The sequence below is a fragment of the Mycolicibacter arupensis genome (assembly GCF_002086515.1).
Taxonomy (GTDB): Bacteria; Actinomycetota; Actinomycetes; order Mycobacteriales; family Mycobacteriaceae; genus Mycobacterium; species Mycobacterium arupense.
On the sequence record NZ_MVHH01000018.1, the window covers coordinates 1 to 56,350 of the forward strand.

Sequence of the window (56,350 nt, forward strand, 5' to 3'; positions counted from 1 at the left end):
TACCACCACCGGTCGGCGCGTTCGCCGGTCGCTCCCTGCCCCGGACCGACCGGCGAACGCGCCGACCGGTGGTGGTACCAGCCTTTCCAACCTCAAGCACCGCCAACACCCAACTAACGCGTCCGCGCGCTTGAATAGAGCCCATGCGGTCACACATCCTGATAGCGGCGCTCGGCGCGGCCCTGCTCACGGTCGCGTCCCCGGCCAGCGCGGACAGTGCATCGGCGTTATCCGATCTGGTGGACGCCGCGGCCCAGCGGCTCCAGGTCGCCGACGACGTGGCGGCGATCAAATGGCAGACCGGAGCCGCCATCGAGGACCCGGCGCGGGTGGAGCAACAACTGGACAAGCTGTCCGCCGACGCCGCCAGAGATCACCTCGACCCCGGCTACGTCCGAACGATCTTCGCCGATCAGATCGCCGCCACCGAGGCTGCCGAGCACTACCGGTTCGCCCAGTGGAAGCTGGACCCCGCCGCCGCGCCATCGGTCGCGCCAGAACTGGCCGCGTCGCGGGCACGGATCGACGGCTTCAACCAGGTGATGCTGGCCCAGATTGGGCAGCGCTGGGAGTTGCTGCGCTCCCCGGACTGCGCCGTTGAACTCGATCAGGCGACCCGGATCGTCAGCGACTCACGGCAACTCGACGAGTTCTATCGGCGAGCGTTGTCCTCGGCGACGCAGGATTACTGCTCCCGGTAGGGGCGGCTCAACGACTGGGCTTGCGCAGTCTCAGGCGGGCCATCGACTGACCACCGGGCCGGCGGATGCCGCGGCGCACGCCCGGACGGCGGCCCGGCTGCGCCCGGCGAATCGCCCGCCGTGCTGCCCTGCGTTCCTTCGGCGCGTCTTCCCACGCCTCCGGGTGTGCGGCGACCCAGCGTTGACTGCGGACCGAGAACGGGATGGTGCACAGGTACAGCCCGATGAGCACCAGTACCAGCACGTAGGGGAACAGGAACGCCGCCGCGGCCACCAGCGCCAGCACCGCCAGCAGGACCGCGGCCAGGTGCGGCGGCACCGACACCGCGTGCATCTTGCGCATCGGGATTCGGCTGACCAGCAGCATGGAGGTGCCCACCACCCAGATGCAGGTGAACCACTGCGACGTCCACCAGCCGTCACCGAACTGCAGCTTGGCGGCCAGTAGGCCCATCAGGGTGATCGCACCGGCCGGGGCGGGCATCCCGACGAAGAACTCCCGGGTGTAGGCCGGCTGGGTGGCATCGTCGAGCAGGGTGTTGAACCGGGCCAGCCGCAGCACCACACACACCGCGTACAACAGCACCACGATCCAGCCGGCCGGTTGTGTCGACAGCAGGGTCACATAGATGACCACCGCAGGCGCCACCCCGAAATCGACGGCGTCGGCCAGGGAGTCGATCTCAGCACCCATGCGTGACTCGGCATCCAGGATGCGGGCCACCCGTCCGTCCAGACCGTCGAGGATGGCCGCGGCGGCGATCAGCGCCATGGCCAGATGGGGCTGTCCATCCAGTGCGTACTTGATGGAGGTCAGGCCGGCGCAGATCGCCAGCACCGTCATGGAGCTGGGCAGGATGTGCAGGCCCACCGGACCCCGGTTGCGCGCCGCGGGGGCGTGACTCGTCATGACAGCGTGGCGAGCACGGTCTCGCCGGCGACCATGCGCTGGCCCACGCCCACCAGCGGCTGCGTGCCCACCGGGAGGTAGACGTCCAGGCGCGAGCCGAACCGGATCAAGCCGTAGGTGTCGCCGATCGCCAGATGGTCGCCGGGCCGGGTGTCACAGATGATGCGCCGCGCGACCAGTCCGGCGACCTGAACGGCGACCACCTCGGCGCCCTCGGCGGTGCGGATGCGCACACTGTTGCGCTCGTTGTCCTCACTGGCTTCGGCGCGGTCCGCGGATCCGAACCGACCGGCCCGATGCACGACCTCGATCACCTCACCGCCGATCGGTGCGCGCTGGACGTGCGCGTCGAAGACCGACATGAAGATGCAGACCCGCGGCAGGGGGGTGTCGGGCAGGTCCAGTTCTGGGGGCGGTGCCGCCGTGTCGACCAGGCAGACCTGGCCATCGGCAGGTGCCACCACCGCACCCGGTCGGGTGGGTGGCACCCGGTGCGGATGCCGGAAGAATCCTGCGCAGGCGCCGGCGGCCAGCAGCCCGGCGCCGCGCACCCACCGACGCTTGCGGCCCAGCACGGCCAGCCCCAGTGCACTTCCGACGAACGGCAGCCCCGCGCTGTGCATCGGCGGCACCGTCGAGCGCACCAGTTCGATCAGGTGTCGGATACCGCCGGGATCATCTGCTGCGCGGGGGCGTCTGGCCATTGGGCCATCTTAGAAGCTGGGGTGTTCACGTGGTGAGGTCCCAGACCTCCACCGGAGTGCCCTCCGGCAGTTCGGTCACCTCATCGGCGATGTCCAGCAGGCAGTTCGCCGAAGCCAGATAGCGCAGATGATGCGAGGCGGGCGGCCCGTAGTTGGTGACGGTCCCGGTCTCGGCGTCGAGCAGGCCGCGCCGGAACTGGCGCTTGCCGGCCGGGGAGATCAGCTTCTCGGCCAGAATTGCGGTGCGCAGCGGTCGATCGGGGTTCGGCAGGTGCATTGCGCGCCGCAGTGCGGGCCGCACGAACACCTCGAAGGACACTTGGGCGCTGACCGGATTGCCCGGCAGGGTGATGATGGCGCAATCGGATCCGGGCGCACCGATTCTGCCGATGCCCTGGGGCATCCCGGGCTGCATCGCCACCTTGACGAAGTGCACCCCCTGGCCGCCGTCGCGGCCGAAGGCGTCCTTGACCACCTCGTAGGCGCCCGCGCTGACCCCGCCGCTGGTGATCACCAAGTCCACCGCCCCGTCCCGCACGCCGTAGCGGTCGAGCACGCCGATGAACTCAGCGGTGTCGTCGGCGACCGTCACCGCGGCCACCACCTCGGCGCCGGCCTCTCGCACTGCGGCCGCCAGCATCACGCCGTTGGATTCGTAGATCTGGCCGGGCGCCAGCGGTGTGCCCGGAGCGACCAGTTCGGAACCGGTGGAGATCACCAGAACCCGCTGCCGGGGCTGCACCGTCAGCTCGGCCAGACCCAGCGCCGAGGCCAGGCCGGCGGCCGGTGCGGTGACGACCTGCCCGGCCCACAGCACCGTGGTGCCTGCGGCGACGTCGCCTCCGGCGCGACGGATATGGCGGCCCGGCGGCGTGGGGGCATGGATCCGGACCACCTCGGCCCCGCCGTCGGTGTCCTCGACCGCGATCACCGCGTCGGCGCCACCCGGAAAGGGGGCGCCCGTCATGATGCGGTGCGCGGTACCCGGCGTCAGTGTGGGGATATCGGTGCGTCCGGCGGGAATGTCCTCGGGCACAGGCAAAGTCACCGGATGTTCCGGCGCCGCGTCGGCCACATCGGCGGCCACCACTGCGTAGCCGTCCATCGCGGAATTGTCGAAGACCGGCAGCGAGATCGGCGCGATGACATCCGTGGACAGGACCAGGCCCGCGGCATCGGACACCGCCACAGCGGCCGGCGGCCGGGCTTGAACCAGGTCGGTGACGGCCCGCTGATGCTCTTCGACGGATCGCATGCGGACAGTCTGACCTAGACGGGGAAGGTGATCGCGGTCAGTTCCTCAGACACCGCCCACAGCCGCTGCTGCAGCTCGACGTCGTGGGCCTGCTTGCTGGCCTCGACCAGCTTGGGTTGCCCGCGCTGCTCGCCTATTCCGCTGGGCCCGTAGTACTGGCCTCCAACCACCTCGGGGTCGGTGGCCGCCCGCAGGACCGGCAGGGCACCCATGGCGGCGCTCTGCACCATCAACGGCGACAGCAACCGGTCGGCGGGACGCAGAAAGGGTGGCAGGTAGCGCGTCAACTCGGTGTGCGCCGTACCGGGATGGGCGGCCACGGCGATAGTCGACGCACCATGAGCCGCCAGCCGGCGTTGCAACTCGTAGGTGAACATCAGGTTGGCCAGCTTCGACTGACCGTAGGCGGCGATCCGGTTGTAGCCGTTCTCCCATTGCAGGTCGTCGAAATGGATCGCGGCCATGATCCGGTGCGCCATGCTGCTGACCGTCACCACCCGTGAGCCCGCCACCTGCATCAGCTGCGGCAGCAGCAGCCCGGTCAAGGCGAAATGCCCGAGATGGTTGGTGCCGAACTGCAGCTCGAATCCGTCGACGGTGGTCTGCTTGGGCGTGTACATGACACCCGCGTTGTTGATCAGCAGATCGATGCGGGGGTAGGTGCTGCGCAGCTGTTCGGCGGCCTGCCGGATCGACGCCAGCGAGCTCAAGTCGAGTTGTTGAACGACGACGGTGGCGTGCGGGTGCTCGGCGCTGATCCGACCAGCGGCGGCATCGCCCTTGTCGAGATCACGGACCGCCAACACCACCACCGCGCCGTGGCGGGCCAACGCGGCAGCGGTGTGATAGCCGATTCCGGTGTTAGAGCCGGTGATTACCGCGATGCGTCCGGTCTGGTCGGGCACGTCCTCTGCGGTCCAGGTGTCCCGAATGCCCATGTGACAAACGATACTCAGGTGACAGCACCTTGGCCGCGTCCGCTTTCCCCCCCGTTGCCGATGCGGCCCGGCCCGCGCCCTGACATCCTCTCCTACATGGCCCAGCACGAAAACCAGTCCGGCGAGATGATGCTGCTCGAACCCGCCAACCCGCCCAGCTCCCGCGCGCCACTGGTCTGGGCGATGGTCGGTGCGGTGCCCTGGCTCGTGCTGGCAGTGCTGGAGTTGGGCTGGGCCATGGCCGATGAGCAGATCGCCGAGGCGACCGTGCGCTACCCGCACTGGCTGCACACCGCCGCCCTGGTGATCACGGCGCTGGGCCTGGTGGTTTCGGTCGTGATCGCCCCGCTGTGGCGTTACCGCGTGCACCGGTGGGACCTCAGCGACCGAGCGGTCTACACCCGGACCGGCTGGTTGGTGCAGGAACGCCGGATCGCGCCGCTGTCGCGGGTGCAGACGGTCGACACCTACCGGGGACCGCTGGACCGGCTGCTGGGGCTGGCCAATGTGCGGGTGACAACCGCGTCCTCCGCCGGTGCGGTGCACATCGTTGCGCTGGATGCCGCGGTCGCCGACTGGGTGGTCGAGCAACTGACCGACATCGCCTCGCTCGGGGCAGGGGATGCCACGTGAGCAGCGTCCCCGGTCAGCCGGGCTGGCAGCGGTTGAGCCCGCGGATGCTGCTGGTGCATCCGCTGCACGAGCTGCTGCGCGAGCTGCCGCTGCTGGTCGCGGTGGTGGTGTTCGGCTCGGCGACCGACAACCAGCTCTGGGTGCTGCCGCTGGTGGGGGCGATCGCCGTGGTGGGTGTGACGCGCTGGTTCACCACGGGTTACCGGATCGAGTCCGACCCCGAAGCGGGCCTGGTCCAGCTGCGCTCCGGCCTGATTCGCCGCAAAGTGCTGTCGGTGCCGCGTAATCGCATTCGTTCGGTGGAGACCGACGCCAGGCCGTTGCACCGACTCCTGGGTCTGACCGTGTTGCGCGTCAGCACCGGCCAGCATGCGGCCGGAGACGGGGCTTTCGAGCTGAACGCGGTCGAGAGCGCTCAGGTGCCCCAGCTGCGGGCGATGCTGCTGGCCCACACGGGGCAGGGCGACGATGACCCCGAATCGGCGCCCGCGCCTGCGACGGTGTTGGCGCGGTGGGATCCGTCGTGGCTGCGCTACAGCCCCCTGAGCCTGTCCGGGCTGGTGATGGTCGGCGCCGCGGTGGGAGCACTGTTTCAGAGCGGAGTCTGGGCGGCGCTGCAGGATTCGCCGGTGAGCAGGGACTGGATCATCGCCGCCGAGCAGTTCGGACTTCAGCAGAGCGCGGTACTCATCGCCGCCGCGCTGTGGGTGGTGTCCATGGTGTTGGCGGTGCTGCGCTCCCTGCTGACCTACGGAAACCTGGTGCTGTCGCGCAGATATGGGGCAGCGGGCGACGTGCTGGCGCTGAGCTATGGGCTGCTTCGGGTCCGCCATTACAACTACGACATGCGTCGGCTGCGTGGCGGAACGCTGCGACGGCCATTGCTGGTGCGGCTGTTCGGCGGTGCGCGGCTGGATGCGGCGATGACGGGTGTCACCGGCGAAGGGGAGTCCTCGATCCTGCTGCCGCCGTGCCCGCGGGCCACCGCCGAGGACGTGTTGACCGGACTGGTCGATGACCCCGCCGCGGTCTCCGGGCCGCTACGCAAACATGGGCCGGCGGCCACTCGGCGGCGCTGGACCCGGGCGATGATGGGACCGGTGGCTCTGGGTGCGGGGCTTGCTGTTGCGGCCGTGTCAGGCGGGGTTCCCCCCTGGTGCTGGGCGCTGTGGGCTGCGCTGATGGCGGGTGCGGCGGCGCTGGCCGCGGACCGGGCGAGGGTCCTCGGGCATCGTGTCGATGAGCGCTGGCTGTCGGCGCGCACCGGCAGTTGGGAACAGCGCCGCTACTGCATCGCCACCGCCGGAATCGTCGGTTGGACGGTGCGCCAGAGCTGGTTTCAGCGCCGGGCCGGGTTGGCAACCCTGATCGCGGCCACCGCCGCGGGGGTCAAGGCCTACCGAGTGGTCGATGTGCCCCAGGACTGGGCGTGGTCGGTGATCGCCCAGGCTTCACCGTGGTTGGCCGACAGCGCCGGGGCTCACCGGGGCTGAGCGCGCTTCAGCTAACCGGGAGGCTGATTCGGCCGGACCCTACAGCTGACGGATGGCCACGATCCGCGCCCGCAGCTGATCCGATGTCGCCGCCGCCACCGGCGGGCCGCCGCAGATCCGGCGCAATTCGTTGTGAATCCAGCCGTGCGGCTTGCCGAGTCGATGGTGTGCCGCCGACACCAGCGCGTTGAGCTCATGGCGCAACGCCCGCAATTGACCGTGCGTGGTCACCGGCGCCGGAGCCCCCCCGGCGGCGGCCACTTTCGACCGGCGGTCCAGCTGCTCCTCCTGGCGCTGCCGCAGCAAGTCACGCATCTGGTTGGCATCGAGCAGCCCGGGGATACCCAGGTAGTCGGCCTCTTCCTCGCTGCCGGCCGGGGTGGCGGTGCCAAAGGATGCGCCGTCGAAGATCACCTGGTCCAGTTCGGCGTCGGCTCCCAGCGACTCGAACTTGTGCTCCAGCTCCGAGGGTTCGTCGCGCCGGCGTTCGGCCTCGGCGAACTCGTCGCGCTCGGACTCCCGGTGGGGCTTGCCGAGGACGTGGTTGCGCTGCTGCTCCATTTCGCTGGCCAGCCCCAGCAGTGAAGGCACCGACGGCAGGAAGATGCTGGCGGTCTCGCCGGGCCGGCGTGACCGCACGAATCGGCCGATCGCCTGGGCGAAGAACAACGGGGTGGACGCGCTGGTGGCATAGACACCGACCGCCAGCCGGGGCACGTCGACGCCTTCGGAGACCATCCGCACCGCTACCAGCCAGCGGCTGGTGGCCGCGGAGAACTGGGCGATCTTGTCCGAGGCGCTCGGGTCATCGGAGAGCACCACCGTGGGTTCCTCGCCGGTGTGCCGCTTCAGCAGCACCGCGTAGGCGCGGGCCGCCTTCTGGTCGGTGGCGATGATCATGCCGCCCGCGTCGGCCATGCCGCCGTCGCGCAGCTGGCGCAGTCGCGTGTCTGCGGCGGTGATCACCGCCGGCATCCATTCCCCGGCGGGGTCCAGCGCGGTGCGCCACGCCCGCGCCGTGTGCTCGGCGGTGAGCGGTTCGCCGAGCCGGGCCGAGTGCTCCTCCCCGGCGCTGTCGCGCCAGCGGGCTTCCCCCGAGTACGCCATGAACACCACCGGGCGCACCACGCCGTCGGCGAGCGCGTCGGTGTAGCCGTAGCTGTCGTCGGCCACCGAGCGCAGGTGGCCGGCGCCGTCGGGCTCATAGTTCACGAACGGGATGGGGCTGTCGTCGCTGCGGAACGGGGTACCGGTCAGGGCCAGCCGGCGGGTGGCGTCGTCGAATGCCTCCCGGATGCCCTCACCCCAGCTCTTCGCGTCGCCGCCGTGGTGGATCTCGTCGAAGATCACCAGGGTTTTGGCGGCCTCGGTGCGCACCCGATGCCGGGCGGGATGGCTGGCCACCTGGGCATAGGTGACCACCACACCGTGGTACTCCGAGCTGGTCTGCGAGTCGGAGTTGGAGAACCTCGGGTCCAGGGCGATCCCGTGGGATGCGGCGGCGGAGGCCCACTGCACTTTCAGGTGTTCGGTGGGGACCACGATGGTGATCCGCTCGACGGTGCGGTCGGCCAGCAGCTCGGCGACGATGCGCAGAGCGAACGTGGTCTTGCCTGCGCCGGGGGTGGCCACCATCAGGAAATCCCGCGGCTTGGCGGTCAGATAGCGCACCAGAGCCCGGCGTTGCCAGCCCCGCAAAGCCCGGGTGCTGGGCGCTGCTTCAGCCCGCACCCGGTCTCCTATCTGATCGAGATCGAGTCTAGGGCAAGCCGATAGCATCGCTGGTGTGTCCACCCCGCGCGAGCCGGAATCCGTGCGTGTCGAGCGACTCCGCGACGCGCAGGCCAAGGCCGCCGCCCTCTTCGGTGAGATCGAGCGCCGCGGCATGGTCCGTCCCGGAGTCGGGGAGCGGCAGCTCTCCGACGAGATCCGTGACCTGGCCGCGGACATGTTCGGGGTGACCCGGCATTGGCATCGCCGGGTGGTGCGGGCCGGGGAGAACACCCTGCTGCCGTTCCACGCCGACCCGCCCGACCGGGTGCTGGCCGACGACGACATCGCCTACCTGGATCTGGGGCCGATCTTCGAAGAGTGGGAGGCCGACTTCGGTCGCACCTTCGTGCTCGGTGAGGATCCGGACAAGCTGGCGCTGCGTGACGCGCTGCCACGGGTGTGGCAGGCCGGCCGGACCTTCTTCGAGGCGCACGCGGACATCACCGGGGCGCAGCTGTACGAACACGTCGTCGGCCTGGCCCAGGCCGAGGGCTTCGAATTCGGGGCTCCGATTGCCGGGCACCTGCTCGGGGAGTTTCCGCACAAGAAGATCTCCGGTGACGAGGCCCGGTTCTACGTGGCGCCCGGATCCGACGAACCGATGCGGCGCACCGATCCCACCGGCAGGGTCTGCCACTGGATCCTGGAGGTGCACCTGGCGAACCGGGCCCGCGGCTTTGGCGGCTTTTACGAACAGCTGCTCGACGTGGTGTGAGTCCCCGATCAGCTGACCGGGTAGTGCACCCCGGTCAGCTCCTCGGAAACCGTCCACAGTCGCTTCTGAACGTCGGTGTCGTGGGACTTGCGACTTGACTGCACCACCTTGGGGTAGCCGCGCTGCTCGCCCCAGCCGTCAGGGCCGTAGTACTGCCCGCCCAGCACGCCGTGGTCGGTGGCGGCACGCAGTGTCGGTAGGGCGCCCATGTCCGCACCCTGGAAGAGCGGTTCGATCAACGGCGTCACACGCGCGAGCAACGGGGGCAGGTTGCGAGTCAACTCGGTGCGGGAGCCACCGGGGTGTGCGGCCGCCGCGATCGTGGTCCCGTGTGGGGCCAGCCGGCGTTGCAGTTCGTAGGTGAACAGCAGGTTCGCCAGCTTCGCCTGGCCGTAGGCCGCGACCCTGCTGTAGCTGCGCTCCCACTGCAGGTCGTCGAAGTGGATGTCGGCGCGGATGCGGTGACCGATGCTGCTGACCGTCACGATCCGCGAACCCTCGACTGGCAGCATCCGGTCGAGCAGTAGACCGGTGAAGGCGAAGTGGCCCAGGTGGTTGGTGCCGAATTGCAGCTCGAAGCCGTCTTTGGTGGTTGATTTCGGTGTCCACATCACGCCCGCGTTGTTGATCAGTAGGTCGATCCGGTCGTGGTCTGCCCGCAGTTGCTCGGCCGCGGATCGGACGGAGTCCAGGGAGGTCAGGTCGAGTTCCTGCAGCGCGACGCTGGCGCCGGGATTGCGTCGACTGATCAGGGCGGCGGCGTCCTTGCCCTTGTCGAGATTGCGCACGGCCAGGACGACGTGGGCGCCGCGGGCGGCGAGCGCGGCCGCGGTTTCGTAGCCGAGGCCGGTGTTGGCTCCGGTGATGACGGCGACGCGGCCGGTCTGGTCGGGAATGTCTGTGGTGGTCCATGTGGCCATGGGAGGCTCCTGGGCGGTAGGTTAAACGGGGCGGACGCTCCGGTTGCTTCAAACTATACGGAACGCACGCCCCGTTTTGTCAACCGAGAGGAGCTGTGAGGTGTCTGAACAGGCACGTCCGTTGCGTGCTGACGCGGCGCGCAACCGGGCCCGTGTGCTGGAAGTCGCCTACGAGACCTTCGCCTCCGAAGGGTTGTCGGTGCCCATCGATGAGATCGCCCGACGCGCCAAGGTGGGGGCCGGGACCATCTACCGCCACTTCCCGACCAAAGAAGAGCTCTTCCAGGCGGTCGTCCAGGACCACATCCGGCGGCTCGTCGAGGGGGGTTACGCGCTATTGGAATCCGACGGCCCGGGTGAGGCCCTGTTCGGCTTCCTGCGTTCCATGGTGCGCTGGGGCGCCAAGGATCGCGGTGTGGTCGAGGCGCTTGCGGGTCTCGGCATTGGGGTAGGGCAGGAGGCCGAGGGTGCATTTCTCGCCCTGCTCGGCGAGCTGCTGCAGTCCGCTCAAGACGCCGGTACGGCGCGCCGCGACGTCGACACGCGTGACGTGAAGTCGCTCCTGGTCGGGTGCCAGGCGATGGAGTCCTACAACCCGCAGTCGGCCGAGCGGGTGACCGACGTCGTCATCGACGGCTTGCGGGCCCGCCCATAGCGCGTCGCACGCCCGCGTGTCGCCCGGCCTCTCCGCCTGCAGTGGCGCCTCCTGCATCGTCGCCCGGTGACCTTGCACTCTCCATGGGCGAGTGCTAAAAATGACGTTGGCACTCGCGACCAGTGAGTGCTAGGTCGGGACGGTGAGGCAGGGCCGCACCTGCGGAGCACACCCACAGCCGTCCGTCGCGGGCACTGAACCCGACCGACAAGACGTGCACCCCCTAACCGGAGGAAACACTTCGCAATGGCTAAGCAAATTGCGTACGACGAAGAGGCTCGTCGCGGCCTCGAGCGGGGCCTCAACGCCCTCGCCGACGCGGTCAAGGTGACGCTGGGCCCCAAGGGCCGCAACGTCGTCCTGGAGAAGAAGTGGGGCGCCCCCACGATCACCAACGATGGTGTCTCCATCGCCAAGGAGATCGAGCTGGAGGACCCGTACGAGAAGATCGGCGCCGAGCTGGTCAAAGAGGTCGCCAAGAAGACCGACGACGTCGCGGGTGACGGCACCACCACCGCCACCGTGCTCGCCCAGGCCCTGGTCAAGGAAGGCCTGCGCAACGTGGCCGCCGGCGCCAACCCGCTGGGTCTGAAGCGCGGCATCGAGAAGGCCGTCGCAAAGATCACCGAAGGTCTGCTTGCCACGGCCAAGGCGATCGAGACCAAGGACCAGATCGCGGCTACGGCCGGTATCTCCGCGGGCGACCAGACCATCGGTGACCTGATCGCCGAGGCCATGGACAAGGTCGGCAACGAGGGTGTCATCACCGTCGAGGAGTCCAACACCTTCGGCCTGCAGCTGGAGCTCACCGAGGGCATGCGCTTCGACAAGGGCTACATCTCGGGCTACTTCGTCACCGACGCCGAGCGTCAGGAAGCCGTCCTGGAGGACCCCTACATCCTGCTGGTCAGCTCGAAGATCTCGACCGTCAAGGACCTGCTGCCCTTGCTGGAGAAGGTCATCCAGTCCGGCAAGCCGTTGCTGATCATCGCCGAGGACGTCGAGGGCGAAGCCCTGTCGACCCTGGTGGTCAACAAGATCCGCGGCACCTTCAAGTCCGTTGCCGTCAAGGCTCCGGGCTTCGGTGACCGTCGCAAGGCGATGCTGCAGGACATGGCGATCCTCACCGGTGGCCAGGTCATCAGCGAAGAGGTCGGCCTGTCGCTGGAGAGCGCCGACGTCGCCCTGCTGGGCACCGCCCGCAAGGTCGTCATCACCAAGGACGAGACCACCATCGTCGAGGGCTCGGGCGACTCCGACGCCATCGCCGGCCGGGTGGCGCAGATCCGCGCCGAGATCGAGAACAGCGACTCCGACTACGACCGCGAGAAGCTGCAGGAGCGCCTGGCCAAGCTGGCCGGCGGTGTTGCGGTGATCAAGGCCGGGGCTGCCACCGAGGTGGAGCTCAAGGAGCGCAAGCACCGCATCGAGGATGCTGTGCGCAACGCCAAGGCCGCCGTGGAGGAGGGCATCGTCGCCGGTGGTGGCGTGGCCCTGCTGCAGGCCGCTCCGTCGCTCGACGAGCTCAAGCTCGACGGTGACGAGGCCACCGGTGCCAACATCGTGCGCGTCGCGCTGTCGGCTCCGCTGAAGCAGATCGCCTTCAACGCGGGCCTGGAGCCCGGCGTTGTCGCCGAGAAGGTCACCAACTCGCCGTCGGGCACCGGACTCAACGCCGCGACCGGCGTGTACGAGGACCTGCTCAAGGCCGGCGTTGCCGACCCGGTGAAGGTGACCCGCTCGGCGCTGCAGAACGCGGCGTCCATCGCGGCACTGTTCCTGACCACCGAGGCCGTTGTCGCCGACAAGCCGGAGAAGGCGGCCGCACCCGCGGGCGACCCGACCGGTGGCATGGGCGGCATGGACTTCTAGGTCACTGACGACGAGGCCCGGTCCCCTTCGGGGACCGGGCCTTCGTCGTTTACGTTGACTCTGCGCGCACCGGGCAAAAGTGCGAGTGCGGTGTCTGGTCAACGCAGAGTCAACGGCGGGAGGTGCCATGGAGGTCCTGCTGTTGGGCACCGGCAGCGCCGACGGCTGGCCCAACCCGTTCTGCCGCTGCGCCTCCTGCTCGACGGCGGCACACGTGCGCGGCCAGACCGCCGCGCTGATCGATGACGTGCTGGTGCTGGACTGCGGCCCGGAGGCCCCCCGTGCCGCGCTGCGCTTCGGGCGGTCGCTGGCCGGGGTCCGGCACATTCTGTTCACCCATGGCCACCCCGATCACGTCGGCCCCGCGGCATTGCTGATGCGGCACTGGACCGGTGCGACCGAACCGCTGGACGTGGTCGGCCCACCCAGCGCCCTTCAGCAATGCGAACACTGGGTGGGGCCCGACGATCCGGTGCGATTCACCACGGTGCGGGCCGGCGACCGAATCCGGCTCGGCGACTACGACATACGGGTTCTGGCTGCCAACCATGGGGCCGACATCGGCGGCGACGCAGTGCTCTACGACCTGGAATCGGATGACGGCCGAATCTTCTGGGCCACCGATACCGGTCCGCTCCCGGACGCCACCTATGCCGGGGCGGCCGGCGCCGGCTATGACGCGGTGTTTCTGGAGGAGACCTTCGGCACGTACACCGCCCACGGCACCGAACACCACGACCTGCCCGGGTTCGCCGACACAGTGGCGCGGCTGCGTACCGTCGGTGCCGTCAGCGACACCACCGACGTCGTCGCGATACACCTGAGTCACCACAATCCGCCTGAGCCGGAATTGGCTGCAGTACTGTCGGATTCGGGAGCTCGACCGGGACGCGACGGTGAGGTGGTGCGAGTGGGTGCAGGTGGCGCTCGCCCGATCCGCACCCTGGTGCTGGGCGGGGCACGCTCGGGCAAGTCGGCACACGCCGAAGCGTTGCTGGCCGCGGAGCCGGCCGTGACCTACCTGGCCACCGGCGGCATTCGGGAAGGCGACTCGGAATGGGCGCAGCGGGTGCGGCTACACCGCGCGCGCCGCCCAGACTCCTGGCGCACGGTCGAGACCACCGACGTCGCATCGGAACTCCGGTCGGCTGCTCACCCGCTGCTGCTGGACTGCCTGGGCACCTGGCTCACCGCCCGCATGGACCAGCACCGCGTCTGGGACGGTGGCGCACTGGACGGCGTACACGCCGACATCGACGAGCTGGTGGCGGCCTGGCAGGACTGCCCCGCACACGCGGCGGCGGTGAGCAACGAAGTGGGCAGCGGGGTAGTGCCGGCCACCGCCTCGGGGCGGTTGTTCCGCGACCTGCTGGGGGTGCTCAACGCCCGGATGGCCGCGGCTTCCGACGAGGTCGTGCTGATGGTGGCCGGGCGACCGCTCAGGCTGCCCGTCACTGCGCCTTGAGCTGCACGCAGTCGTGGGCGGTGCCGACCGCACGCTGCGTCCCCGGCTCGAACATCGGCCGGTGCAGCAGGGCTTTCGTAGGGGTCACCAGCACCGGTCCGGCCGGATCCGCGGGAAGCTCCGCCTGCCCGTCGACGAGCAGCGAGTACTGGTCGACCCCGGAGGCCGGCCAGACCAGGGTGACGGCGTTGCGACGGGACAGGTTCTCCCGGCCGTGCGGACCCACCGCCCCGATGTCGAGCCGGGTTCCGTCGAAGTGGGGAGTGATTGCGGTGGTGCGCGCCCGGTAGTCGTCGCCGACGGTGACCAAGAACGCGAAGCGGTAGCCGCGCAGCAGCTCGGCCAGGCGTGGCAGATCGACGGAGGCGGCCATGTCTTGAGGATAGTTATCAGCCAGGAGACTGGCCGCCGGTTGTGGGCCATGATGGCCCTATGGAATTTCGCTACCTCGGCAACTCCGGCCTGCAGATTTCGGAAATCACCTACGGCAACTGGCTGACCCATGGTTCGCAGGTGGAGAACGACGTGGCCACCGCCTGCGTGCATGCCGCGCTCGAAGCCGGGATCACCACCTTCGACACCGCCGACGTCTACGCGAACGGGCGCGCCGAAGAGGTGTTGGGCGCCGCGCTGAAGGGAAGGCGGCGCGAATCGCTGGAGATCTTCACCAAGGTCTACTGGCCCATCGGTCCGGCGCCGTTGGGCCGCAACGACACCGGACTGTCCCGCAAGCACATGATGGAGGCCATCGACGGGTCGCTGCGCCGCCTGGGCACCGACTATGTCGACCTGTATCAAGCGCACCGCTACGACTCCTTCACCCCGCTGGAAGAGACCATGCAGGCCTTCGCCGACATCGTCCGGGCGGGCAAGGCCCTCTACATCGGGGTCAGTGAGTGGACCGCCGAACAGATCCGCCAAGCCCACACGATGGCCCGTCAGCTCGGCATCTCGCTGATCTCCAACCAGCCGCAGTACTCGATGCTGTGGCGGGTGATCGAGCCGGAGGTGGTACCGACCTGTCGCGAGCTGGGCCTGAGCCAGATCGTCTGGTCGCCGATGGCCCAGGGTGTGCTGTCGGGAAAGTATCTGCGGGGGCAGCCGCCGCCGGCCGGCTCACGGGCCACCGACGAGAAGGGCGGGGCGAACTTCATCAAGCGCTTCATGACCGACGACGTCCTGACCCGAGTGCAGCAGTTGCAGCCCATCGCCGCGGAGCTGGGGCTGAACACCGCGCAGTTGGCGATCGCCTGGGTGCTGCAGAACGACAATGTCGCCGCCGCGCTGGTGGGGGCATCGCGCCCGGAGCAGGTCACCGAGAACGTCAAAGCCGCCGGCGTGCAGATCCCCGAGGAGTTGCTGGCCCGCGTCGATCAGGTGCTGGGCGATGCGGTGACCAGCGACGCCGCGCTGGTCGCTCGTTCCACCCCGCCCAAGCGGCTGCTCTGAGCCGTCACACCCGGCACAGGATCTGGCTGTGCGGGATCATCAAGTAGCCGTCGGGGTGATCGGCCCACTGCTGCCACGCCAGTGAAATCGCCTGCCGCTTCACCTGATCGGCAGCGCCACTGGACAGCAGCTGTTCGGCGATGGCGGACTGCAGTATCCGGTCGGCCCACATGCCGCCCCAATGCGCTCGTTCCGCCGGGGTGGCAAAGCATGAGGCGCTCGCGGTCGGGGTGATGTCGGTGAATCCGGCCGCGTGCGCCCACGCCAGCAGGTGCCGGCCCGCGTCGGGCTCGCCCCCATTGGCCCGGGCGGCGTCACGGTAGAGCCGCAGCCAATCGTCGAGTTCGGCGGAGGCCGGGTACCAGGTGAACGCCGCGTAGTCGCTGTCGCGTGCGGCCACCACGCCACCGGGCTTGCACACCCGTCGCATCTCGGACAGGGCGGTCACCGGGTCGGCGACGTGCTGCAGCACCTGGTGGGCGTGCACCACGTCAAAGCTGTTGTCCGGGAACTGCAGTGCGTGTACGTCGGCGACCACGAAGTCGATGTTGTCCTGGCCGCGTTCGGCGGCGAAGGCGCGTGCCAGTTCGAGTGCCTCGGGCAGCGGCTCGACGGCGGTCACCCGCCCCGGTGCGACGATGCCGGCCAGGTCCGCGGTGATGGTTCCCGGCCCGCAACCGACATCGAGCAACCGCAGGCCGGGCGTGAGCGACGGCAACAGGTAGGCGGCGGAGTTCTGCGCGGTGCGGGCACGGTGGGCCCGAAGCACCGATTCGTGATGGCCGTGGGTGTATTTGGGCTCCGAAGGCTCGGTCACATCTGCAAACGGTACGCCGCAGGCTCAGGCCGGTGCGGAGCGGCGGCCGCGCACCAGCTTGCCGGGCCGGGCGGCGGTGGGCGTGCCGTTCTCGGCGATGACCTCGCCGGAGACGATCGTGGCGACATAGCCGTCGGCGGTCTGATCCAGGCGTCGCCCGCCGGCGGGCAGGTCATAGGTGACCACCGGCTTGTGCAGCCGCAGGTTCTGATGATCGATGACGTTGAGGTCCGCTTTGTAGCCCACCGCGAGGCGCCCGCGGTCACCGAGCCCGGCGACCCCGGCCGGTGTGGAGGTCAGTGCACGCACCGCGGCTTCGACGCTGAGTCGGCCGGATGCGCGATCACGGGCCCAATGGGTCAGCACATAGGTGGGAAAGCTGGAGTCGCAGATCATCCCGTAATGCGCGCCGCCGTCGCCCAGGCCCAGCACCACGTCATCGCGGCTCATCAGAGCGCTGACGGTGTCCAGCGAGTTGTTCTCGAAATTGGCCAGGGCGTCGAGCATGATCGCGTGGCCGTCGTCATCGAGCAGCCGATCGTAGGCCTCCTCGGCCGGGGATACTCCGCGTGCCCTGGCGCGCGCCGCAATGCTTTTTGACGGGTCCGGCTCGTAGTCGGGCTGGTCGCCGAGCGGGAAGGTCCAGTCCCAGGACTGGGCCAGGTAGGCGAGCGGATTGGTGGGGACGATCGTGGGCTGATCGGCCAGGATCTGTTGGCGCACCTCGGGTCTGCGCATCTCGGCGACGCGTTCTGCAAGCGGTAGGCGGGCGATCTTCTGGTAGCTCGGATACAGCACGAACGGGTGGATGCTCAGGTCCAGGCCGATCATCAGTCCGATGGGGCGGGGAAATATCTGAGCGGTGATCGTGGCGCCGGAGCTGTTGGCGGCCTCGACCATGGCCATGGCGTCGCGCCACAGCGGTGCGCCCGCGTTGCCGATCAACAGGCTGAATGTGACGGGCAGGCCCGCCAGGGTGGCCGCGTCGAACACCTGTTGCAGGACGGGCCGGTAGGCGCCGTCGGGCAGATCGGGGACGAACTGGATCAAGCCGCCCCCGCCCTCGGCCAGCCCGCGGCTGATCGCGAGGATCTCGGCGTAGGACGCGTCGTAGCTGGGGATCTGAGAGCCGGTCTTGGTGCGGTGGGTCATCAGTCGTGACGAGGAGAACCCCAACGCCCCGGCTTGGGTGGCCTCATGTGCCAGCCGACGCATCTGCGCCAGGTCTGCGGGTGTGGCCTGCTCGCGGTCCACCCCGCGCTGGCCCATCACATAGACCCGCAGCGGCGAGTGCGGCAACAACGCCGCCACATCGATGTCCCGATGCCGTTTGTCGACGGCGTCCATGAACTGCGGGAAGGTCTCCCAGGTCCACGGGAGCCCGTCCGTCATCACCACACCGGGGATATCTTCGACGCCGGCCATCAGGTCCACCAGCACGTCGTGGTCATCGATGCGACATGGCGCGAAGCCCACACCGCAATTGCCCATCAGGGCGGTCGTCACGCCGTGCGCCGAGGAAGGATTGAGCCGATCAGACCAGATGGACTGGCCGTCATAGTGGGTGTGCAGGTCCACGAAACCCGGTGTGACCAGAAGTCCGGTCGCATCGATCACCCGGCGTGCGTCGCCGGACGCCTCGCCGATCTCGGTGATCACCCCGTCGTGGATCGCGACGTCGCCGACATACGGCCGGCCACCGAGACCGTCGACGATCGTGCCGTTGCGGACCACGAGGTCGAGGCTCATCTGGACAATCTACGACCCGTCGGTGCCGCATGCCAGGATGATGACGTGATCGATCACTTCGGTATCAACTGCACTGACTACGCCAGGTCACAGGAGTTTTACGACGCGGTACTGGCCGTCCTGGGCTACACGAGGCAGATGGATGTCGGCCCGGCCATCGGCTACGGCACCGAGGGCAAACCGGCGTTTTGGATCGCCGACGCCGCCGCGGGTGACGCCACCGGGCCCAACCGGGAGATGCACGTGGCGTTCAGCGCCGCCGACCGCGCGCAGGTGCAGCAGTTCTACGACACGGCGCTTGCGCTCGGCGCGGAGTCGCTGCATGCCCCGCGGCTGTGGCCGGAGTACCACCCCGGATACTTCGGTGCCTTCGTCCGCGATCCCGAGGGCAACAACGTCGAGGCGGTCTGCCACCAGGGGTAACGTCGCCGATATGACGGGCACCGAGACTGCCGCAGTCGCCGCGCTGCGGAATTTGCTGGCCGACGCGTTCACCCGGCTTATCGAGCACGTGGACCAGCTCACCGACGGGCTCACCGACGCTGCCGCCGGCTATCGGCCGACGACACAGGCCAACAGCATCGCCTGGCTGCTCTGGCACAGCGCCCGGGTGCAGGACATTCAGATCGCGCAGATCGCCGGTGTCGAGCAGGTGTGGACCCGCGAGGGCTGGGTGGACCGGTTCGGCCTGGACCTACCGGCGCAGGACAGCGGCTACGGCCATGGTCCCAATGAAGTCGCCAAGGTCAAAGCCCCGCCGCAGCTGCTGGCCGGGTATTACCGCGACGTGCACCGGTTGACGCTGGGCTACCTCGGCGGGGTCACCGCGCAGGAGCTGGCTCGGGTGGTCGACACCCAGTGGGATCCACCGGTGACCGCGAGTGTGCGGGTGGTCAGCATTCTCGACGACTGCGCCCAGCACCTGGGGCAGGCCGCATACCTGCGGGGTATCGCACCAGCGACTTGACACCTGTCGAGGCCCGGTGCGATCCGCGTCACAGCCCGGACTAGCATGGCGCCATGACCGCCACCAATTCAGTCGCCAGCTTCACCGGCACCGGAACCGTGTTCAGCCCCGCCACCGGGGAGACTGCCGGTGAGGTGCGCTGGACCGATCCTTCCGATGTCGCCACGATTGCAGCCGGGCTGCGCACCGCCCAGCGCGAGTGGGAGCACCGTGGTGCCAAGGGCCGCGCCAAGGCCCTGGCCCGTTTCGCGGTGTGGCTCGGTGACAACCGGGACGAGATCGAGAGGCTGCTGATCGCCGAGACCGGCAAATCCAGCACCGACGCCGCCCAAGAAGTCCCGCTGCTGATCATGATCCTGTCGTACGTGATCAAGGTGATGGAGAAGGCGGTTGCGCCGGAGACCCGGCCGGCGTCGACGCCGGTGCTGAAGGTCAAGAAGATCACCATCCACTATCGGCCGCGTCCGGTAGTCGGCGTGATCGCGCCGTGGAACTACCCGGTGGCCAACGCCCTGATGGATGCGATCGGCGCCTTGGCGGCCGGATGCGCCGTGTTGCTCAAGCCGTCCGAGCAGACCCCACTGACCGCGGAACTGCTGCGCCAGGGCTGGCTGGCCTCCGGTGGCCCGGATGTGTTCGCGGTGGTGCAGGGTGCTCGCGAAGTGGCCGAAGCGGTGATCGACAACTCCGACTACGTGCAGTTCACCGGCTCCACCGCCACCGGCCGCAAGGTCGCCGAGCGTGCCGCGAGCCGGCTGATCCCGGTCAGCCTGGAACTGGGCGGCAAGGACCCGATGATCGTGTGCGAGGACGCCGACATCGACCTGGCCGCGCACGCCGCAGTCTGGGGCGCGATGTTCAACGCCGGACAGACCTGCGTCTCGGTCGAGCGGGTCTATGTGCTCGAGCCCGTCTACGACAAGTTCGTTGCCGCGGTCGTCCGCGACGTCGAGGCCCTGCAAATGGGCGTCGGTGAAGGCAAGCACTTCGGTGCCTTGATCAGTGAGCAGCAGCTGGCGATCGCCGAACGGCACGTCAAGGAGGCAGTGGCAGCCGGAGCGCGCGCGTTGACCGGCGGCGAACGCGCAGGGGGACCGGGCAGCTTCTTCCCGCCCACTGTGCTGGTCGACGTGGATCACTCGATGGCCTGCATGACCGAGGAGACCTTCGGTCCGACCCTGCCGATCATGAAGGTTGCCAGCGTCGAAGAGGCGATTCGCCTCGCCAACGACAGCGTCTACGGGCTGAGCGCATCGGTGTTCTCCCGCGATGTCGCCCGTGCCAAAGACATTGCACTGCAGCTGGACTGCGGGGCGGTGAACGTCAACGACGTGATCTCCAACCTGATGTGCACCACCGCTCCGATGGGCGGCTGGAAGACATCGGGCATCGGGGCGCGTTTTGGCGGCGAGGACGGCATCCGCAAGTTCTGCAAGCAGGAGACCGTCGTGGTGCCGCGCACGAATGTCGGCGCGGGCGGTAACTACTACCACAACTCGCTGGCCACACTGGCTCGCACCAACCGGCTGCTCACCCGGATCGTGTTGGCGCGACCGCGACGCACCGCAAAATAGTGCGCGTCTTTTCGGCGGCGCTGTTCTGGCTGCTGGCCACCGTGACGTTTGCGGTGGCACTGCCGACGGCGTGGGCGCAGACCAACCTCATCGATGCCGACGGCTATGCGCGGCTGGCCGAGCATGCCGCAGCTCAACCCGCCCTGCAGGACGCGGTGGCCGCTGAGCTCAGCGCCCAGACGGTGATGTTGATCAGGGCCAGTGGTTTCGGTATCGACCCGTCGGAGGTGCGGGCTGCGGCCCGTTCCTTCACCACGGGACCGTCGTTTCCCCCGCAGTTCGTCCGGGTCAACCGGGACGGGCACGCTTGGCTGCTCAACGTCGGCGATCCGGGCCCCTGGGAGATCGACGTGATCCCGATGCTGCGTGACGACGCGTTTGCCCAATTGTTGGCCGACTACCCGATCACGCTGCCCGCCACGCTGACGATTCCCCTGACCTCGACGTCGACGGAGGTGATGCGGCCCGGTGGGCTGCACCGGCTGTCGGTGTGGGGACCGCTGCTCAGCGTCGTGCTGGGCGCGATGGCCGGGCTCTGCGCGATCCTGACGCTGGTCGCGGCACACCATCGCGGTCGGGCGTTGGCGAGTCTGGGTGTGTCGGCGCTGCTGGTGGGTGCGGTCGGCTGGTCGGGGATCGAAGTGGCACGACGCTTCCTGGGCCAGGTGCTCAGCCAGGCCACCGGCGATGTCCGCCGGATCGCCTATGCCCTGGTGGACGTCGCCGAAGCCAGCTTGCACCAATGGCTGGGCGTGACCCTGGCCGCCGGTGCGGTGCTGGTGGTGGTGGGCGTCGGGGTCGCCGTGCTGGGCGGGCTGCGCAAGTCCTGACCGCACGGCGACACTCGGGCAACGGCGCTCTCAGTCCGGAGTGCCCAACATCCGCCACAGGAACGAGAAGCTGAGCGCTGACTTGAACGCGGCCTGCGCGTTGTCTGCCGCCCCGCCGTGACCACCCTCGATGTTCTCGTAGTAGGCGACCCGATGCCCGGCCTCCTGCAGTGCCGCGGTCATCTTGCGGGCATGGCCCGGATGCACGCGGTCATCGCGGGTGGACGTGGTGATCAGAATCGGCGGGTACGCCGCATCAGCCGAAATGTTCTGGTAGGGAGAGTATTTGCTGATGAACTCCCACTCCTGGGGATCGTCGGGGTCGCCGTATTCGGCCACCCAGGACGCGCCGGCCAACAGCAGGTGGTAGCGCCGCATATCCAGTAGCGGCACCTGGCACACCAGCGCCCCGAACAGCTCCGGGTATGCGGTGAGCATGATGCCCATCAGCAGGCCGCCGTTGCTGCCTCCTACCGCGCCGAGTTGATCGACCCGGGTGATGCCGCGATTCACCAGATCGGTTGCCACGGCGGCGAAGTCCTCGGCCACCAGGTGGCGGCCGGCGCGCATGGCCTGGGTGTGCCACCCGGGCCCGTATTCGCCGCCGCCACGGATGTTGGCCAGCACGTAGGTGCCGCCGCGCGCCAGCCACAACCGGCCCAGCACGCCGTCGTAGCCGGGTGTGCGCGCCACCTCGAATCCGCCGTAGCCGCCCAGCAGCGTGGCGCCGGTGGCCGCGGCGGGGCGCACCACGAAGTAGGGGATCGCGGTGCCGTCTTTCGAGGTCGCGAAATACTGATTGACCGTCAGGCCTTCGGCGTCGAAAAATGCCGGTGCCGACTTGATCTCGGTCAGCGGGCCGTCCACCGGACCGTGCAGCAGTCGAGAAGGTCGGTCGAATCCGCTTGAGTCCAGGAAGATCTCGTCCCCGGTGTCGTCGGCGGCCGCGATCACGGTGTTGGTGTTGGCCGGGACCGCGTCGACCGGTCGCCGCGTCCAGTCCCCCGGCGTGACGATCTCCACTCGGCTGGCCACGTCATGCAGGGTGACCAGGACCAGGCGATCCCGAGTCCACGCGTAATGATTCAGCGCGGTGTGAGCATCCGGCTCGAAGACAACGCTGCACTGCGCGGTGCCAGCGAGGAACTCGTCATAGTCGGCGGCCAGCAGCGAGCCGGCCCGGTATGACGCGGTGCCGGTGTCCCAGTCGGTGCGCAGGTCGATCAGAATCCACTGTCGGTGCACCGACACCGAGGCGTCGGTGGGTGCGTCGATGCGGATCAGCTCTTGCTGGCCGGGGAGGCCACGCAACTCGTAGACCTCGTCATTGAAGAAGTCGATCGCGCGCGACACCAGGGTCCGTTCGAAGCCGGGGGTGCGGTCTCGGCCCGCGGCCACCACCACATCGGTGGCCGATCCGGTGAACACCGTTTCGGCCTGCGCCAGGTCTTGGCCGCGACGCCATCGCTTCACCATCCGGGGATAGCCGGACTCGGTCAGGGAATCGGCGCCGAAGTCGGTGCCCACCAGGACGGTGTCGTGGTCCTCCCAGCCGATCCGCGTCTTGGCCTCCGGGAGTTCGAAGCCCTGGCCATCAGGTCCTATGAATTCCCTTGCTGCCATATCGAATTCGCGGACCACCACCGCATCCGATCCGCCCCGTGACAGTGAGATCAAGGCTCGGGTGTGATCGGGTTCGATCACGTTCGCCCCACCCCACACCCAGTTCTCGCCATCGGTGCGGGCCAACGCATCCAGGTCGATCACCACATCCCATTGCGGGCTGTCGGTGCGGTAGCTCTCTGATGTGGTGCGCCGCCACAGCCCGCGAGGGTTGTCGGCATCACGCCAGAAGTTGTAGAGGTACTCACCCCGGCGCCGCACGTAGGGGATCCGGGCGTCGGTGTCGAGCACCTCGCGGGCGGCGGTGCGCATCGCCTCGAACTCGTCGCCGGCGAACTCGTCGACAGTCGGGCCGTTGTGGGCGCGCACCCATTCCAGGGCGCGTTCGCCGGTAACGTCTTCTAGCCACAGGTGCGGGTCTTCGGGGTCGTGGGCAGGCTGCGCAGGCATGGAAGTCATTGTGACCGTGACGGTAGTGTGAGTTGAGTAACACCCACGGCTAAGGAGCAGCATCGATGACCGTTTTCGCACGTCCGGGTTCGGCAGGCGCACTGATGAGCTACGAATCCCGTTACGGCAATTTCATCGGCGGCCAGTGGGTGGCGCCGGTCGGCGGTGAGTATTTCGAGAACACCACACCGGTCACCGGCCAGCCGTTCTGCGAGATCCCCCGGTCGACCGCGGCCGACATCGACCTGGCGCTCGACGCCGCGCACGCCGCCGCACCGGCGTGGGGCAAGACATCCCCGGCCGAGCGGGCCGATGTGCTGGCCAAGATCGCCGACCGGATCGACGCGAACCGCGAGGCGCTGGCGGTGGCCGAGGTGTGGGACAACGGCAAGCCGATCCGGGAGACCCTGGCCGCCGACATTCCGTTGGCCGCGGACCACTTCCGGTACTTCGCCGCCGCGATCCGCACCCAGGAGGGTGCGCTGAGCCAGCTCGACGACGACACCGTCGCTTATCACTTCCACGAGCCGCTGGGTGTGGTCGGCCAGATCATCCCGTGGAACTTCCCGCTGTTGATGGCCGCCTGGAAGCTGGCGCCCGCGCTGGCCGCCGGCAACGCGGTGGTCCTCAAGCCCGCCGAGCAGACCCCCGCCTCGATCCTGTTCCTGATGAGCCTGATCGGTGACCTGCTCCCGCCGGGAGTGGTCAACGTGGTCAACGGATTCGGTGTCGAGGCCGGCAAACCGCTGGCGACCAGCAACCGGATCGCCAAGATCGGCTTCACCGGCGAGACCACCACCGGCCGGCTGATCATGCAGTACGCCAGCCAGAACCTGATCCCGGTCACCCTGGAATTGGGCGGCAAGAGTCCCAACATCTTCTTCGCCGACGTCCTGGCGGGCGGGGGCGGCCAGGACGACTTCACCGACAAGGCGCTCGAAGGGTTCGCCGGATTCGCCCTCAACCAGGGCGAGGTGTGCACCTGCCCGTCACGGTCACTGCTGCAGGCGTCCATCTACGACGAGTTCCTGGAGCTGGCCGCCATCCGCACCAAGGCGATCCGCCAAGGCGACCCGCTGGACAGCACCACGATGATCGGCGCACAGGCCTCCAACGACCAGCTGGAGAAGATTCTGTCCTACATCGAGATCGGCAAGGGAGAAGGCGCGAAGGTCGTCACCGGCGGTGAGCGCGCCGAGCTCGGTGGCGAGCTGTCCGGCGGCTACTACGTGCAGCCCACGATCTTCGCCGGCCACAACAAGATGCGGGTGTTCCAGGAGGAGATCTTCGGGCCCGTGGTCTCGGTGACCTCGTTCACCGACTACGCCGAGGCCATCGCGATCGCCAACGACACCCTCTACGGCCTGGCCGCCGGAGTCTGGAGCCGCGACGGCAACACCGCCTACCGCGCCGGACGCGACATCCAGGCCGGACGGGTCTGGGTCAACTGCTATCACGCCTACCCCGCTCACGCGGCGTTCGGTGGCTACAAGCAGTCCGGCATCGGCCGGGAGAACCACAAGATGGTGCTCGACCACTACCAGCACACCAAGAACCTGCTGGTGTCCTACTCCCAGACGGCGCAGGGTCTTTTTTGATGGGCCTGTTCTGATGGACGCACCGGCGCGGGCGCTGATCACCGACGCGGCCGCCGACCTGGTGGCCCGGCTGGTGGCACGCCACGGTCCGGTGATGTTCCATCAGTCCGGCGGCTGCTGCGACGGGTCGGCGCCGATGTGCTACCCCGACGGGGATTTCCTCATCGGCGAGCACGACGTGCTGCTCGGTGTCCTGGATGCGGCGGGCATCGAGGTACCGATCTGGATCTCCGGTCCGCAGTTCGCCGCGTGGAAGCACACCCAGCTGACCATCGACGTGGTGCCCGGTCGCGGCGCCGGCTTCAGCCTGGAAGCACCCGAGGGATTGCGGTTCCTGACCCGCAGCCGGGCCTTCACCGAAGCCGAGAACACGGCGCTGGAAACAATCCCGGTGATCACCGGGTCGCTACCACGCTGAGCACCTCGATCGCCGTAAAATCTGCTGGTGTGATCCCGCTGCCGCGCCCCTGGTTGCTCAGCAGCGCGATGCTGGTCGGGGCCGCGGCAGGCGTGCTCATCGGCATCGGATTGAGCCTGCTGATCTCCGCGCCGATCCGCCCGGATATCGCGATCACACTGGTGCTCGGTGCGCCCAGCGTCGCGGGGTTGGTGCTGTTGTTCGTGGCGTCGCGCCGATGGGTTGCGGCACTGGGAGCGTCGCTGCTGGCGATGGCCGTCGGATGGTTCGGGGCGCTGGCCGCTATTCAGGTGGTATCGGGTGTCTGAGGACATCGACACCGGGGCGCTGCCGATGACCGAGCCGCACATGGCTCCGATCTTCGACACCGGCCCCCACCCCGTGCCCTTGCCCGGCGCGTCGGAGGGGCCCAGCACCGGGCCGGAGCCGATTCCGGTGCCGACGGCGCACCCCGCGCCGCAAAACCCTGCCTCGCCCGCCGTGCTGGCGCCGGCCAAGCCGCCCAAGCCGGTGGTGGTCGCGGGCCAATACCGATACCTGAAGTGGTGGCAGCTGGCCCTGGCGCTGGTGGCGGTCTGGATTCCGGCGGCCGGGATCGGACTGGGGCTGTTCGCCTGGTGGTACTCGCTGGCCGACAAGACCCCGGCCGTCTTCGTGGTGCTGGTCTATGCGGTGGTGTGTACCGTCGCCGGGCTGATCGTGGCGATGGTGGCCGAGCGACCGGTGCTCTCGGCGGTGGCGATCGCGCTGATGTCGGCCGTGTTCGGGTCCGCTCTCGCCGCGGCGCCGCTCTACGGCCACCACTACTGCCAGCATGTGAGTCGTTGCGTCGCCGGAATCCTCCCGTACTGAGTCGCCGCGGCCGGTGCCCGTTAGGGTGGTTGTGTGACCCACTTTGACGTTGTCGTACTCGGAGCCGGGCCCGGCGGTTATGTCGCGGCCATTCGCGCCGCCCAGCTTGGCCTGAACACCGCCATCGTCGAGCCGAAGTATTGGGGCGGGGTGTGCCTCAATGTCGGCTGCATCCCCTCGAAAGCGCTGTTGCGCAACGCCGAGCTGGCCCACATCTTCACCAAGGAAGCCCAGACCTTCGGCATCTCCGGAGAAGCCACCTTCGACTACGGGGTGGCGTTCGACCGTAGCCGCAAGGTCGCCGAGGGCCGGGTCGCCGGCGTGCACTTCCTGATGAAGAAGAACAAGATCACCGAGATCAACGGCTACGGGCGGTTCACCGACGCCCACACCCTGGCGGTCGACCTCAACGACGGCGGAACAGAAACCGTCACCTTTGACAACGCGATCATCGCGACCGGGTCGAGCACCCGGTTGGTGCCGGGCACGTCGCTGTCGGACAACGTGGTCACCTACGAGCAGCTGATCCTGAGCCGGGAGCTGCCGAAGTCGATCATCATCGCCGGCGCCGGAGCCATCGGCATGGAGTTCTCCTACGTGCTGGCCAACTACGGCGTGGATGTGACCGTGGTCGAGTTCCTGCCGCGGGCGTTGCCCAACGAGGACGCCGACGTCTCCAAGGAGATCGAGAAGCAGTTCAAGAAGCTGGGCGTCACGATCCGCACCGGCACCAAGGTGGAGAGCGTCACCGATGACGGTTCGACGGTCACCGTGGTGGTCAGCAAGGACGGCAAGACCGAGGAGCTCAAGGCCGACAAGGTGCTGCAGGCCATCGGGTTTGCGCCCAACGTCGACGGCTACGGGCTGGAGGCGGCCGGCGTCGCGCTGACCGAGCGCCGCGCCATCGGTGTCAGCGAGTATCTGCAGACCTCGGTGCCACACATCTACGCCATCGGCGATGTCACCGGGCTGCTGCAGTTGGCGCACGTCGCCGAGGCGCAGGGCGTGGTGGCCGCTGAGACCATCGGCGGGGCCGAGACCATGTCGCTGGGCGATTACCGGATGATGCCGCGCGCCACCTTCTGCCAGCCGCAGGTGGCCAGCTTCGGGCTCACCGAGGAGCAGGCCAAGGCTGAAGGCTACGACGTCAAGGTCGTCAAGTTCCCGTTCACCGCCAACGGCAAGGCGCACGGTGTGGGGGACCCGAGCGGGTTCGTGAAGCTGATCGCCGACGCCCGCTATGGCGAGCTGATCGGCGGTCACCTGGTGGGCCACGATGTGTCCGAGTTGCTGCCGGAACTCACCTTGGCCCAGAAGTGGGACCTGACGGCCAATGAGCTGGCCCGCAACGTGCACACCCACCCGACCATGTCGGAGGCTCTGCAGGAGTGCTTCCACGGCCTGACCGGCCACATGATCAATTTCTAGAGGCGGCATTTCACGACTCAGCTGCCGAGGCGATGTCGGGGTCGCGCGGGTGCGATTTCGGTGAAAATGCCCAGCGTGTGGAGGCGCAAGCAGTAGTTTGAGCGTGTCTCTGACAGGTGGACGCGCCCAGGCGGTGGGGTTCGCCACAACCGCGGTCACGGGTCAAAGACGGCCAACGGTCCCTGCGGGGGCCGGGAGCCGGACTGCCGGTCATGCAGTCCTTCGTGACGCGGAGGAGTGTTCAGGTGGGTGTTCAGGGTTGGTTGGTCGACTTCGGGGCGCTGCCGCCTGAAATCAACTCCGGCAGAATCTATTCCGGTCCCGGGTCGGCCCCCATGTTTGCCGTCGCCAGTGCCTGGGACGGCCTGGCCGGTGAGCTGCATTCGGCGGCGACATCCTATGAGACGGTGATCGCGGATCTGACGAGTGCGGGCTGGCATGGCCCGTCGTCGGAGTCGATGGCCGCCGCGGCGGGACCCTACGCGGCCTGGCTGGCCGCCACCGCGGCGCAGGCCGAGCGGACGGCGGTTCAGGCCAAGTCGGCTGCGGGTGCCTACGAGGCCGCCTTTGCGGCGACGGTGCCACCGCCGGTGATCGTCGACAATCGGATTCTGACCGCGACGCTGATCGCGACCAACATTCTGGGGCAGAACACCGCGGCGATCGCCGCCGCCGAGGCGCACTATGCCCAGATGTGGGCCCAGGATGCCGCGGCGATGTACGGCTACGCCGGGGCCTCCGCGGCCGCCACCCGGCTGGGCCTGTTCGCCTCACCGCCCAGCACCACCGACGGCGAGGGGCAATCCGCCCAGTCGAAGGCCGTCGCGTCGGCGACCGGAGCTGCGGTCGCCGCGACCGTGCACAGCCTCACGGCCGGCGCCGCCGCGCCCACATCGGCCGGGTCCGACCTGACCGAAATCCTGACCACGCTGACGACTCTCATCAACACGATCTCGGGACCTTACACACCGATTGGTGTGGCGGGCCTGTTCAAAAGCTGGTGGCAGGTGGCCATCAGTATTCCCAACCTGGGCACCGGCATACAGAGCCTGGGGCCCTTCCTCAGCCCCAAGATTCCGACCGGTCTCCTGACGCCGCTGCTCGCCAGTGAACTGCTGACAACGTCATTTCCGCACGTGGCCACCCCGACGGCGGCCCTCGGGCGGGCGGGGCTGATCGGAGCGCTTTCGGTGCCGCAGAACTGGGCTGCAACCGTTCCCGCAATCCGTTCGGTGGCAACGGCTTTGGACGGAGCAACGGTGGGTTCAGGTGCTGCGCTTGCCGGTGAGGCGCAGAGTGCCATGTTCGGCGAGGCGGCCCTGTCGAGTGTCGTTGGGCGGGGCCTGGGCGGCAGTGCCACGACTGCGATCGCCGGACCGGCCGCCCGGGGGGGCGCCGGCGGGCGCCCGCGCAGCCGGCCGGCCGGTCAGTCGCGTGCTTGCCGGCGGTTCCGGCCGTCTTACCAGCGAAGAGGTTGCCGAGGAGATCGCCACCACATCCACCGTCATCGTCATCCCGCCGAGCCGGAAGTAGCTTTCGGTCAAGGAAGGAAACCGTAATGGTCCTCGGGGATTTCGCCGCGCGGACGCCGGAGGTCATCTCCGGTCAGATCCACACCGGTCCGGGCTCTGGGTCACTGCTGGAGGCGGCAGCCGCGTGGGACCTGCTGGCCGGGGAGCTGAACTCCGCCGCGGCAGCTTACGGTTCGGTGATTGCCGGACTGGCCGGCGAGTCGTGGCTGGGTCCGTCGTCGACGTCCATGGCGGCCGCCGTCGCACCCTATGTGAGTTGGATGAGCACCACGGCTGCTCAGGCGGCGCAGGCCGCGGCCGAGGCTCGAGCCGCCGCCGCGGCCTATGAGACGGTACTGGCGGCCACGGTGCCGCCCGCAATGATTGCCGCCAACCGCAGTCAGCTGCTGTCGCTGATGGCCACCAACATCGTGGGACAGAACTCCGCGGCGATCGCGGCCACCGAAGCTCAGTACGGACAGATGTGGGCCCAAGACGTCGCGGCAATGGTGGGCTATGCCACCGCGTCGACCGCCACCGGGACCCGGTTGACGCTGTTCACCAAACCGCCGCACACCAGCAGCGGTGGCGCGCAGGCGACCAACGAACCCGGCCCCGCCGCAACGGGCCCCCTGCAGCCGATACTTGATCTCATCAACGACCTCACCGCGGGATACAAGAGCTTCTGGGAGGCATTGCTGGGGGCGCCGACATCGGCCCTGTGGGAGGCGTTTTTCGGCTTCGCCCAGGCGGTGGGCAACCAAGCTACCTGGACCAACGTCGTCAACGGTACGACCAGCCTGGGTATTGGGCAGTTCAAGAACTTCTATCGAGCACCGGTGGTCGCCGTCTCGAAGGCTCCGCTGCAGGCCGGCCTCACCGGGCCCGGCCTGAGAGCGGCGACGGGTGGTGTCACAACTGCCGTTTCGGCCATGGCGGGTGACGCGCCGGCGGTCGGGGCGCTGAAGGTTCCCCCGAGCTGGGCAGGCGCCGCCCCGGCGATCAGGCTGGCCTCCGCGACCGTTGCGAGTGCCGGCTCGGGCGCGGTACCGGATGCCGGACTTGCCGCGGGACTGTCCGGCGAGGCGGCACTGGGCGCCATGACAGGCGGCATGTTGGGCAGCCCGGCCGCCCGGGTGGTCAGCTCGGCCAAAATCTCCTCGAAGGTGCCCACTGCCAAGCGACTCAAAGAGCCCGTTCAACTCGACCGGCTCATCGAATGCCTGCAGGAACAGCCCGACGCGGTGCAGCACTGGACGGTCGATGAAGCCGGGCTCGATGACCTTGTTGCGGAGCTGACGCTAAAACCCGGGATACACGCCGTCCACGTCCTGGACGAGGACGACGCGGCAGCGGTCGTTCCCGGACAGTCCGGCGTGACGTGATGAGGGCTTCACTGGTACTTCTCGGTATCGCGACGGCGATCGGATTCGCCGTAGCGGCTCATGCCGAACCCACCGACGCAGCCGACCCGGTGGGTGACGACGCGGCGTTCCTGGCGGCGCTGCAGCAGGCTGGGATCGCCTACCCCGGGGACGACGCAGCTGTGCAGGCAGGCAAAACGGTCTGCCGCCTGGCCAACCACGGTGAAACAGCTCTGCAGGTGCTCAATGACCTGCGCGCTGCTGACCCGGAACTGACTCTGCAGGGTGCAGCACTGTTCGTGACCATCGCGGCGCGGACCTATTGCCCGCATCAGCTCGACATGCTGGATTCGTGACCGGGCGCTCAACCCCCGAACAGCGCGAAGACTGCGAATCCCACCACCATGCCGGTCACGTTCGCGGACGCATTGACGGCGTCATTGCCCATCCATCGCCAGCCGGTGGAGGCACGTGTCGGGGCGCCGCAGTGCAGGTTCTCCTCCACCGTGGCACCACACGTCGCGCAGCTGAAGCGGGCTTGCACACTGGCGCCGATCGCGGTGTCGACCAGGGAGCCGAGGATGCCCGCCGCGAGGCCCACCGGCACCATCGCGAGCCCGCCGAACAGGGCACCGAATGCACCGACGGCCAGCGCCCCCAGCACCGTTGCGGCTGAACCCAGCGGGGATATCGCCCCCGACGTGCCCTTGGGCACCCGGGCCCAGGTGCGCACCGACAGTGGCTCGCGGGAGGAGAACCGGCCGATCTCCGATGCCCAGGAATCGGCGATGCCGGCCGCGATGCCACCGATCGACACCGCGTACCAGAGCGCGTCACCGGTGAACGCATAACCGATCACCGGGACCAGCACCGGCAGGCCGGCGTTCACCGCCACCTGGCTCAGGGTGCGCATGCCCCCGGCCCGGACGGGCCGACGGTATGCGGTGAGCAGACTGGTCAGCGAGAAGAAGACGGCGGCCGGGATGATCCACGCCCAGCCCCCCAAGCCGACAGCCACACCGGCGATCAGGCCCCCGCCCAGCGCGCCGGGCAGATCCAGCCACCGCATTCGCAGCATGAACGGCACGATGGCGCAGCCGAACGCGATGGCGGCCAGCCAGCGCAACGCGTCGTCGGTGGACAGCTCCCGCGCCACGTGCAGAAGCAGGGCAACCCACGGAGTGATCAGCAGATTGTCGGCCGCCGGCAGCACCAGCAGCTCCACCGCCGCGGTGCTGACCGCGACAAAGGCCGAAACCGAGACCGCCATAAACGTATTCAGTTCCAGTCCATACCGGCAGAACATCCACGACACGGCGAACGCGATCACGACGAACGCCACCGACCCCTCCAGCGAGCGCACTCCGCCACCGGCCTCAACGCGGTGCCGGCCGAAGCGATCGCCGACCAGCGCCGCCCCCGCGTCGGCGAGGCCCAGCACCAGCACACCGGCCGCGATCGCGACCCGGTCCGGCCAAAAGGCCAGCACCGCAATCAAGGCCCCGGCGGCAAAGCCCACCAGACCGTAGTCGCGGGAACGGGTGCCGTCGAAGACACCAGGCACCGGAATCAGGCCTCGCTCGACGATGATCGTCAACGCCACAGTCGCGGCGGCCAACACGCCCGCCACGACGACGCCATGCGACAACTGGAATGCGGCCAGCGCAGCGAACAGGCCACAGAGCGCATGCGGAATCTTGCGGGTGACCAGTGGCCCGGCCCCGCGCCGGGCCAGGGCTCGTCCCACGACGATCAGCACCGCGGCGATCAGCAGGACCCCACCGCCGGCGACGGCCAGGTCATGGCTCACAGGGGTGATCACGCAGTACTACTCATCGAAGTCCAACGGCACCCGCAGTGCGCTCAAGGTGGCGGCCAGTGCGTCGTACTGGCTTGTCAGCATCACGAACTCGATCAGCCGAGGACGGTCCAGGTGCGTGGCGAGTTCAGTCCAGGTGGCATCGGAGAGGGTCCTGGTTGTGACCAGTTCATCGACCGCGGTCAGCAGTACGCGCTGGCGGCCGGTGAGTCCGTCCGCGCCGGGGCCTTCAAAGATCAACGCCTGGGTGGCGTCATCGAGGCCGACCGCCCGGCCCATCCGGCGGTGGTGCTGCAGTTCGTACTGGCTGTCGCGCAGGTGGCCGACTCGCAGAATCACCAGCTCGGTGTCGCGGTTGGGCAGTTTTCCGCCGCGCATGAGCACCCCGCCGAACGGCAGCCAGGACCACATCAGCCGCCGGTGCTGTCCCAGCGTGGTGAACAGGTGAGCCCGCGGCACATGTTGACGCAGCGCGATGACCTTGCAGACCAACCAGTTGGCGACGCCCAGGTCGCGCAGGCCGGGAGATTCGGGGATGCGAACAGTCACCGCTGTTGCTTTACCAGATACGGCGAGACGGTGCTGCGATGTTCGTTGAGATCCAGGTCACGGCCCAGTGCGGGGAACGCGCGCTGGGGGCAGTTGTCGTGGTCGCATACGCGGCAGCCCACCCCGATCGGGGTGGCCGGAACGTCGTGGCCGGTCGCCAGGTCCAGGCCCTCGGAGTAGACCAGCCGGTGGGCGTGGCGCAGTTCGCAGCCGAGCCCGATTGCGAAAGTCTTGTCCGGCTGGCCCCACCGTGATGCGCGGCGTTCGACGGTGCGCGCCACCCACATGTACTTGCGGCCGTCGGGCATCTCAGCGATCTGCACCAGGATCTTGCCCGGATTGCCGAATGTCTCGTAGACGTTCCACAACGGGCACGTTCCTCCGCTGGAGGAGAAGTGAAAACCTGTGGCGGACTGCCGCTTTGACATGTTCCCTGCCCTGTCGACGCGCACGAAGGAGAACGGCACGCCGCGCATGGATGGCCGCTGCAGGGTGGACAGCCGGTGGGCGATCGTCTCGTAGCTGACCCGGTAGAACGCCGAGAGCCGTTCGATGTCGTAGCGAAAGGTCTCGGCGCTGTCGTGGAATTGTCCGTAGGGCAACACGATTGCCGCCGCAAAGTAGTTGGCCAGCCCGAGGCGGGCCAGTGTGCGTGCGTCCTTGGAGGTGAACTTTCCCTCGTCGACCATGGTCGAGATCTGGTCATCGAATTCCAGGTAAGCCAGTTCTGCGGCCATCTTGAAGACGCGCTGCCCCCACGACAGGTGGTTGGAGATGTCCAGCGTCCGGGTTCCCGCGTCGTAGCGGTGCAGCACCGTCTCGCCCAGGTCGATGCGGCGGTTGATGTGCACCCCGTGCACCTCGGTGAGTCGATTGGCCAGCTCGACGGCCAACTCGCCTTGGTGCCGGCGCATCCGGGTAGCCAACTCCTCGGCAGCGGTGTCGAGTTCGTGGAGGTAGTTCTGGCGTTGGTAGAAGTAGTCCCGAACCTCTTCGTGCGGCATGGTGATCGCGCCGGTGCCGCTGCCGTCGGAGAAGCGCTCCTCGGTGGCGGCGGCCAGCTGGGCCGAGGTATTGCGGTACCTGCGGTGCAGATTGACCATCGCGCGTGCCAACTTGGGGTGGGTGCTGACCAATTCGGCGACCTCGGCCAGCTCCACGTCGATGTCGAGGTCGCGGTCCATGGCGACTTCGCGTAACTCCGCCACCAGCCGGGTGTCGTCCTGGGAGGAGAAGAAGCTGGCGTCCACCCCGAAGACCTCAGCGATACGCAGGAGTACCGCGACGGTCAGCGGGCGAACGTCGTGCTCGATCTGGTTGAGGTAGCTCGGCGAGATCTCCAGCATCTGCGCCAGTGCGGCCTGGCTGAACCCGCGCTCGCTGCGCAGTTGGCGCACCCGGGAGCCGACGTACGTCTTGGCCACCTCGCCGAGCCTACCTGCTGCGAAGGCCGCATTCGCATTATTGGCATGGCATGATCCGCGCAGGCAAAGACATACGGGAGCATCGATGCAGCAGACACAGGAGTCGACCGGCCTCGGCAAGGTGCTGATGCCGGTACCGGACCCCCATCCCGACGTTTTCGACCGGCAGTGGCCCCTGCGGGTAGCCGACATCGACCGGACCGGCCGCCTGCGGATGGACGCGGCCGCCCGCCATATCCAGGACATCGGCCAGGATCAGTTGCGCGAGGGCGGATATCAGGAAACCCATCCGCTGTGGATCGTTCGGCGCACCATGATGGATCTGATCGCGCCGATCGAGTTTCAGGACATGCTGCGGATGCGTCGCTGGTGCTCGGGCACCTCCAACCGCTGGTGCGAGATGCGGGTCCGCATCGACGGCCGCAAGGGTGGGTTGATCGAATCCGAGGCGTTCTGGATCAACATCAACCGTGAGACCCAGGGGCCGGCGCGCATCTCTGAGGACTTCTTGGCCGGGCTCAAGCGCACCACCAGCGTGGACCGGCTGCGCTGGAAGGCCTACTTGAAGGCCGGCGGTCGTGAGGACGCGGACGAGATCCATGAGTACCCGCTGCGGTTCACCGACATCGATCTGTTCGACCACATGAACAACTCGGTGTATTGGACCGTGGTTGAGGACTACCTGTCGAGTTATCCCGAGCTGCTCACGGCGCCGCTGCGGGTCACGCTTGAACACGATGCTCCCGTCGCGCTGGGCGAAAAACTAGAGATCGTTTCCCATGTCCACCCGGCCGGATCGACGGAGATGTTCGGGGCCGAACTGGCCGATCGCACTGTTAGAACGCTCACATACCTGGTGGGCGACGAGGTCAAGGCGCTCGCTGCGATCTTCCCGCTGTAACACGTTCTAGTCAGTACGGGCGTACTGCTAAAACAGGCGCTGACCTGTGCGGATATGTTACCGGCCGGTAGCTTTTGCATCGTTTTCACGACGGGTTGTCCCGACCGTTCTTTGCAACCTTAGCAATTCCTCCCTGATGTATGGCTGAAATTGGCAAGGGAAACGGCTGGACCAGGGGAGATGTGCTGTGCCAAGGTCGTGTTAACACACCAGTGAATCGATCGGGGTGTTAGCAAGGGCGGGAAGCGAAGCGCAGCACGTTTCCTTCGCCCACCGGCCCCGGCGATCGAAAACGCAAAGGAGCGGATCCCTATGTCGACCGTTGGCACGCCGAAGAGCCCTGAGCAGATCCAGCACGACTGGGACAGCAACCCGCGGTGGAAGGGCGTCACCCGCACCTACACCGCCGAGGATGTCGTCGCGTTGCAGGGCCACGTGGTCGAGGAGCACACCCTGGCCCGCCGTGGCGCCGAGGTGCTCTGGGAGCAGCTGCACGACCTGGACTACATCAACGCCCTCGGCGCACTGACCGGCAACATGGCCGTCCAGCAGGTCCGGGCCGGCCTGAAGGCCATCTACCTGTCCGGTTGGCAGGTCGCCGGTGACGCGAACCTGTCCGGCCACACCTACCCCGACCAGAGCCTCTACCCGGCCAACTCGGTGCCCCAGGTGGTGCGCCGGATCAACAACGCGCTGCTGCGTGCCGACGAGATCGCCAAGGTCGAGGGTGACACCTCGGTGGACAACTGGCTGGCCCCGATCGTGGCCGACGGTGAGGCCGGCTTCGGTGGCGCGCTCAACGTCTACGAGCTGCAGAAGGCGATGATCGCCGCCGGTGTCGCGGGTTCGCACTGGGAGGACCAGCTGGCCTCGGAGAAGAAGTGTGGCCACCTGGGCGGCAAGGTGCTGATCCCCACCCAGCAGCACATCCGCACGCTGACCTCGGCGCGCCTGGCCGCCGACGTGGCTGACGTGCCGACCGTGGTGATCGCGCGTACCGACGCCGAGGCCGCCACCCTGATCACCTCCGACGTCGACGAGCGCGACCGGCCGTTCATCACCGGCGAGCGGACCGCGGAGGGCTTCTACTACACCAAGAACGGTCTGGAGCCCTGCATCGCCCGTGCCAAGGCCTACGCCCCCTACGCCGACCTGATCTGGATGGAGACCGGTACCCCGGACCTGGAGCTGGCACGCAAGTTCGCCGAGGGCGTCAAGTCGGAGTTCCCCGACCAGATGCTGGCCTACAACTGCTCGCCGTCGTTCAACTGGAAGCAGCACCTGGACGACGCGACCATCGCCAAGTTCCAGAACGAGCTGGGCGCCATGGGCTTCAAGTTCCAGTTCATCACCCTGGCCGGCTTCCACGCCCTGAACTACTCGATGTTCGATCTGGCCCACGGCTACGCCCGCAAGCAGATGAGCGCCTACGTCGAGCTGCAGGAGCGCGAGTTCGCCGCCGAAGAGCGCGGCTACACCGCCACCAAGCACCAGCGCGAGGTCGGCGCCGGTTACTTCGACCGGATCGCCACCACCGTCGACCCGACGTCATCGACCACCGCGCTGGCGGGTTCGACCGAAGAGGGCCAGTTCCACTAGGCCACTTACTTGCCGCGAGCGTGCGCAGCTGTACGCCCTGACACGGCGTGTCGACGTACAGACACGCACGCTCGCGCCGGGGAAGAGATTTCCCGCGGTGGAAGTCGGATTGCATCGCGGGGGAGTTGACAGCGCAGGCCCCGCCCAGCCAGCCTGGGCGGGGCCTGTTGCTGGGTGTTGACGGAAAGGGAGACAGTGTCGATCCAACGAGTGGGTGTTATCGGAGCCGGGCAGATGGGCGCCGGGATCGCTGAGGTGTCGGCACGTGCCGGTGTTGAGGTGAAGGTCTTTGAGACCACCGAAGCGCTGGTCACCGCGGGCCGCAACCGGATCGTCAAGTCGCTGGACCGCGGTGTGAGCGCAGGCAAGATCACCGAGCGTGAGCGTGACGATGCCGTGGGCAACCTGACCTTCACCACCGACCTCGGTGACTTGGCCGATCGGCAGCTGGTGATCGAGGCGGTCATCGAGGACGACACCGTCAAGTCGAAGATCTTCGCCGAGCTTGACCGGGTGATCACCGACCCGGACGCGGTGCTGGCCTCCAACACCTCATCCATTCCGATCATGAAGATCGCGGCCGCCACGGCGAATCCCAAGCGCGTGCTGGGCCTGCACTTCTTCAACCCGGTTCCGGTGCTGCCGCTGGTCGAGCTGGTCAGCACCCTGGTCACCGACCCCGCCGCTGCCGACCGCACCGAGCAGTTCGCCAGCGCGGTGCTGGGCAAGCAGGTGGTGCGCTGCTCGGACCGCTCCGGTTTCGTGGTGAACGCCCTGCTGGTGCCCTACCTGCTGTCGGCGGTCCGCATGCTGGAATCCGGATTCGCCACCGTTGAGGACATCGACAAGGCCATCGTCGCCGGTCTGTCGCACCCGATGGGCCCACTGCGGTTGTCTGACCTCGTCGGCCTGGACACCCTGAAGCTCATCGCGGACAAGATGTACGAAGAGTTCAAGGAGCCGCTCTACGCCGCGCCGCCGCTACTGCTGCGCATGGTCGAGGCCGGCCAGCTCGGGAAGAAATCCGGCCGGGGTTTCTACACCTACTGACCCGTCACGGCGCCGGCTGACTTCGATGCCCGGCGTCAGTGGGTGGGGGTCACGCCGTACGCCGCCCAGCAGGGCTTGCCCTCCATCGGGGAGTCGAACGGCGTCGCGGTGCGGGTCAACCCCTCTGGCGGTATGAGGGTGGGGACGCCGTTGAAGATCACGCACTTGGTGTTGGTGATCATGTCTTGCGGTGGGCGGTCACCGGACGGGCCGTTCTGATTGGCCTGATTGGCTGCCCGATTGGCCTGGTCGGCGGCGTTCTTGGCCTCGTTGACCGCTCTGTTGGCTATTCCGGCGCCGCAGGCCAGTTGCTGCTGTTGCTGCTCTTCGGGGGTTTGGCTCTGGTCGCCGGCGGCACACGCCTCCTGCCCTTGCCCGCCCGGCTGCGCCGGCTCGTCGGCGCCGGCCAGCGGGGCATACAACAGGACTGCTCCCGTGGCGATCAGGGTCGACAACAACATCGTGGCCGCCATAGTGAGCACCTGCCTTCGGTCGATCGGTCTGGATCGGGCGGCGCCACCGTCAGCGAACCGCCCGGTTGTGGCCTGCCGCCTCCGACGGTAGGAGATGGCGGCGCGCAGGGATACAGGGATTTCCCTGGTAATCGGCGGTGTCAGATCCGTTCAGCGGGCGGGATTGGCCGACGTGTCGGTGGCGCGAGCCTGTGCACTGGCGGCGCGGCGCCACGGCAACACCGGCGAGGGATGCGGGCCGGCGTTGAACTTCTCCAGCGACCCGCCGACCTCCACGATCCCGCACAGGGCGTTCCAGCTCAGCATCGTCAGGTAGTCGATCAGGTTGTCGGAGCTCATCCGTGGGTCCAGCAGCCACGAGTGGGTGGCCAGCTGCACCCCGCCCACGATCATGTACGCCCACGGCTCCACGCCGTGGGTGTCCATGCCGACCGCCTTCATCCGGCGGCGCAGCATGACTGCGAGCATCCGGGCGATGATCCGCTCGGAGTCGGCGATCACCTTGCTCTTGCTGGCCGAACTGTTGGCCATCACGAACCGGTACGGCTCCGGCTCGTTGGCGACGGTCTGCACGTACACCCGGATGATCTCGCGAACCAGGTCGAATCCGTCCAGGTTGGCTGACAGGGCTGCCGCCATGTTCGGGATCAGGGTGGTCTGCGCGAACCGCATCATCACCGCGGTGGTGAGGTCGTTCTTGTCGACGAAATACCGGTAGAGGACCGTCTTGGAGACGCCGATCTCCGCGGCGATCTCGTCCATGCTCACATAGCGGCCGCGGCGCCGAATCGCCTCGATCGTGCCGTCGGTGAGGTCATTGCGGCGGTCGACCTTGTGCTGGTGCCAGCGCCGCTTTCGACCGTCGGTCTTAGCGGTGCCGGCCTGGAGCTGTTCTGCCACTATCGGGGGTTTCCATTCACTAGACGCAATAGATAATACGGCCTGGTACAGCAAACTCTGTGGTGCGGTAACAGTTACCGGCGGTTCAGCGAGGCTTGCCGGAGGCGAGGCGAAGCTGGAACCGGCGCGCCGCCGCGAGAATGGCGGATGATGGTGGGGTGGTGCTGCCAGAGAACCAGTCGAGTCGATTGGGTGTCGCACATACCGTGCAGTCGTTGGCGGAGTCTTTTGCGGGCGCCGATACGGTCGCCGACGCCGCCCGGCTGCGCGATCTGCGCCGGATGAAAGTGGTTGCGCTGAGTTTCCTGCTCGGCGCAACCGTGGTCTTTGTGCTCTGCCGGTGGGCGCAGGCCGATGGACAGGCGCCTGGCTGGGTGGGCTACGTCGGTGCTGCCGCGGAGGCCGGCATGGTCGGTGCGCTGGCGGACTGGTTCGCGGTCACCGCGTTGTTCAAACATCCGCTGGGCATTCCCATCCCGCACACCGCGATCATCAAGCGCAAGAAGGACCAGCTCGGGGAGGGGTTGGGCACCTTTGTGCGGGAGAACTTCCTGTCACCACCGGTGATCGAGACCAAGCTGCGGGACGCGGAGGTCGCCGGGCGGGTGGGCAAGTGGCTCTCGGAGTCGGCTCACGCCGACCGGGTGGCTGCCGAGACGGCGACCGTGCTGCGGGTCCTTATCGAGATGCTGCGCGACGACGACGTCCAGGACGTGATCGACCGGATGATCGTGCGTCGCCTCGCCGAGCCGCACTGGGGCCCGCCGGTCGGCCGGGTGCTGGGGTCGCTGTTGGCAGAGAACCGGCAGGAGGCGCTGATCCAGCTGCTGGCCGACCGGGCCTTTCAGTGGTCGCTGAATGCCGGGGAGGTCATCCAGCGCGTGGTCGAGCGTGATTCCCCCACGTGGTCACCGCGCTTCGTCGACCACTTGGTCGGCGATCGCATTCACCGCGAACTGATGGACTTCACCGACAAGGTCAGACGTAATCCTGATCACGAACTGCGGCGCAGTGCGACCCGATTTCTGTTCGAGTTCGCCGACGATCTGCAGCACGATCAGGCGACGATCGCCAAGGCCGACGCGGTCAAAGAGCAGCTGATGGCCCGCGAGGAAGTGGCCAACGCCGCGGCGACAGCCTGGCGAACACTCAAGCGACTGGTGCTCGAGGGTGTCGACGATCCGTCCAGCGCGTTGCGGACGCGGGTGGCTGCGACGGTGGTCCAGGTCGGAGAAGCGTTGCGCGACAAGGCGGAACTGCGCGACAAGGTGGACAACTGGATCGTGCGGGCTGCGCAGCATCTGGTGGCTCATTACGGAGTGGAGATCACCGCGATCATCACCGAGACCATCGAGCGCTGGGACGCCGCCGAGGCGAGTCGGCGCATCGAATTGCACGTCGGGCGCGACTTGCAGTTCATCCGGATCAACGGGACGGTGGTCGGCGCACTGGCCGGCTTGGCGATCTATGCCATAGCCCAACTTATGTTCTGACCTGCGCTAGCAAGTGCTTGCAAAAGTTAGCACCCGGCAGTATCGTGGCACGTGTCAGCAATCGCCAGTCCACGAAAGGGGTCACCGGTGTCGCAAGATGACAAGCTCACCGCAGTGGTCTCCACGGCAGCGGCGGATATCGGTAGCTTCATTCGGTCCCAGCGCGAAGCCGCGCAGGTGTCCATGCGTCAGCTGGCCGACAAGGCCGGCGTCAGCAATCCGTATCTGAGCCAGATCGAACGTGGCCTGCGCAAGCCTTCCGCTGACGTCCTCAGCCAGATCGCCAAGGCTCTGCGGGTTTCCGCCGAAGTGCTGTATGTCCGGGCAGGAATCTTGGAGCCGAGCGAGAAGAGCGAGGTCCGTGACGCGGTCATTTCCGATGCGGCGATCACGGAACGGCAAAAGCAGGTTCTGCTCGACATCTACACCTCTTTTCTGCAGCAGAACGAGGCCGACGGTGAGGAGACGCCACCTGACTGATCCTCACGCGTTCTCCTGACCGAAAAACCGACACACGATTTCACACCTGAAAGGAACCCGACATGGCCGAGAACCCGACCATCGAAGAACTGAAGGCCCCGCTGCTGGCCGCGCTCGGCGCCGCCGACCTGGCCCTGGCCACCGTGAACGACCTCGTCTCCAACCTGCGCGAGCGCGCCGGTGACGCCCGCGAGGACGCCTCCACCCGTGTCGAAGAGAGCCGTGCCCGCCTGACCAAGCTGCAGGAAGAGCTGCCCGAGCAGTTCGCCGAGCTGCGTGAGCGCTTCACCGCCGACGAGCTGCGCAAGGCCGCGGAGGGCTACGTGGAAGCCGCCAGCGAGCGCTACAACGACCTGGTCGCCCGTGGTGAGGCCGCCCTGGAACGGCTGCGCAGCCAGTCCGGCCTGGACGACGCCTCGGCGCAGGTCGAGGGCTACGTGGAGCAGGCCGTCGAGTTGACCCAGGAAGTGCTGGGCAACGTAGCCACCCAGACCCGCGAGGTGGGCGAGCGTGCCGCCAAGCTGGTCGGCATCGAGCTGCCCGCGAAGGACGAGCCGGCTCCGGCTCCCGCCAAGAAGGCCCCGGCTGCCAAGAAGGCCCCGGCCAAGAAGGCGGCGCCGGCTAAGAAGGCCCCGGCTGCCAAGAAGGCTCCGGCCAAGAAGGTCACCCAGAAGTAGTCGAGTTCGACGCCCGGGACGGTGCCCGCCTAGGCTTGTAGCGTGATCGCTGCGAACCTGGTGGGTACCGTCCTTTTCGTTCTGCAGATCGCCGTTTTCGCTACGTCGGTGTACGCCTTCGTTCACGCGGCGCTGCAACGTTCGGATGCCTACACCGCCACCGACAAGCTCACCAAGCCGGTGTGGCTGGTGATCCTGGGCGTGTGCGGGCTGCTGTCACTGGTCCTGCAGGTGATGGGAATGGCCATCGCGGCCTGCGCGGCCGGCGTCTACCTGGTGGACGTGCGCCCCCGACTCCTCGAGGTCCAAGGCAAGTCCCACTAGCGCCATGGTGCGTTCGCTTGTCCTGCTCTGTGTTTCGGCCGCTGCGGCCACGGTGTTGAGCGCCGCGCCGGCTGCCGCTGACACCGAATCTCCCGGCTACATCGACCACACCGAGTGGGTCAGCTACGCCAATCGATCAAGCCTGCGGGTGTACCCGACCCCGGCCGCGCGGGCGGCAGCGCTGCGCCTGGAGGCCGGTGCCGTCAGCGAACGGGCCTGGCGTGAGGTGCTCGCGCACGCGCCCGACGCCGACACCCCGGGGATGCGTGATCAGTTCGTCTGCCACTGGAGCTACGCCGAGTTCGCCCGCCCCGGAAAGACCAGTTGGAATCTGGAGCCGTGGCGGCCCGTGGTCGATGACGTCGCCATGCTCGAATCCGGTTGCAACCCCGGCGCCGCTGAGGAGGCCTTCTGATGTCGGTGACGCCCGCGCCCAGCTGGGGCCGTGAGCAGGTGGCGCAGCTGGTCGACCACACGCTGCTCAAACCCGAAGCGACCGCGACGCAGGTCGCAGCCGTCGTCGCCGAGGCCGCTGAACTGCGCGTCGCCGCGGTCTGTGTGTCGCCGTCCATGGTCGCCGTTGCCGCGGCGGCGAACACGGCAGGAATCCCGATCGCCGCGGTGGCGGGTTTCCCCTCCGGCAAGCACCTTCCGGCGGTCAAGGCGCACGAGGCCGCGCTGGCCGTCGCGGCGGGGGCGGCCGAGATCGACATGGTCATCGATGTCGGCGCGGCGCTGACCGGTGATTTCGCGGCGGTCGGCGCCGACATCGCCACGGTGCGCGCCGCGGTGCCCCGCGCCGTACTCAAGGTGATCGTTGAGTCTGCCGCACTGCTGGAATTGGGCGGTGACGCCGCCCTGATCGCTGCCTGTCGTGCCGCCGAGGAATCCGGCGCCGATTTCGTGAAGACCTCCACCGGATTTCATCCATCCGGCGGGGCTTCGGTGCACGCCGTGGAACTGATGGCCCAGACCGTCGATGGCCGGTTGGGCGTCAAGGCCAGCGGTGGTATCCGCGGGGCGGCCGACGCGCTGGCCATGCTCGACGCCGGCGCGACCCGGCTCGGGTTGTCCGGCACCCGGGCGGTGCTCGACGGCTTGGGCTGACGCGGCGGGGCCGGCTAGAGGGAATCGAAGCACTGGCTCGACGACTGCCCCGACAGGGCGGCGTCGCGCGACGAGAACTTCACCACCACACCGGAATCGGTGACCTCCACGTTGTCGAGGTGGATCCCCAGCGGCAGATCGCCGGTCACCTTCGCGGTGAGTTCGTCCAGACGGCGCTGCACCGTGTCGGTGTCCAGATCGTGGCCCAGTGCCTCTAGATCGACCACCTGCAGCGACAGGCCGTTGCCGGCCAACTGCGGCTTCACGGTCGCCTTGTTCAGCAGTCCCTTGAGCCGGACTGTGCCGGCGCCGGGATCCGTGGTGACGCTGCCGGTGACGATGCTGCCGATCATCGGGACGACGTCCTGGATCGACTGCTTGATGCCGTCGGCCGGCCAGGTGATGGTGCCCTCCAGTGACCCGATGGTGCCCTTGGGGTCTGACGCGCCCGCGCTCTTGTTCAACCGGACATCGCGGATATCGAGCTCGAGCCGCATGCCCTTGGCCTGCCGGATCTGATTGCCTGCGGTCCGGACCGAGATGTGCGGGTATTCGTCGTTGAAGTACTGCGCCAGCACCGGGGGAGTGGTCCCGAAGGACACAGTGGCGCTGTCCTGTGCCTCGCACGAGACGGCGTCGGCGACCAACGTGTTCGCGCGATGGCGGGCGTAGAGCTCGCCACCGAGCATCCCGACCAGCGCGACGGCCAGTACCGCGGTCAGCGCCAGCAGGACCGCCGGCAGTCCGGAAAACCTATGAGTGGGTCCGGGAGCGCTCATTGTGCAAGGTTACAGATTTGCGAAGCACGGATCGTCCGACCGCGGGATGGAGGCGTTCTGCGTGGAGAAGCGCGCCACCACGCCGGTGTCCGTGACCTCGATGCTGTCAGCGTGCAGTCCCAGGGGATAGCGCTTGGTCAACTGCGCTGCAAACCTGTCCAGTTCGGGCTGCAGCGACTCACGTGGCAGGGTCAGCGCGCCCAGTCCGGTCAGCTTCTGAACCTGCAGTGACAGTCCGCCATTGACGACTTCGGGTTTCACCACCACGGTGGCCAAGCCGAATGCCCCCCGCAGCTCAACCGTGCCGTTCTGGGCGTTGGTCTTGAGCTCCGAGACCAGGTTGCCCAGAATCGGCACCATGGTCTGAACGGTCTCCTTGATACCGGCAGCCGGCCAGGTCAGCGTGGCCTGCAGCGAGCCGATGGTGCCTCGCGAGTCGCCGGTGCCGTGCAGGTCGACATCGGAGATGCTCAGGTCGGCGGTCATCTGCTTGGCGTCTTTGACCTGATTGCCGGCGGTGTGGATAGAGATGTTGGTGTAGTTGCCGGTGATGTGCTGCCACAGGAACGGCGGTGTCACGCCGAACGAAGCGGTGGCCTTGTCGTTCACCACACATTCGGTGGCCTTAGCCACTTTGCTGTCGCCGATGCGGCGGGCGATCAGCTCAGCGCCGATCAGCCCAGCCAGTGCCAGTGCGACCACCGTGACCAGGATCAGCACCACGGCCAGGGGATCGCGCAGGATCGAAGCCGTCCGTGACGCGATGCCCGGGGATTCGAGCACGGTGGTGGGTGCCTCGCCAGGCGGTGCCGGTGGAGGCGTGGCCGGAATGCGGGTGGTGGGCTCCTGGCCTCCGCCGCCCGCCGGTATCTGCTGGGTGGGCGACGCCGAAGGCTCCGGGGGAGGCGGTGGCATCGGGTCGCCGTGGGGCTCGGGCTGGCCGGTGGGCCGAGCCCACGCTGACTCGCCGTGGGGAGGTCCGGACGGATTGCTCACCCGGGCGATTCTGCCTTACCGACCTGAAGGAAGGCCGCGCGATTGCTCAACACGGCCAGCTTCTGGCGGGCGTCGGCGACCGCGCCGAGGTCGATGTCGCAGACCAGGAGCTGCGGTGATGCACCCGCTGCGGCCACCACCTCGCCCCATGGCGAGGCCACCACGCTGTGCCCCACTCCGGTCGGCGCGCCGGAGGAATCCGCCGGCCCGCCCGGATCGGCCTGCCCGACGGCGGCGACGTAGCTGGTGGAATCCAGGGCCCGGGCCCTGGCCAGCAACTCCCACTGGGAAATCTTGCCCGGGCCCGCGCCCCACGACGCACAGACCGCGATCAGCTGAGCGCCGCGGTCGGCCAGCTCGGTGTAGAGCGCAGGGAACCGGATGTCGTAGCAGGTCGACAGTCCGACTCCCACCCCGTCGACGTCGATGACCACCGGCTCGAATCCGGGCGCCACCGTGCGCGATTCGGTGAAACCGAAGGCGTCATACAGGTGCACCTTGTGATAGTGCGTGTCGGTTCCCGGGCCCACGGCCAGCAAGGTGTTGGTGACCCGCCCGTCTTCGGCCGGGCTGAACATTCCCGCGACGACGGTGATCTGATTTCGCGCGGCGACCGCGCGGACACCTGTTGCCCATGGCCCGTCGAGCGGTTCGGCGACCGGGCCCAACGGCACCCCGAACCGGCACATCGTGGCCTCGGGAAACACCACCAAGGCTGCCCCCTGCGCCGCGGCCCGCTCGGTGTAGTCGGTCACCAGTTCCAGGTTGGCCACCGGGTCGGTGCCGCTGAGAATCTGCGCACACGCAATCCGCATGGGCCCAGCCTATGCCGTCGGCGCCGCGCCGCCCTGTCGCAGCCACGCCAGGGTGAACCGCTGCTCGGTGGTCATCAGCTCTGCCAGCTGCCCGCCGATGAAGCTTTCGATCTTGCCGCCCACCAGCGGGATGTCGACCTGCACCGTTGCGGTCAGCCGCAACTCGCAGCCGCCCGACGCGGGCGCCAGCACCGCGTCACCGGAGAGCTTCGCCGGTGCGCCGACGACCTTGCCGACCACCTGGGCGCGGGCGCGGCCGTCCCGGACCGGGTGCCAGGTCTCGTGTCGTGCCACATCGAGATTGCCGGGATGAAACTGCGCGGCCAGCGCGGGCAACTTCGTTCGGTGAATGCCCTGCGTGGTCAGGACGTCGACGCCGCCATCGGGTCCGACGGTCATCTCGTCCAGCGCCACCACGTCGGCTCCGGACTCGGCCAGCCGTGCCCGCCAGTAGTGCTCGTCGGCAAAGACGGCATACACCTGCTCGACGCTCGCCGGGTAGTGCTCGGAGAGCGTGAATGTACGCGGCATAGCTGGTCACGCTACCGTTACCGGCCGTGGCGGGTTCCGAGTTCGCGGGCGCGCGTGTCGCCGAGGCGGTGTCGCTGGCACCACTGACCACCCTGCGGGTCGGGCCGGTCGCCCGGCGTGTGATCACGTGCACCGACAGTGCCCAGATCGTTGCCGTGCTGGGCCGTCTCGACGCGGCCGGCGATCCCCCGCTGGTGCTGGCGGGGGGCTCCAATGTGCTGATCGCAGACGACCTGGAAGACCTGACCGCCGTGGTGCTGGCCAACGATGCGATCAGCGTCGAGGGCAACCTGTTGCGAGCCCAGGCCGGTGCGGTGTGGGACGCCGTGGTCGCCAGATCGGTCGCGGCGAATCTCGGCGGTCTGGAGTGCCTGTCGGGGATTCCCGGTTCGGCCGGCGCGACGCCCGTCCAGAACGTCGGGGCCTATGGCGTGGAGGTCGCCGATCGGCTCACCCGGGTGCTGCTGCTGGATCGGCGGTCCGGGGAGGTGCGCTGGACACCGGCGGCCGACTTGGAGCTCGGGTATCGCACCAGCGTGCTCAAGCACTCCGACGCGGCGGTGGTGCTGGAGGTCGAATTCGAACTGGATCCGTCCGGGCGTAGCGCGCCGCTGCGCTACGGCGAGTTGGCCGCGGCGCTCGATGCTGCCGACGGTGAATCCCGTGATCCGGCGACGGTTCGCACTGCGGTGCTCGCGCTGCGGGCGGCGAAGGGAATGGTGCTCGACTCGGCCGACCACGATACCTGGAGCGTCGGCTCGTTCTTCACCAATCCTGTTGTCCCACAAGAGATATTTTCGGTGATCGCCGATCGGGCACGCGGGCCGGTGCCGCACTGGGCCACGCCCGGTGGGGTGAAGCTGGCCGCCGGCTGGCTGGTGGAGCAGTCGGGATTCGGCAAGGGCTATCCCGGTGCGAAGGCTGCTGCGCGGCTGTCCACCAAACATGCCTTGGCGCTGACCAATCGGGGTGGCGCCAGCTCCGCCGACATCGTGGGGCTGGCCCGGGCCGTGCGGGACGGGGTGCACGACAGTTTCGGCGTCACCCTGCACCCGGAGCCGGTGCTCGTCGGGTGCGCGTTGTAGACCCGGTGTAACCAACATCGCAGGTGGCCGGGCATTTGGGCCGGTATCTTGGAATGCCGTGACCCTGAACCGGCGGCAAGCGTTAGCGGCGCTGGCCGCAGGGGTGCTGGCGCCGACCGCGGTGGCGGGCTGTTTCGGCCGGTCTGGCAACAGCGCCGAGAAGGCGCCGCCCCCGGCGCCCACCCTGGTCTTCGAGCCCGCCCTGGAAGACGGGGCTATCGCCGATGTGCTGCCCACCGCCCCGGTGGGCATCACGGTCCGCGACGGCTGGTTTCAGCGGGTGGCGTTGACCAGCCCGGCCGGAAAGGTGCTTGCCGGGACCTTCAACCGCGAGCGCACGCGTTACACCGTCACCGAACCGCTGGGCTATGACGCCGCCTACACCTGGAGCGGATCGGTGGTGGGCCACGACGGCAACGCCGTCGCGGTCAGCGGCCGCATCACCACGATCGCGCCTTCGGTCGTCATCGACGGCGGCTTTCAGCTGGCCGACGGCCAGACGGTGGGGATTGCCGCACCGGTGATCCTGCAGTTCGACGGGCCGATAGCCGACAAGCCGGCCGTCGAACGGGCGCTGAGTGTGGTCACCGAGCCACCGGTGGAGGGCGGCTGGGCTTGGTTGCCCGATGAGGTGCAGGGGGCGCGGGTGCACTGGCGCAGCCGGGAGTACTTCCCGGCCGGAACGACCGTGAGCGTCAGCGCCAAGCTCTATGGTCTGGCGTTCGGTGACGGTGCCTACGGGGCGCAGGACATGTCGCTGGACTTCGCGATCGGGCGGCGCCAGGTGGTGAAGGCCGAGGTCTCCTCGCACCGCATTCAGGTGGTCCGCGACGAGGGCGTGATCATGGACTTCCCCTGCAGCTACGGTCAGGCCGACAAGGCCCGCAACATCACCCGCAACGGCGTCCATGTGGTCAGCGAGAAGTACGCCGACTTCTACATGTCCAATCCGGCGGCCGGCTACAGCAATATCCACGAGCGCTGGGCGGTCCGGATCTCCAATAACGGGGAGTTCATCCACGCCAACCCCTCCAGTGCCGGTGCGCAGGGCAACACCAACGTCACCAACGGCTGCATCAACCTGTCGACCGAAGACGCCGAGCAGTACTTCTACAGCGCGATCTATGGCGATCCGGTCGAGGTCACCGGTAGTTCCATCGAGCTGTCCTACGCCGACGGGGACATCTGGGACTGGGCCGTGGACTGGGATACCTGGGTCTCGATGTCGGCGCTGTCGGATCCCGAGCCGACCCGGACCTCGCTGCCCAGCGCGGCACCGGCCACGCCGACCGACGCCCCGACGTTGTCGGGCACGCCGACGACTACGACGACAACGAGTCCTGCGCCCGGCGGTTAGTGAGGCTCGACGTAGGACTCGACGTAGGAGAGGCGAAGCTGGGCCGCCGAATCAAGCCCGACGGTTAGCGAGGCTCGACGCGGTGAGCCCGGGTCGCCGACGCCTGGTCACGCGGGCGGATGACGATCTGGTCGAGGTTGACGTGGGGTGGTCGAGAGGCCACGAATCCGATCACTTCGGCGATGTCGTTCGCGGTCAGCGGCGTCAGCCCGGAATAGACGCCGTCGGCCCGATCGCGGTCACCGTCGAAGCGCACCAGTGAGAACTCGGTGTCCACCATGCCGGGAGCGATCTCGGTGAGCCGCACGGGTTTTCCCAGCAGCTCGCCGCGCAGGGTGCGGTGCAGCGCACCCTGGGCGTGCTTGGCCGACGTGTAGCCGGCGCCACCGTCATAGATCTCCAACGCCGCGATCGAGGTGACCGTGACAACCAGGGCGTCGCCGGAGGCGACCAGTTTGGGCAGCAGGGCCCGGGTCACACGCAGTGTGCCCAGCACGTTGGTCTCCCACATCCAGCGCCAGTGCTCCAGGTCGGCCTGTTCCACCGAGGCCAGGCCCTTGGCCCCGCCGGCATTGTTGACCAGCACTGAGACCGATCCGGCGACGCGGTCGCAGGCGTCGGCCAGCGCGGCGACGGCGTCGGGGTCCGTGACGTCGGTCACAACGGCGGTACCGCCGATCTCCTCGGCCAGCGCCGCGATCCGGTCGGCGCGACGGGCCGCGGCGATCACGTGAAAGCCCTGTGCGGCAAGAACTCTCGCCGTAGCTTCGCCGATGCCCGAACTGGCGCCGGTGACCACGGCGATGCGCTGGTCGTGCCCAGAAGTCATCATCGCCTCAACCTTAGTGATCGTGATAGATTCTCAGCCATGTCCCGCAGTGCCCGCTTTCTGACAGCGGTCTGTCTTGTCGCCGACGGCGCATGTTGTTGCGCATGTTGCTGCGCCTGACCTGCTGCGAGTAGCGCTCCTTGGGAGAGTCCGCCGGGTCGTGAGGCGTAACCGGCCCCGAATAGGACTTTCCTGAAGACAAGGACATCTCGTGCGCACTACCTCTCTCACCGCTCACCTGGCCAACCACCGCATTGACCGGCCCCGTTCCCATCCCCGCGTTGTGGCACCGGCCCTGCAGCTGGCCGACTCGGCCGGCGCCGAGGTCTTCGCCGCCGTGCGTCAGCACGGACCGGTCGCCCGTGAGGCGATCGCCGGCGCCACGTCATTGAGCGTTGCCACGGTCAATCGCCAGGTCAGCGCCCTGCTGGAAGCCGGATTGCTGCTGGAGCGCGCCGACCTGGCCACTTCCGGGGCGATCGGCCGGCCGCGGCGGCCTGTGGTGGTCAACCATGAACCATTCCTCACCCTGGGCCTGCACATCGGGGCCAAGACCACCAGCATCGTGGCCACCGATCTGCTCGGCCGGACGCTCGACGTCGTCGAGACCCCGACCCCCAACAAGGGGGCGGGACCGGCGCTGGCGTCGTTGGCGGCCAGCGCCAGCCGGTACCTGACCCGGTGGCAGAAGCGCCGGCCGCTGTGGGTCGGGGTGGCCATCGGTGGCGCGGTCGACGGCGCCACCGGACATGTGGATCACCCGCGGCTGGGCTGGACGGCCGCCCCGGTCGGCCCGGTGCTGGCCGAAGAGCTGGGCCTGCCGGTATCGGTGGCCTCCCACGTGGACGCGATGGCGGGGGCGGAGCTGCTGTTCGGTGTGCGGCGGCCGACGGCCGTCAGCACCACCAGCCTGTACGTCTACGCCCGGGAAACCGTCGGCTACGCCCTGGTGATCGGCGGGCGGGTGCACAGCCCCGCCAGCGGTCCCGGCACCATCGCCGGCCTGCCGGTCTACTCGGAGCTGCTCGGCGGGTCGGGGCACCTCGAGTCCACCGTCAGTGACGAGGCGGTACTGGCCGCCGCCCGGCGGCTGCGTCTGCTGCCGGAGGGCAGCGGCGCCGTGGCGGCAGCGGTCACCACGTTGGTGCGTGAGGCACGGGGCGGCGACGAGCGAGCGGCGGCCCTGCTGACCGAGCGCGCGCGGGCGCTGGGAGAGGCCGTGGCGCTGCTGCGCGACGTGCTCAACCCCGATGACCTGGTGGTCGGCGGCCAGGGTTTCACCGAGTATCCCGAGGGCATGGCCGAGGTGGAGCGGGCGTTTCGGCAGCGATCGGTGCTGTCGGGGCGCAGCATCAGGGTCACCGCTTTCGGCAACCGCGTTCAGGAGGCCGGCGCCGGCACCGTGTCGCTGGGCGGGCTGTACGCCGACCCGGTCGGAGCCATGCGTCGCTCCCGCGGGCCGGTTGCCCGTGTGGTCCCGGAAGTGTCGGCCTAACCAGACCTGTCAAGATGGCTGGGTGGGCCATGGCGTCAGATCCGATGTGCACCGGGTAGCGCTGCTGTCGGTACACACCTCGCCGCTGGCCCAACCCGGCACCGGCGATGCGGGCGGCATGAACGTCTACGTATTGCAGAGCGCGCTGCATCTGGCGCGCCGCGGGGTCGCAGTGGAGGTGTTCACCCGCGCCACCTCGTCGGCCGACCCGCCGGTGCAGCACGTCGCGCCGGGTGTGCTGGTGCGCAACGTGGTGGCCGGGCCCTTCGAAGGCCTGGACAAGAACGACCTGCCCACCCAGCTGTGCGCGTTCGCCGCCGGAGTGCTGCGTGCCGAGGCCGCCCACGAACCCGGCTACTACGACGTGGTGCATTCGCATTACTGGCTCTCCGGTCAGGTCGGTTGGCTGGCTGCTGACCGCTGGGCGGTGCCGCTGGTGCACACCGCCCACACCTTGGCCGGGGTGAAGAACGCCGCGCTGGCCGCCGGCGACGCCCCCGAACCGCCCCTGCGCATGGTCGGCGAGCAACAGGTCGTCGACGCCGCGGACCGGCTGATCGTCAACACCGACGACGAGGCCCAGCAATTGGTCGCCCTGCACGATGCGGACCCACGCCGGATCGACGTGGCACACCCGGGTGTCGACCTGGAGGTGTTTCGGCCCGGCGACAAACTGGCGGCCCGCAGCGCCTTGGGCCTGTCGGAACACGAACCGATCGTGGCGTTCGTCGGCCGTATCCAGCCGCTCAAGGCGCCGGACGTCCTGCTGAGGGCGGCGGCGAAGCTGCCCGGAGTGCGGGTGGTGGTGGCCGGTGGGCCGTCGGGCAGCAGCGGGTTGGCGGAACCGGACGGTCTGGTTCGGTTGGCGGCCGAATTGGGTATCAGTGAGCGGGTGACCTTCCTGCCGCCGCAGTCCCGCGAGAATCTGGCGGCGCTGTTCCGGGCCGCCGATCTGGTGGCCGTGCCGAGTTACTCCGAGTCGTTCGGCCTGGTGGCGCTGGAGGCGCAGGCGTGCGGCACACCGGTGGTCGCCGCCGCCGTCGGCGGGCTGCCGGTGGCGGTGCAGGACGGCGTCACCGGGCGACTGGTGGATGGGCACGGCATCGAGGCCTGGGCGAGCGCCCTCGACGAGCTGCTGCGGCTGGGTTCCGGACCTCGTGGATGGGCGATGCGCCGGGCCGCTGCCGCACATGCGGCGAAGTTCTCCTGGGAGCGCACGGTCGACGCTCAACTGGCCAGCTACACCCGGGCGATCGACGACTTCGCCGCGGCCCGGAGTGGCCGGATGCGGGTACTGGGATCCGCGCGACGGTCCCGTCGCTGGCCGGCGCGTCGTGGAGCGCGCGCGTGAATCGCTGGGCGATCTCGCGCTGTCGGTTGACGCCGAGTGTGCGGTTTTCACGGCCTGCCCCGGGGGATCGCCGAGTAAATCGCACACTCGACGCATACGGGAGGCAGCAGTGAGCGTGAACAGTGGCGACGTGCAGGCGCTCATCGAGAGCACGCTGCAGGCGGCCGAGCTGACCTATTCCCCCACGCCGGGTTCCCACGGCGGGCTGCCGGGCCTGATCGTCGAACTGCCCGGCGAGCGCAAGCTCAAAACCAACACCATGCTCAGTGTCGGGGAGCACTCGGTGCGCATCGAGGCTTTCGTCTGTCGCAAGCCGGACGAGAACGATGCCGGCGTCTATCGGTACCTGCTCAAGCGCAATCGCCGGCTCTACGGCGTGGCCTACACGCTGGACAACGTCGGCGACATCTACCTGGTGGGCCGGATGGCCCTGGCGTCGGTGACCGCCGAGGAGATCGACCGGGTTCTCGGGCAGGTGCTCGAAGCGGTCGATTTCGACTTCAACACGTTGTTGGAGTTGGGATTCGCCACATCGATCCAGAAGGAATGGGACTGGCGGGTGTCCACCGGGCAGTCGCTGAAGAACCTGCGGGCGTTTGAGCATTTGATCGACAGCAATGACGACTGAGACACTGACGCCCATGTCTGACACTGCCACCTTGGTGCTGCTGCGCCACGGCGAAAGCGAATGGAACGCCAGCAACCAGTTCACCGGTTGGATGGACGTCAACCTCACCGACAAGGGCCGCGCCGAGGCGGTCCGCGCCGGTTCACTGTTGGTAGAACACGGTCTGGCGCCGGATGTGGTCTACACCTCGTTGTTGCGCCGGGCGATCACCACCGCGAACCTGGCGCTCGACGCCGCCGACCGGCACTGGATCCCGGTGCATCGCACCTGGCGGCTCAACGAGCGTCATTACGGTGCGCTGCAGGGGCTGGACAAGGCCGCCACCAAGGCGCGCTACGGCGACGACCAGTTCATGACGTGGCGGCGCAGCTATGACATCCCGCCGCCGCCCATCGAGGCCGGCAGTCGCTACAGCCAGGACACCGACGCCCGGTACGCCGACATCGGCGGTGGACCGCTGACCGAATGCCTGGCCGACGTGGTGGCGCGCTTCCTGCCGTACTTCACCGACGTCGTCATCCCGGACTTGCGGTGCGGCAAGACGGTGCTGATCGCGGCGCACGGCAACTCGCTGCGGGCGTTGGTGAAATACCTCGACCAGATGTCGGATGACGACGTGGTCGGGTTGAACATCCCCACGGGTATCCCGCTGCGTTACGACTTGGACGCCGACCTGCGCCCGAAGGTGGCCGGCGGTGTCTATCTGGACCCGGAGGCGGCCGCCGCAGGGGCCGCTGCAGTGGCAAACCAGGGCGCTAAGTAGCGACCACGGGCCGTCCAGCGTGAATGCGGAGTGGAAACCGGGTGAAATCTTCGCGATGAATTCACATTCGGCGCACGTCGTGGTCCAGCGCTGGTCAGGTCGGGTTGCCCGACTGCGTACGATTTTGCCGTGGCTGCGACCTCGGCGCTGACGCTCGCTGCAGCGTCGGCGATTCCTGCGCTGGCGGCAGGAGTGGCGGCCGGCGTGTGGTTGCCGCCGCGGCTGGCCGAACGGCGTCGCAAGGCCGCCACGGACCGATCCGGGATCACCGTCGCCGAGATGCTCCAGCAGATCGTGTCGCACGCCTCGCTGGGGATCGCCGTCGTCGACTCCCACCGTGACGTCGTCTATCTCAACGAGCGGGCCACCGAGCTGGGACTTGTGCACGGCCGTCTGCTCGACGACGAGGCCTGGGCGGCCGCCCAGCGTGCACTGTCGGGCGAGGAAGTCGTCTTCGACCTGACGGTGGCCAAGCGGGCGCCCGGTGCCACCCGGGCGGACCTGTCGGCGGTGCGCGGCTATGCCCGATTGCTGTCGGAGGACGATCAGCGGTTCGCGGTGGTGATCGTCGATGACCAGTCCGAGCAGGCCCGCATGGAGGCCAGTCGCCGTGACTTCGTGGCCAATGTCAGCCACGAACTCAAAACGCCGGTGGGGGCGATGGGGCTGCTAGCCGAAGCGCTGCTGGCTTCAGCCGATGACCCCGAGGCGGTGCGGCCGTTCGCCGAGCGGGTGCTGGTGGAGGCCAATCGGCTCGCCAGCATGATCGGTGAGCTGATCGAGCTGTCCCGGCTGCAGGGGGCCGACCCGCTGCCGGACCTGGGTGTCGTCGACGTCGACGCCGTGGTCAACGAGGCGATCTCCCGGCATAAGGTTGCCGCCGACAACGCCGAGATCACGATCACCACCGATGCCGCGAGCGGGCTGCGTGTGCTCGGCGACGAACCGCTGTTGGTGACTGCACTGGCCAATCTCGTGTCCAATGCGATCGCCTACTCGCCGCACGGTTCGCCGGTGTCGATCAGCCGGCGTCGCCGGGAGGGCTTTATCGAGATCGCCGTGACCGACCGTGGGATTGGCATTGCGCCCAAAGATCAGCAGCGCGTGTTCGAACGGTTCTTCCGCAGCGACAAGGCCCGTTCACGGGCCACCGGGGGGACCGGGCTGGGGTTGGCGATCGTCAAACATGTGGCCGCCAACCACAACGGCACCATCACGCTGTGGAGCCAGCCGGGCACCGGTTCGACATTCACCTTGGCGATTCCGGCATACCAGGGCAGTGTGGACCAAGAGAAGGAGGAGCCGTGATCAGACCCACTGTTGATGACGCAGAGGGTTCCTACCGGGAGGAGCAGCCGGGATGACGCACGTCTTGATCGTCGAGGACGAGGAATCGCTGGCAGACCCGCTGGCATTCCTGCTGCGTAAAGAGGGTTTCGAAGCCACTGTGGTGGGTGACGGAACCGCGGCGCTGGCCGAATTCGACCGGGCCGGCGCCGATATCGTGCTACTGGATCTGATGCTTCCGGGCATGTCCGGCACCGACGTCTGCAAGCAACTGCGTGCGCGTTCCAGCGTGCCGGTGATTATGGTCACTGCCCGCGACAGTGAGATCGACAAGGTCGTCGGCCTGGAACTGGGCGCCGACGATTACGTCACCAAGCCGTACTCGGCTCGCGAGCTCATCGCCAGGATCCGTGCGGTCCTGCGTCGCGGCGGCGACGACGAGGGTGGCGTCGGTGAGGGCGTACTGGAGTCGGGCCCGGTGCGCATGGACGTCGAACGGCACGTGGTGATGGTCAACGGCGAGCAGATCACCTTGCCGCTCAAGGAGTTCGACCTGCTCGAGTACCTGATGCGCAACACCGGCCGGGTGCTCACGCGCGGACAGTTGATCGACCGGGTCTGGGGCGCCGACTATGTCGGTGACACCAAGACCTTGGACGTCCACGTCAAACGACTTCGGTCCAAGATCGAGGCCGATCCGGCCAATCCAGTGCACCTGGTTACCGTGCGTGGACTCGGGTACAAGCTGGAGGGCTGATTCCGGGCGACCACGTGATGGGGTCTCCTAACTTGCTCGGCGGGGTAGTCGTCGCCGAAAATCTCCGGATTGGACGTCCGGCCTCTTAAGGTAGCCTTAATCAAGGTTGCCTACGGAGTTCTTGGGCCCCATCTACTACCCCAGCCATACAGGAGACGTGATCGATGAGCGGGCCGGACGACACCGTGCATACTCTGCGCACGCTGGTTGACCTTCT

At 68.1% G+C, this 56,350-nt stretch carries 58 protein-coding genes (1 of these 58 cut by a window edge); 38 read left to right on the forward strand and 20 right to left on the reverse strand.

What is annotated here, in order from left to right; all coding sequences use genetic code 11:
• Positions 1-143: 143 nt before the first annotated feature.
• On the forward strand, positions 144-701 hold the full coding sequence (locus BST15_RS10695) for a chorismate mutase (protein ID WP_046189698.1): 558 nt from the start codon (positions 144-146) through the stop codon (positions 699-701).
• Positions 702-708: 7 nt separating this feature from the next.
• On the opposite strand, the gene pssA is transcribed toward BST15_RS10695, so the two are convergent.
• From pssA to BST15_RS10715, 4 genes are read right to left on the reverse strand one after another with little or no spacing between them, the layout of a single operon-like run.
• Positions 709-1,611 carry a CDP-diacylglycerol--serine O-phosphatidyltransferase gene (gene pssA / locus BST15_RS10700; protein WP_046189697.1) on the reverse strand — a complete coding sequence of 301 codons (903 nt, stop codon included), beginning with the start codon at positions 1,609-1,611 and terminating at the stop codon, positions 709-711.
• Positions 1,608-2,315: a phosphatidylserine decarboxylase gene (locus BST15_RS10705; protein WP_046189696.1), complete on the reverse strand. Its 708-nt coding sequence runs from the start codon at positions 2,313-2,315 to the stop codon at positions 1,608-1,610. The genes pssA and BST15_RS10705 overlap by 4 nt, the downstream gene beginning before the upstream one ends.
• Positions 2,316-2,340: 25 nt before the next feature.
• Positions 2,341-3,570 carry a molybdopterin molybdotransferase MoeA gene (gene moeA / locus BST15_RS10710; RefSeq protein ID WP_046189695.1) on the reverse strand — a complete coding sequence of 410 codons (1,230 nt, stop codon included), beginning with the start codon at positions 3,568-3,570 and terminating at the stop codon, positions 2,341-2,343.
• Positions 3,571-3,584: 14 nt separating this feature from the next.
• Entirely contained in the window at positions 3,585-4,508 is a 924-nt protein-coding gene (locus tag BST15_RS10715) for an SDR family NAD(P)-dependent oxidoreductase (RefSeq protein ID WP_046189694.1), read from the reverse strand.
• Positions 4,509-4,604: 96 nt separating this feature from the next.
• Between BST15_RS10715 and BST15_RS10720 the strand changes: the two genes are divergently transcribed.
• Complete coding sequence (locus tag BST15_RS10720; protein ID WP_370759856.1) at positions 4,605-5,141, forward strand: PH domain-containing protein; 537 nt, start codon at positions 4,605-4,607, stop codon at positions 5,139-5,141.
• 44 nt (positions 5,142-5,185) lie between these two features.
• Complete coding sequence (locus tag BST15_RS10725) at positions 5,186-6,634, forward strand: PH domain-containing protein (protein WP_109370846.1); 1,449 nt, start codon at positions 5,186-5,188, stop codon at positions 6,632-6,634.
• Between the two features lie 39 nt (positions 6,635-6,673).
• Here BST15_RS10725 and BST15_RS10730 read toward each other — a convergent pair whose 3' ends face one another.
• Positions 6,674-8,365, reverse strand: a complete 1,692-nt coding sequence (locus BST15_RS10730) for a DEAD/DEAH box helicase (protein WP_046189692.1) — start codon at positions 8,363-8,365, stop codon at positions 6,674-6,676.
• 55 nt (positions 8,366-8,420) lie between these two features.
• Between BST15_RS10730 and BST15_RS10735 the strand changes: the two genes are divergently transcribed.
• Complete coding sequence (locus tag BST15_RS10735; protein ID WP_046189691.1) at positions 8,421-9,122, forward strand: M24 family metallopeptidase; 702 nt, start codon at positions 8,421-8,423, stop codon at positions 9,120-9,122.
• Positions 9,123-9,130: 8 nt separating this feature from the next.
• Here the strand turns inward: BST15_RS10735 and BST15_RS10740 are convergent, their stop codons facing one another.
• Entirely contained in the window at positions 9,131-10,042 is a 912-nt protein-coding gene (locus BST15_RS10740) for an SDR family NAD(P)-dependent oxidoreductase (RefSeq protein ID WP_046189690.1), read from the reverse strand.
• A 100-nt stretch (positions 10,043-10,142) separates the two neighbouring features.
• On the opposite strand from BST15_RS10740, the gene BST15_RS10745 reads away from it, so the two are divergent.
• From BST15_RS10745 to BST15_RS10755, 3 genes are all read left to right on the forward strand, one after another.
• A complete protein-coding gene (locus tag BST15_RS10745; RefSeq protein ID WP_083070942.1) occupies positions 10,143-10,697 on the forward strand; it encodes a TetR/AcrR family transcriptional regulator in 555 nt (184 codons plus the stop codon).
• A 246-nt stretch (positions 10,698-10,943) separates the two neighbouring features.
• Positions 10,944-12,569 (forward strand): chaperonin GroEL, encoded by a 1,626-nt coding sequence (groL, locus tag BST15_RS10750; RefSeq protein WP_046189688.1) that lies wholly within the window; start codon positions 10,944-10,946, stop codon positions 12,567-12,569.
• A 127-nt stretch (positions 12,570-12,696) separates the two neighbouring features.
• Entirely contained in the window at positions 12,697-14,034 is a 1,338-nt protein-coding gene (locus tag BST15_RS10755) for a bifunctional adenosylcobinamide kinase/adenosylcobinamide-phosphate guanylyltransferase (protein ID WP_046189687.1), read from the forward strand.
• On the opposite strand, the gene BST15_RS10760 is transcribed toward BST15_RS10755, so the two are convergent.
• The gene (locus BST15_RS10760; protein ID WP_046189686.1) at positions 14,021-14,407 is read right to left on the reverse strand and encodes a pyridoxamine 5'-phosphate oxidase family protein; all 387 of its coding nucleotides are present in this window, start codon (positions 14,405-14,407) and stop codon (positions 14,021-14,023) included. The genes BST15_RS10755 and BST15_RS10760 overlap by 14 nt on opposite strands.
• A gap of 59 nt (positions 14,408-14,466) precedes the next feature.
• Here BST15_RS10760 and BST15_RS10765 point away from each other — a divergent pair, with 59 nt between their 5' ends.
• Positions 14,467-15,483, forward strand: coding sequence for an aldo/keto reductase family protein (locus BST15_RS10765; RefSeq protein WP_046189685.1), 1,017 nt, complete (start codon positions 14,467-14,469; stop codon positions 15,481-15,483).
• Positions 15,484-15,487: 4 nt separating this feature from the next.
• On the opposite strand, the gene BST15_RS10770 is transcribed toward BST15_RS10765, so the two are convergent.
• Together BST15_RS10770 and BST15_RS10775 are read right to left on the reverse strand one after the other, a co-directional pair.
• On the reverse strand, positions 15,488-16,300 hold the full coding sequence (locus tag BST15_RS10770) for a class I SAM-dependent methyltransferase (protein ID WP_046189684.1): 813 nt from the start codon (positions 16,298-16,300) through the stop codon (positions 15,488-15,490).
• A 24-nt stretch (positions 16,301-16,324) separates the two neighbouring features.
• Complete coding sequence (locus BST15_RS10775) at positions 16,325-18,049, reverse strand: N-acyl-D-amino-acid deacylase family protein (protein ID WP_046189683.1); 1,725 nt, start codon at positions 18,047-18,049, stop codon at positions 16,325-16,327.
• 45 nt (positions 18,050-18,094) lie between these two features.
• Here BST15_RS10775 and BST15_RS10780 point away from each other — a divergent pair, with 45 nt between their 5' ends.
• Genes BST15_RS10780 through BST15_RS10795 form a run of 4 tightly spaced genes read left to right on the forward strand, consistent with a single transcriptional unit; the run spans position 18,095 to position 21,420 of the window.
• Positions 18,095-18,472: a VOC family protein gene (locus BST15_RS10780; protein WP_046189682.1), complete on the forward strand. Its 378-nt coding sequence runs from the start codon at positions 18,095-18,097 to the stop codon at positions 18,470-18,472.
• A 10-nt stretch (positions 18,473-18,482) separates the two neighbouring features.
• On the forward strand, positions 18,483-19,016 hold the full coding sequence (locus BST15_RS10785; RefSeq protein ID WP_046189681.1) for a mycothiol transferase: 534 nt from the start codon (positions 18,483-18,485) through the stop codon (positions 19,014-19,016).
• A gap of 53 nt (positions 19,017-19,069) precedes the next feature.
• Complete coding sequence (locus tag BST15_RS10790) at positions 19,070-20,590, forward strand: aldehyde dehydrogenase family protein (RefSeq protein WP_046189680.1); 1,521 nt, start codon at positions 19,070-19,072, stop codon at positions 20,588-20,590.
• A complete protein-coding gene (locus tag BST15_RS10795; RefSeq protein WP_046189679.1) occupies positions 20,590-21,420 on the forward strand; it encodes a hypothetical protein in 831 nt (276 codons plus the stop codon). Before BST15_RS10790 ends, BST15_RS10795 begins: the two co-directional genes overlap by 1 nt.
• Before the next feature lie 30 nt (positions 21,421-21,450).
• Here the strand turns inward: BST15_RS10795 and BST15_RS10800 are convergent, their stop codons facing one another.
• Positions 21,451-23,502, reverse strand: a complete 2,052-nt coding sequence (locus BST15_RS10800) for a prolyl oligopeptidase family serine peptidase (RefSeq protein WP_109370845.1) — start codon at positions 23,500-23,502, stop codon at positions 21,451-21,453.
• 56 nt (positions 23,503-23,558) lie between these two features.
• Between BST15_RS10800 and adh the strand changes: the two genes are divergently transcribed.
• The 8 genes from adh (at position 23,559) to BST15_RS10840 (ending at position 31,020) form a co-directional block, all read left to right on the forward strand.
• Positions 23,559-25,091: an aldehyde dehydrogenase gene (gene adh / locus BST15_RS10805; protein WP_046189677.1), complete on the forward strand. Its 1,533-nt coding sequence runs from the start codon at positions 23,559-23,561 to the stop codon at positions 25,089-25,091.
• Positions 25,092-25,104: 13 nt separating this feature from the next.
• Positions 25,105-25,509: a DUF779 domain-containing protein gene (locus tag BST15_RS10810; RefSeq protein WP_046189676.1), complete on the forward strand. Its 405-nt coding sequence runs from the start codon at positions 25,105-25,107 to the stop codon at positions 25,507-25,509.
• A gap of 29 nt (positions 25,510-25,538) precedes the next feature.
• Positions 25,539-25,817: a putative holin gene (locus BST15_RS10815; RefSeq protein ID WP_046189675.1), complete on the forward strand. Its 279-nt coding sequence runs from the start codon at positions 25,539-25,541 to the stop codon at positions 25,815-25,817.
• Positions 25,810-26,361, forward strand: a complete 552-nt coding sequence (locus BST15_RS10820; RefSeq protein ID WP_052751488.1) for a hypothetical protein — start codon at positions 25,810-25,812, stop codon at positions 26,359-26,361. The genes BST15_RS10815 and BST15_RS10820 overlap by 8 nt, the downstream gene beginning before the upstream one ends.
• 33 nt (positions 26,362-26,394) lie before the next feature.
• Positions 26,395-27,789, forward strand: a complete 1,395-nt coding sequence (gene lpdA / locus BST15_RS10825; protein WP_046189674.1) for a dihydrolipoyl dehydrogenase — start codon at positions 26,395-26,397, stop codon at positions 27,787-27,789.
• Between the two features lie 263 nt (positions 27,790-28,052).
• Positions 28,053-29,348, forward strand: a complete 1,296-nt coding sequence (locus BST15_RS10830; protein ID WP_276037696.1) for a PPE family protein — start codon at positions 28,053-28,055, stop codon at positions 29,346-29,348.
• Positions 29,348-30,685, forward strand: coding sequence for a PPE family protein (locus BST15_RS10835; protein WP_046190373.1), 1,338 nt, complete (start codon positions 29,348-29,350; stop codon positions 30,683-30,685). The genes BST15_RS10830 and BST15_RS10835 overlap by 1 nt, the downstream gene beginning before the upstream one ends.
• A complete protein-coding gene (locus tag BST15_RS10840; protein WP_046190372.1) occupies positions 30,685-31,020 on the forward strand; it encodes a DUF732 domain-containing protein in 336 nt (111 codons plus the stop codon). The genes BST15_RS10835 and BST15_RS10840 overlap by 1 nt, the downstream gene beginning before the upstream one ends.
• Before the next feature lie 8 nt (positions 31,021-31,028).
• Here BST15_RS10840 and BST15_RS10845 read toward each other — a convergent pair whose 3' ends face one another.
• The 3 genes from BST15_RS10845 to ramB are packed head-to-tail and all read right to left on the reverse strand — an operon-like array spanning position 31,029 to position 34,456.
• Positions 31,029-32,486 (reverse strand): DUF92 domain-containing protein, encoded by a 1,458-nt coding sequence (locus BST15_RS10845; protein ID WP_234708260.1) that lies wholly within the window; start codon positions 32,484-32,486, stop codon positions 31,029-31,031.
• Positions 32,487-32,492: 6 nt separating this feature from the next.
• The gene (locus tag BST15_RS10850) at positions 32,493-33,032 is read right to left on the reverse strand and encodes a carboxymuconolactone decarboxylase family protein (protein ID WP_046190370.1); all 540 of its coding nucleotides are present in this window, start codon (positions 33,030-33,032) and stop codon (positions 32,493-32,495) included.
• Positions 33,029-34,456: an acetate metabolism transcriptional regulator RamB gene (gene ramB, locus BST15_RS10855; RefSeq protein WP_046190369.1), complete on the reverse strand. Its 1,428-nt coding sequence runs from the start codon at positions 34,454-34,456 to the stop codon at positions 33,029-33,031. Before ramB ends, BST15_RS10850 begins: the two co-directional genes overlap by 4 nt.
• A gap of 85 nt (positions 34,457-34,541) precedes the next feature.
• Here ramB and BST15_RS10860 point away from each other — a divergent pair, with 85 nt between their 5' ends.
• The 3 genes from BST15_RS10860 (at position 34,542) to BST15_RS10870 (ending at position 38,006) form a co-directional block, all read left to right on the forward strand.
• On the forward strand, positions 34,542-35,357 hold the full coding sequence (locus tag BST15_RS10860; RefSeq protein ID WP_046190368.1) for an acyl-[acyl-carrier-protein] thioesterase: 816 nt from the start codon (positions 34,542-34,544) through the stop codon (positions 35,355-35,357).
• A gap of 312 nt (positions 35,358-35,669) precedes the next feature.
• Positions 35,670-36,956 carry an isocitrate lyase gene (gene aceA, locus BST15_RS10865; protein ID WP_046190367.1) on the forward strand — a complete coding sequence of 429 codons (1,287 nt, stop codon included), beginning with the start codon at positions 35,670-35,672 and terminating at the stop codon, positions 36,954-36,956.
• 195 nt (positions 36,957-37,151) lie between these two features.
• Entirely contained in the window at positions 37,152-38,006 is an 855-nt protein-coding gene (locus tag BST15_RS10870) for a 3-hydroxybutyryl-CoA dehydrogenase (RefSeq protein ID WP_188108823.1), read from the forward strand.
• Between the two features lie 35 nt (positions 38,007-38,041).
• On the opposite strand, the gene BST15_RS10875 is transcribed toward BST15_RS10870, so the two are convergent.
• Both BST15_RS10875 and BST15_RS10880 read right to left on the reverse strand, forming a co-directional pair.
• Entirely contained in the window at positions 38,042-38,479 is a 438-nt protein-coding gene (locus BST15_RS10875) for a hypothetical protein (RefSeq protein ID WP_046190365.1), read from the reverse strand.
• A 150-nt stretch (positions 38,480-38,629) separates the two neighbouring features.
• Entirely contained in the window at positions 38,630-39,379 is a 750-nt protein-coding gene (locus BST15_RS10880; protein ID WP_046190364.1) for a TetR/AcrR family transcriptional regulator, read from the reverse strand.
• Between the two features lie 206 nt (positions 39,380-39,585).
• Here BST15_RS10880 and BST15_RS10885 point away from each other — a divergent pair, with 206 nt between their 5' ends.
• The 6 genes from BST15_RS10885 to deoC all read left to right on the forward strand — a co-directional run bounded on the left by BST15_RS10885 (position 39,586) and on the right by deoC (position 43,460).
• Positions 39,586-40,872: a DUF445 domain-containing protein gene (locus BST15_RS10885; RefSeq protein ID WP_198528295.1), complete on the forward strand. Its 1,287-nt coding sequence runs from the start codon at positions 39,586-39,588 to the stop codon at positions 40,870-40,872.
• 87 nt (positions 40,873-40,959) lie between these two features.
• Positions 40,960-41,352, forward strand: a complete 393-nt coding sequence (locus BST15_RS10890) for a helix-turn-helix domain-containing protein (RefSeq protein WP_046190363.1) — start codon at positions 40,960-40,962, stop codon at positions 41,350-41,352.
• A 62-nt stretch (positions 41,353-41,414) separates the two neighbouring features.
• Positions 41,415-42,029: a heparin-binding hemagglutinin gene (locus BST15_RS10895; RefSeq protein ID WP_046190362.1), complete on the forward strand. Its 615-nt coding sequence runs from the start codon at positions 41,415-41,417 to the stop codon at positions 42,027-42,029.
• 60 nt (positions 42,030-42,089) lie between these two features.
• Complete coding sequence (locus BST15_RS10900) at positions 42,090-42,353, forward strand: DUF2516 family protein (RefSeq protein WP_198528296.1); 264 nt, start codon at positions 42,090-42,092, stop codon at positions 42,351-42,353.
• A 4-nt stretch (positions 42,354-42,357) separates the two neighbouring features.
• The gene (locus BST15_RS10905) at positions 42,358-42,768 is read left to right on the forward strand and encodes a DUF2599 domain-containing protein (protein ID WP_046190360.1); all 411 of its coding nucleotides are present in this window, start codon (positions 42,358-42,360) and stop codon (positions 42,766-42,768) included.
• Entirely contained in the window at positions 42,768-43,460 is a 693-nt protein-coding gene (gene deoC, locus BST15_RS10910; RefSeq protein ID WP_046190359.1) for a deoxyribose-phosphate aldolase, read from the forward strand. Before BST15_RS10905 ends, deoC begins: the two co-directional genes overlap by 1 nt.
• 14 nt (positions 43,461-43,474) lie before the next feature.
• Here deoC and BST15_RS10915 read toward each other — a convergent pair whose 3' ends face one another.
• Genes BST15_RS10915 through BST15_RS10930 form a run of 4 tightly spaced genes read right to left on the reverse strand, consistent with a single transcriptional unit; the run spans position 43,475 to position 46,581 of the window.
• On the reverse strand, positions 43,475-44,239 hold the full coding sequence (locus tag BST15_RS10915) for an LmeA family phospholipid-binding protein (protein ID WP_052751427.1): 765 nt from the start codon (positions 44,237-44,239) through the stop codon (positions 43,475-43,477).
• A gap of 9 nt (positions 44,240-44,248) precedes the next feature.
• The gene (locus BST15_RS10920) at positions 44,249-45,235 is read right to left on the reverse strand and encodes an LmeA family phospholipid-binding protein (RefSeq protein ID WP_234708261.1); all 987 of its coding nucleotides are present in this window, start codon (positions 45,233-45,235) and stop codon (positions 44,249-44,251) included.
• Complete coding sequence (locus BST15_RS10925) at positions 45,232-46,050, reverse strand: carbon-nitrogen hydrolase family protein (RefSeq protein ID WP_046190358.1); 819 nt, start codon at positions 46,048-46,050, stop codon at positions 45,232-45,234. Before BST15_RS10925 ends, BST15_RS10920 begins: the two co-directional genes overlap by 4 nt.
• A 9-nt stretch (positions 46,051-46,059) precedes the next feature.
• Positions 46,060-46,581: a DUF2505 domain-containing protein gene (locus BST15_RS10930; protein WP_046190357.1), complete on the reverse strand. Its 522-nt coding sequence runs from the start codon at positions 46,579-46,581 to the stop codon at positions 46,060-46,062.
• A 26-nt stretch (positions 46,582-46,607) separates the two neighbouring features.
• Here BST15_RS10930 and BST15_RS10935 point away from each other — a divergent pair, with 26 nt between their 5' ends.
• Both BST15_RS10935 and BST15_RS10940 read left to right on the forward strand, forming a co-directional pair.
• Positions 46,608-47,666, forward strand: coding sequence for a UDP-N-acetylmuramate dehydrogenase (locus tag BST15_RS10935; RefSeq protein ID WP_083070945.1), 1,059 nt, complete (start codon positions 46,608-46,610; stop codon positions 47,664-47,666).
• Positions 47,667-47,682: 16 nt separating this feature from the next.
• Positions 47,683-49,023: a L,D-transpeptidase gene (locus BST15_RS10940; RefSeq protein WP_046190375.1), complete on the forward strand. Its 1,341-nt coding sequence runs from the start codon at positions 47,683-47,685 to the stop codon at positions 49,021-49,023.
• 64 nt (positions 49,024-49,087) lie between these two features.
• Here BST15_RS10940 and BST15_RS10945 read toward each other — a convergent pair whose 3' ends face one another.
• Positions 49,088-49,855 carry an SDR family NAD(P)-dependent oxidoreductase gene (locus tag BST15_RS10945; protein WP_046190355.1) on the reverse strand — a complete coding sequence of 256 codons (768 nt, stop codon included), beginning with the start codon at positions 49,853-49,855 and terminating at the stop codon, positions 49,088-49,090.
• A 235-nt stretch (positions 49,856-50,090) separates the two neighbouring features.
• Here BST15_RS10945 and BST15_RS10950 point away from each other — a divergent pair, with 235 nt between their 5' ends.
• From BST15_RS10950 to BST15_RS10980, 7 genes are all read left to right on the forward strand, one after another.
• Complete coding sequence (locus tag BST15_RS10950) at positions 50,091-51,347, forward strand: ROK family protein (protein WP_276037691.1); 1,257 nt, start codon at positions 50,091-50,093, stop codon at positions 51,345-51,347.
• A 22-nt stretch (positions 51,348-51,369) separates the two neighbouring features.
• Positions 51,370-52,698, forward strand: coding sequence for a D-inositol-3-phosphate glycosyltransferase (gene mshA / locus BST15_RS10955; RefSeq protein ID WP_109370768.1), 1,329 nt, complete (start codon positions 51,370-51,372; stop codon positions 52,696-52,698).
• Between the two features lie 115 nt (positions 52,699-52,813).
• Positions 52,814-53,326: a type III secretion system chaperone family protein gene (locus tag BST15_RS10960; protein WP_046191283.1), complete on the forward strand. Its 513-nt coding sequence runs from the start codon at positions 52,814-52,816 to the stop codon at positions 53,324-53,326.
• A gap of 13 nt (positions 53,327-53,339) precedes the next feature.
• Positions 53,340-54,089 carry a phosphoglyceromutase gene (locus BST15_RS10965; protein ID WP_046191282.1) on the forward strand — a complete coding sequence of 250 codons (750 nt, stop codon included), beginning with the start codon at positions 53,340-53,342 and terminating at the stop codon, positions 54,087-54,089.
• Between the two features lie 129 nt (positions 54,090-54,218).
• Positions 54,219-55,397, forward strand: a complete 1,179-nt coding sequence (locus tag BST15_RS10970; protein WP_046191281.1) for a sensor histidine kinase — start codon at positions 54,219-54,221, stop codon at positions 55,395-55,397.
• A gap of 52 nt (positions 55,398-55,449) precedes the next feature.
• A complete protein-coding gene (gene regX, locus BST15_RS10975) occupies positions 55,450-56,133 on the forward strand; it encodes a two-component sensory transduction protein RegX (RefSeq protein ID WP_024443448.1) in 684 nt (227 codons plus the stop codon).
• A gap of 164 nt (positions 56,134-56,297) precedes the next feature.
• A protein-coding gene (locus BST15_RS10980) for a type I polyketide synthase (RefSeq protein ID WP_083070947.1) crosses the window boundary here: on the forward strand, positions 56,298-56,350 show its 5' end (the start). Its footprint extends 7,069 nt past the window's final position; 53 of the gene's 7,122 nt are visible here — the first part of the coding sequence; the start codon lies at positions 56,298-56,300; the stop codon falls past the right edge of the window.

Excerpts from the sequence above, each read along its gene's own strand:
- BST15_RS10695 (WP_046189698.1), top strand. The coding sequence starts at position 144 with ATGCGGTCACACATCCTGATAGCGGCGCTCGGCGCGGCCCTGCTCACG.
- pssA (WP_046189697.1), bottom strand. The coding sequence starts at position 1,611 with ATGACGAGTCACGCCCCCGCGGCGCGCAACCGGGGTCCGGTGGGCCTG.
- BST15_RS10705 (WP_046189696.1), bottom strand. The coding sequence starts at position 2,315 with ATGGCCAGACGCCCCCGCGCAGCAGATGATCCCGGCGGTATCCGACAC.
- moeA (WP_046189695.1), bottom strand. The coding sequence starts at position 3,570 with ATGCGATCCGTCGAAGAGCATCAGCGGGCCGTCACCGACCTGGTTCAA.
- BST15_RS10715 (WP_046189694.1), bottom strand. The coding sequence starts at position 4,508 with ATGGGCATTCGGGACACCTGGACCGCAGAGGACGTGCCCGACCAGACC.
- BST15_RS10720 (WP_370759856.1), top strand. The coding sequence starts at position 4,605 with ATGGCCCAGCACGAAAACCAGTCCGGCGAGATGATGCTGCTCGAACCC.
- BST15_RS10725 (WP_109370846.1), top strand. The coding sequence starts at position 5,186 with ATGCTGCTGGTGCATCCGCTGCACGAGCTGCTGCGCGAGCTGCCGCTG.
- BST15_RS10740 (WP_046189690.1), bottom strand. The coding sequence starts at position 10,042 with ATGGCCACATGGACCACCACAGACATTCCCGACCAGACCGGCCGCGTC.
- groL (WP_046189688.1), top strand. The coding sequence starts at position 10,944 with ATGGCTAAGCAAATTGCGTACGACGAAGAGGCTCGTCGCGGCCTCGAG.
- BST15_RS10755 (WP_046189687.1), top strand. The coding sequence starts at position 12,697 with ATGGAGGTCCTGCTGTTGGGCACCGGCAGCGCCGACGGCTGGCCCAAC.
- BST15_RS10760 (WP_046189686.1), bottom strand. The coding sequence starts at position 14,407 with ATGGCCGCCTCCGTCGATCTGCCACGCCTGGCCGAGCTGCTGCGCGGC.
- BST15_RS10765 (WP_046189685.1), top strand. The coding sequence starts at position 14,467 with ATGGAATTTCGCTACCTCGGCAACTCCGGCCTGCAGATTTCGGAAATC.
- BST15_RS10775 (WP_046189683.1), bottom strand. The coding sequence starts at position 18,049 with ATGAGCCTCGACCTCGTGGTCCGCAACGGCACGATCGTCGACGGTCTC.
- BST15_RS10785 (WP_046189681.1), top strand. The coding sequence starts at position 18,483 with ATGACGGGCACCGAGACTGCCGCAGTCGCCGCGCTGCGGAATTTGCTG.
- BST15_RS10790 (WP_046189680.1), top strand. The coding sequence starts at position 19,070 with ATGACCGCCACCAATTCAGTCGCCAGCTTCACCGGCACCGGAACCGTG.
- BST15_RS10800 (WP_109370845.1), bottom strand. The coding sequence starts at position 23,502 with ATGACTTCCATGCCTGCGCAGCCTGCCCACGACCCCGAAGACCCGCAC.
- adh (WP_046189677.1), top strand. The coding sequence starts at position 23,559 with ATGACCGTTTTCGCACGTCCGGGTTCGGCAGGCGCACTGATGAGCTAC.
- BST15_RS10810 (WP_046189676.1), top strand. The coding sequence starts at position 25,105 with ATGGACGCACCGGCGCGGGCGCTGATCACCGACGCGGCCGCCGACCTG.
- BST15_RS10835 (WP_046190373.1), top strand. The coding sequence starts at position 29,348 with ATGGTCCTCGGGGATTTCGCCGCGCGGACGCCGGAGGTCATCTCCGGT.
- BST15_RS10840 (WP_046190372.1), top strand. The coding sequence starts at position 30,685 with ATGAGGGCTTCACTGGTACTTCTCGGTATCGCGACGGCGATCGGATTC.
- BST15_RS10860 (WP_046190368.1), top strand. The coding sequence starts at position 34,542 with ATGCAGCAGACACAGGAGTCGACCGGCCTCGGCAAGGTGCTGATGCCG.
- aceA (WP_046190367.1), top strand. The coding sequence starts at position 35,670 with ATGTCGACCGTTGGCACGCCGAAGAGCCCTGAGCAGATCCAGCACGAC.
- BST15_RS10875 (WP_046190365.1), bottom strand. The coding sequence starts at position 38,479 with ATGGCGGCCACGATGTTGTTGTCGACCCTGATCGCCACGGGAGCAGTC.
- BST15_RS10895 (WP_046190362.1), top strand. The coding sequence starts at position 41,415 with ATGGCCGAGAACCCGACCATCGAAGAACTGAAGGCCCCGCTGCTGGCC.
- BST15_RS10905 (WP_046190360.1), top strand. The coding sequence starts at position 42,358 with ATGGTGCGTTCGCTTGTCCTGCTCTGTGTTTCGGCCGCTGCGGCCACG.
- deoC (WP_046190359.1), top strand. The coding sequence starts at position 42,768 with ATGTCGGTGACGCCCGCGCCCAGCTGGGGCCGTGAGCAGGTGGCGCAG.
- BST15_RS10915 (WP_052751427.1), bottom strand. The coding sequence starts at position 44,239 with ATGAGCGCTCCCGGACCCACTCATAGGTTTTCCGGACTGCCGGCGGTC.
- BST15_RS10925 (WP_046190358.1), bottom strand. The coding sequence starts at position 46,050 with ATGCGGATTGCGTGTGCGCAGATTCTCAGCGGCACCGACCCGGTGGCC.
- BST15_RS10930 (WP_046190357.1), bottom strand. The coding sequence starts at position 46,581 with ATGCCGCGTACATTCACGCTCTCCGAGCACTACCCGGCGAGCGTCGAG.
- BST15_RS10945 (WP_046190355.1), bottom strand. The coding sequence starts at position 49,855 with ATGATGACTTCTGGGCACGACCAGCGCATCGCCGTGGTCACCGGCGCC.
- BST15_RS10965 (WP_046191282.1), top strand. The coding sequence starts at position 53,340 with ATGTCTGACACTGCCACCTTGGTGCTGCTGCGCCACGGCGAAAGCGAA.
- regX (WP_024443448.1), top strand. The coding sequence starts at position 55,450 with ATGACGCACGTCTTGATCGTCGAGGACGAGGAATCGCTGGCAGACCCG.